We start from the raw sequence: 57671 nt of genomic DNA, 5'->3' as shown, positions 1-57671 counted from the left end.
TCTTGAATAATTTCCTCCAGGACTTTGTTTAAATTCGTTTCTACAAAAACTTTATCGCCTTTTATTGTTCTGGAATAATTCACTAAATCAATTAATAGCGTCTGCATCCTATTAGCCGTTACCCGAATTTTTGAAAAGTAATCTTTTCCTTGTGGTGAAAGCAAATCCAATTCTTTTTCTTCTAATCTGGAAATAAACATTTGAATCTTGCGAAGCGGTTCCTGCAAATCGTGACTTACAATATTGTTAAAAGCCTCGAGTTTCGTATTAATATATTTAAGTTCTTTATTGTTTTCTTCTAATTCAAGAGTTTTCTTGTATTGACTTGTAATATCATAATTCACCCCTATTTTTATCAAATCACCACTCCCATTCTTGGTAAAACTTCCAACGCCCATACTGTATTTAATATCCCCATTTGGAGTCAAAAACCTAAATATCATAGAAGTAGACTGATGACTTACAAGCGAATCCTTATGTACCTTAGTTACATATTCTAAATCATCCGGATGAATATATGGAATTGTATTCTCTATATTCGGTTCAAATGCATTGGGTTCAACTCCCATTAACCGAAACAAATTATCCGAAAAAGTATATTTATTAGTCTCCACATTGACCATCCAATGTCCAAAACCTGCTGTCATTTCAGCAGTATTATAGGACTCATTCAGTAATTTTAATTGGTCATTCGCCTTTTTGAGTTCATCAATATCAATGTTCATTTTTTGGAATGAAAGCAATAATATTAAAAGAGAAAGAATAACCAATAAAAAAGCGGTTATTATAGAATCCTGTAATTCAAATTGATGGTTATTGTTTTCAAATTCCGTTTTTGTACTTTCAGAATATATTATTTTAGTGACAAAGGATTTCATCATTTCAGTAACATTGCTGCTCTCCAGTAACATCTCGTTTAATGTTAACGGGCCAGAATTTTTACTTTGCGCAAGAAGTAATGTTTTCCTGAACAGTTTAAATCTAAGATCAATAAGTTTTTTTAATCGGTCAATATCATTATTTCTGGCGGTATCATTTGCAGTTAACAGCTTTAGCCTTGTTATGCTTTCTTCAATTTTGCCTCTATTCAAAAATCGGCTTTCTATATACGTTTCATCTTTTGTGATGATATAACTTCGCAAGCTCGTTTCGTACCCGCTGATTACGGATAAAAGTTTTTCTAATTCAAGTTGCGTTTCATTTGAATTTGCAATTAATTCAACCGTTGAATCAAGCTTTTTCATTTGAGAATAAAACATGGAAGCGATATAACAAACAACAACAATTGCAATAGCTAAAGCTATTTTAAACACTTGAGAGTTTTTATATAGTCCTAAAATCTTCATTTATTTCTCTGTTATATACTAAAGAAAAAAGTTTCTATATTTAAACCTGAGGTATGAAATTGCCAATTCATATTGACAGCCTCTTTGATTACTTCTTTTAATTTAGAAAAATCATTGGGTTTTTTAATGTAGATATTGGCTCCTTCGACAAAAGTGTCTTCAATGTCTTTTTCTGACGAAGAAGTAGAATATATAGCAATCGAAACATCTTTAAAACGAGTGTTCGATCTAATTTCTTTCAGACAATCTATTCCTGTTTTTCCGGGCATATTCAAATCGAGAAATAAAACATGAGGCAACTTAATTTCAGGATGTTCTAAATAATCCATTAGATCATTACCATCTTTAAATAGAGTCAACTTATTATTCATTTTAAGCTCTTGTATAGCTTCACTAAAAAAAGTGCGATCATCTTCGTCATCGTCAGCTAAAAGAATATGCATTGAATCTTGGTGTGTAATCATAAAATATGGGGGTGTTTTTATAATTTTATTTAATCATTATTAGATAACTCTCTCTTTTTACCTACAATTCTTTTAAACATAGAAGGTGTCAATCCCGTTACTTTTTTAAACTGAGTTGATAAATAAGCGACACTACTATAATTTAATTCATGCGAAATTTCGGTTAAAGTGAGTTCTTCTTCAATTATTAGTTTTTTGGCTCTTTCAATCTTTTGAATAATAATAAAATTCTCAATAGATGTGAAGGTGTACTCCGAAAAAACATTGGTAATATAACCGTATCTAAAGTTCAGTTTATCCGATAGATATTGAGAAATCGTTATGTTAGGAAATTTATCTTTTTCATATACAATTTCAATTATTGCGTCTTTAATTTTTTGAATTAATTGCCCTTTGGGGTTATTAATAATTTGGATACCATATTTCTTTAAACTGACCTGAAGTTCCGTTAAACCTTCTTCAGAAACATCATCTCCGATTTCAATTTGTCCTAAATCCAACAGTTGATATTTAATATCTAATTTTTCTAATTGCTCTTGCAATATCGCCTTGCAAGCAATATTTCCATCATAATTAAAATTGAGTTTCATACCAATCAACTGGTGTTAAAGTTAAAATTAAGTCTTAAATGTAAATCAAAAATTATTAACCTGTGACAAATAATTTAATTTAAATATAAAACGTTGCTTTTTCTGGAGCGCAATAAACATAAACAACTGGTTACTAAGGTTCCTAAACAACAAGTGATTTATTTGCATTTACAATCAAACTTGCCTTTATAGCGCTTACCCATGAATTGTTTCGTTTTTACCGTAATTTGTTATAACATTTTCTTCAAATTCAAGCCATTCTCTCCAACGCTTTTCAACGTCAATTCCTGTACCATATTTTCTCGCATAAGTAATAAAAGTGGTATAATGTCCCGCTTCGCTCTCCATCAAATCCCTATAAAAAACGGATAATTCTTCATCTTTTATATTTTCCGAAAGCACTTTGAAACGTTCACAACTTCTGGCCTCTATCATTGCTGAAAACAATAACCGTTCCACTAAACTGGAAATTCTGCTTCCATCACTGCTTTTTTTCATGTACAAATACAATTCGTTCACATAATCATCTTTGCGTTCGCGACCCAACTTCAAGCCTCGTTTGATGATGATGTTATGTACTTGCTCAAAATGATCGATTTCTTCTTTGGCCAAAGCCAATAAATCCTTTACTAAATCCTGGTGTTCTGAGTTATTAGTGATAATTGTAATGGCATTTGTGGCCGCTTTTTGTTCGCACCAAGCGTGATCCGTCAAGATTTCCTCAATGTTTTTCTCTACAATATTGACCCATCTTGGATCGGTTGGTAATTTTAATCTTAGTACAGACATAATTTTAGTCTTAAAGTTAGAAAGTCATAAAGTCGAAAGTCGAAAGCCAAAACTAAGACAGAATATTAAATTCTATTCAAAGACTTTCGACTTTCGACTTTAAAAACTTTAAGACGTATTTATTAGTATACGAAAATAGCTCTTTCGCTCATCATTTCGTTTACTTCATTAGCCACTTCTTCGATGATATCTTCGCTAGTGTGGTTCATTAGTACTCTATCAATAAGCTCCACAATAGTTTCCATATCTTCTTCCAACAAACCACGAGTGGTGATTGCAGACGTTCCGATACGAATACCTGAAGTTACAAACGGTGATTTATCATCAAAAGGAACCATGTTTTTATTAACCGTAATTTCAGCTTTTACCAATGCATTTTCAGCTTCTTTTCCAGAAATATTTTTATTTCTAAGGTCAATCAACATCATATGGTTGTCTGTCCCACCAGAAATAATATTGTACCCTCTATTTACAAATGCTGCTGCCATGGCTTTAGCATTTTTTTGTACTTGCATGGCATAGGTAAAGAACTCATCAGATAATGCTTCTCCAAATGCTACTGCTTTTGCGGCAATGATATGCATCAATGGTCCACCTTGATTTCCAGGGAAAACAGACATGTCTAAAACATGAGACATCATTCTGATTTCTCCTTTTGGAGTTTTTAATCCCCACGGGTTTTCGAAATCTTTACCCATCATAATCATTCCACCTCTTGGACCTCTTAAAGTCTTATGAGTTGTTGTGGTAACAATATGACAATGAGGTATTGGGTCATTCAATAATCCTTTGGCGATTAAACCTGCCGGATGTGCAATATCTGCCATTAAGATTGCTCCTACGCTATCAGCAATTACTCTGAAACGCTCAAAATCCATATCACGAGAATAGGCTGAAGCCCCTGCGATGATTAATTTTGGTTGCTCTCTTGTGGCAATTTCTTGAATTTTATCATAGTTTAACAATCCTGTTTCCTGGTCAACACCATAAAAAGTAGGATTGTATAATTTTCCTGAAAAGTTTACAGGCGAGCCATGCGTTAAGTGACCACCATGAGAAAGGTCGAAACCTAAAATTTTATCACCTGGTTGCAAGCAAGCCGACAAAACAGCCGTATTAGCTTGTGAACCAGAGTGTGGCTGTACATTTGCATATTCAGCGCCAAATAAAGCTTTGGCTCTGTCAATAGCAATTTGTTCCACAACATCCACTACTTCACAACCGCCGTAGTATCTTTTGCCAGGATATCCTTCAGCATATTTGTTAGTTAAAACAGAACCGGCTGCTTCCATTACTTCGTCACTTACGAAGTTTTCTGAAGCAATAAGTTCTAATCCGTGAATTTGTCTTTCTTGTTCTTCTAGAATAAGGTCAAAAATTTGTTCGTCGCGTTGCATTTTTTTGATTTTCGTTAATTTGATGCAAAAATACAAAAAAACGTTTGGTTAATAGTTAGATTATAATATATTTGATGAGTAATTTTCAACAAAATAATTAACATATCATGCCTATAACAGCCAACAATACAAACAGAAAATCATGGCTGGAAGTCCTCGAAAACAGTGACTTTCCCATACAAAATATTCCTTTCGGGGTTTTCCTTACCAAAGAAAATGTGGTGACAGTAGGAACGCGAATTGGTGATTTTGCAATCGACTTGGGTGCTTTACAGCAATTAAACTACTTTGAGGGTATTGAATTAACTGATGATATGTTCATGCAGGATACTTTGAATGATTTTATTTCTGATGGGCAAAAAACCTGGCGATTGGTTCGAAATCGTATTGCTGACCTATTTGATGAAAAAAACCCAAAATTACGAGATTCAGTAAAAGACCGTGATATTGTAATTTTCAAAATGGACGATGTAGAAATGCAATTACCAGTCCTTATTGGTGATTACACTGACTTTTATTCTAGTAAAGAACATGCGACCAACGTTGGAAAAATGTTCCGTGATCCAGAAAATGCATTATTGCCCAACTGGCTTCACATTCCTGTAGGCTATCATGGGAGAAGTTCTACAATAGTTCCTTCTGGAATTCCGGTACACAGACCTATGGGACAAACATTGCCAAACGGCGAAACTACACCGGTTTTTGGCCCTTCACGATTAGTAGATTTTGAACTGGAAACGGCTTTCATCACTACAGATGCCAACATTATGGGAGAAAATATCCCTGTAACTGAAGCCGAAGATTATATTTTTGGAATGGTATTATTGAATGACTGGAGTGCACGCGATATTCAAAAATGGGAATACGTGCCGCTAGGACCATTCTTGGCAAAAAACTTTGCTTCGTCTATCTCACCTTGGATCGTGACTATGGATGCTTTAGAACCTTTTAGAACTAAAGGACCAAAACAAGAGCCAACTCCACTTCCTTATTTGCAACAAAAAGGAAAACATTCTTTTGACATTAATTTAGAAGTGGCGATTCAACCTGAAAATGCAGAACCAACTGTAGTTTCTCATTCAAATTTCAAACACATGTATTGGACAATGAGCCAGCAATTAGCACATCATACTTCTAATGGTTGTCGTGTAAATTCAGGTGATATGATGGGATCTGGAACTATTTCCGGTCCAACCGAAGACAGTTTCGGTTCGATGTTAGAATTGACCTGGGGTGGAAAAAATCCAATAAAACTAAACGATGGGACGGAACGTAAATTCATCAATGATAATGACACTGTAATCATGAAAGGATTTTGTCAAAACGGACATGTTCGAATTGGTTTTGGTGAAGTTTCCAGTAAATTGCTTCCTCCATTTGTGAGAAAATAAAAATAGCATATAAATCTAAAAAACTCCGAAAGCAACCCTTCGGAGTTTTTTTTATGACATTAAGTAGCTATACTTTTTAGTAAGCAACTATAACTGCTGTCGTGTAATTTTATTAAATAGAAAATAAAATTCTCAACCCAGATTATGATTGGCTCTATTTATGTTCGTACTTTTTTACCAATTGATTAATTTTACCAAATATCGATTCGCCTTTTATATCCTTCATTTCAATTTCAATTCTGTCACCAAACTTCATAAATGGCGTTGAAGGCTTTCCATCTTTTAGAATTTCTAAACATCTGACTTCTGCGATACAACTTGAACCCGTCGGACTTCCCTGATTGGCCACTGTTCCTGAACCTATTACCGCTCCTGCCATTAGAGAACGTGTTTTTGCTGCGTGAGCGATTAATTGACCAAAATCAAAAGTCATATCTACGCCCGCATTTGGTGAGCCAACCAACTTTCCATTTAAAGTAGAATACAAAGGCAAATTTAATTTACCGCTCTGCCATTTGTCAGTAAGTTCATCTGGCGTAACCACTACGGGAGCAAATGAAGTCCAAGGTTTTGATTGGTAAAAACCAAATTGCTTTGAAAGTTCATTTGGGATCAGGTTTCTCAGCGAAACATCATTAACAATGGTTATTAATTTAATATGATTTAATGCTTCTTTTGGACTAATTCCAGCGGGAACATCGTCTGTAATAACAGCAACTTCAGATTCAAAATCAATTCCCCAGTCTTCATTCTCTATTTCGATAGCATCATTTGCGCCAATAAAAGCATCAGAAGCTCCCATATACATCAACGGATCTGTCCAAAAAGATTCCGGAAGTTCTGCATTTCTTGCTTTCCTGACAAGCTCAACATGGGTTACATAAGCACTTCCATCTGCCCAATGATAGGCTCTTGGAATAGGTGCTAAAACTTTTGCCGTACCAAAATCAATTGTATCTGTTACGTTATTTGAGTTTAAATTTTCATAAACACTTTTCAAATCCTTTTCGACTTTAGCCCAATTATCAAGGGCAAACTGCATTGTTGGAGCAATTTGACTCACCTCTACTGCTTTGGTTAATTCTTTATTTACAACTACTAGTTTACCATCTCTGGTATTGTTGTTTATTGTCGCTAATTTCATTTCTTATCAATTTGGTTTTAAAATTATTGCCGTAAAATTATGAGGATTATCTTTATTCAAAATCCGTTTTCAATGGTAAATAAATATCTATTATTGAGTTTGGTTTGTTCCACTGAAAACGATAATCATATTTTTCAAAATGAATAAATCCAGTCTTATTATGTGTTTCTATTGTCAAAGTTGAATTTGGCAAAATATTCTTATAAATGATGTAAAATGTTTCTTTGATCGCTTGCATATTGCCTTTATGCGTAAAAATTTCATACGCACCTTTTGGAATTTCTTTGTACAAAAAATGGTCCGGAAAAATCTGTTCAAGCTTAGGAATTGCCGTCAAATAAAAATACTTTTCGGCCTTTTTGTATGTAATTCCAAACTTTTCCCAATTCCCGTCTTTTTGAATCAGATTGTATTTCTTCAATTCTTGATTAAACAATTTCCAATGATTTTGAATGATAAAAAAATTGTCAGTTTGAGAATTTGTCAACTCAATTTCAAGTCCAAAAGTCTGAATGTTTTTTTCAATAATTTTCATTCGGTTGTGCGGTTTCCTGAGCTTTAAATTTTATTTGTTTTTAGAAATATTTACAAATTTATTCTCATATGATTGTGTCGAATACCTGCTTCCTCAAATGGCTCATCATAAATTTCAAAACCAAGTTTTCGGTAAAATTCATTTGCGTATTCTCTAGAATGACAAGTCACTTCTTTAATTCCTTGTCGCTTACAAAATTCTAACAACTCAATAACTAAAAGTTTGCCTATACCTTTACCTTGCAAATTGGTATCTACTGCCATTTGCATTAGTTGAACTTTTTCTTTTGTGCTGTCAATTGGTACCAAAATAACACAACCTAAAAGATGGTCATTTTCAATTGCTACAAAATGCCAAGCCTTATCATCGTTCATTTCCCAAGCATTGTCAGGTATTCCAATAGGCCTAAGTAAAATTTTATTTCGTAATTCTCTTTCTAATTGATAAAGAGGATCCAAAATTGTTATTTGTTTTATTTCTAACATATTCTATTTTAAATTTTATTTTTTGTCTGTCTACAAAATGACTCACAATCTCGGTTCTCCCGAAGCGTCGGGATAAAAACCTTCAAATGAATGTCATTTTGCTAATCAGAAAGTAAATGTATGGGATTTAAACTACAATTAAAATTCTTTCCAGAAAAAGTCATTGGATCGTTCTTAAAAGACTAAGGCTTGTCTCCTATGATACGTCAAGCCAAATGCATTAGTTAATCTTTGTGTCTTTAGATTAACTCATGGCAGTTTTAGCCCAGATAGCAGTGGAAAGCTTTATGTAGTGGAAGGATTGTTTTTTGTTGTCCTGAAAGAGCGACCAGCGGAAGCTCTTTTTAGGACTTACAAAAACATCCTGAAACAAATAAACTTGCAACGGATAACTGGATTGGCTCCTGAAAATATTTCCCAAAAGTGTTATTTAGTCTATGGAAAGAAAAAAAACTCTAAAAAATTTTATATTTTTGAGCCACTGTAAAAACCTACAAATTTATTTAGGTTTGCTAAAAGATATCGTTTATGAAGAAAATTACTTCCCTGCTCCTATTATTGTTTTTCGTTTATTCCTGCGGTGTAAAACAAACCCAAAATTTATTGAGTTCCGGAAATTATGATGAAGCCATAAATAATGCCGTTTCGAATTTGCGTACCAATAAAGATAAAAAGGGCAAACAGGATTATGTTTACTTGCTTGAAGAGGCTTTCGCCAAAGCAAAAGAACGGGATTTGAATGCCATAAACTTATTGGCAAAAGATGCGAATCCGGCACAATTGGAAAAAATGTACAACACGTATTTACAATTGAATGGGCGTCAGGAAAAAATCAAACCTTTACTCCCTTTGAAACTACTCAAAGAAGGCAGAAATGCAATTTTCCCATTTGACAATTATAATGACCAAATCATTGACAGCAAAAATGCCTTATCAGCTTATTTGTATGCCAATGCAAAAAAATTGATGGGAACGTCTGACAAGATGAATTTCCGTAAGGCTTATGATGATTTAAATTATTTGAATCAGATAACCCCAAATTACAAAAACGTTTTGCAACTCATGGATGAAGCAAAATTCAAAGGTTCTGATTATGTTTCGGTTTACACCAAAAACGAAACCAACATGATTATTCCGGTTCGTCTGCAAAATGATTTATTGGATTTTAGTACCTATGGACTAAACGACAAATGGACTGTTTACCACAGCAACAAACAAAAAGGAATTGATTATGATTATGGAATGATAATCAATTTTAGACATATTTATATTTCACCGGAGCAAATCAAAGAAAGAGAGTTTGTAAAAGATCGTATCATAAAAGATGGTGTCAAAAAACTAATTGATGCCAACGGAAAGGAAGTTTTGGACGAAAAAGGCAAAGTGGTGATGGTGGATAATATGAGAAATGCAACGGTACGCATTTATGAATTCAGACAGTTTAAATCCTGTCAAATTACAGCTAAAGTAGATTATATCAATTTTAGAAGCAACCAATTATTACAATCTTTTCCAATAACAAGTGAATTTATTTTCGAAAATATCTATGCCACTTATAAAGGAGACCGACGCGCTTCTGACGATAATTATTACTCTTATTTTGACAAAAGAGCAGTAGCTTTTCCTAGCAACGAACAGATGGTTTATGATACCGGAGAAGATTTGAAAGCCAAAATAAAAGATATTATTAGCAGAAACAGATTTAGAAACTAATCAATATCAAAGCAATACTATTTCACTAAACTCCTTGATACATAAACCTATCAAGGAGTTTTTTAATTTAAAAAATCAACAATACATTAAAATTTTGTTACAAAACACAAAATTAGTGTTGTGTTATAAAAATATGTGTACTTTTGCACCAATGAATAAAACAAGTTTACATATAACTTCTTTGTCTCGGACAAACAGACCTACTACTTCTCCCGAAGTACGGATGCTATAACTATAGTACCCAAAAGCTGTTTCGTATTTTTATTCATTTTTCATTTTTTCCGTTTTGAAATTACCACTATTTTCCATTGGAATACTATATTCCAAAATTATCATACCTTTATCACTAATATATTGTTATTCAATTTATTGGACTATAAATTCGTATTTTAATTTTTTAATTCAAGGGACAGAGAATGTATTTCAGAACAAAATTGCAACTCATTTTATAACTCAAAAATTCAGCTCTTGAAATGAATATATCTATAATTATAACTCAGGAAGAACATTATAAATATTCGCAGGAAATATGCGATACTATTGAGCAATCAGCCTTGTTGAGAGGTACTGGTATTGCCAAAAGAACTCCTGAATACATCCAAAAAAAGATGGAAAACAAGGATGCCATTATCGCATTGGACAACGGGAAATTTGCCGGTTTTTGCTATATCGAAAGTTGGCAGCATGGGAAGTTTGTGGCACATTCAGGATTAATAGTTCATCCTGATTACAGAAATTTAGGTTTGGCAAAACAAATCAAATCAAAAGTTTTTGACTATTCATTAGAAAAATATCCAGAGGCTAAAGTATTTGGAATCACGACTGGTTTGGCGGTAATGAAAATCAATTCTGATTTAGGCTATAAACCTGTTCCTTTTTCAGAATTGACCAGCGATCCAAGTTTTTGGAAAGGATGCCAAACCTGTACCAATTACGAAATCCTAAAAAGTAAAGACAATAAAATGTGTTTGTGCACCGGAATGCTTTATGATCCTAAAGAAAAACCTAAAGATCCGCCTAAACATCCGTTTAATGTCAGAGTGTTAAATAGATTAAAATCAATCAAAGAAGCCTTGTTCTTAAAAAAATAATCCCCTCCCCAGCCCTCCCCGAAGGGGAGGGAGCCAAGGAGAGAGAGAAAAAACACAAATAAAAATTCCCCTTTGCCAGTTTCGGCTCCCCCTCCTTCGGAGGGGGCTGGGGGGAGGAAAAAAACAATAATCATGAAAAAAGTTGTATTAGCTTATAGTGGAGGATTAGACACCTCATATTGCCTAAAATATTTAAAAAACGAAAAAGGATATGAAGTTCATACCGTTCTTATAAATACTGGCGGGTTTGATGAAGAGGAATTAAATGCCATTGAAGAAAGAGCCTACGAATTAGGAAGTGCACAACATGCAAATCTTACTATCGTAGATAAATATTATGATAAAGCCATTAAATATTTGATTTATGGAAATGTATTAAAAAACAATACGTATCCATTATCCGTAAGTGCAGAACGTGTTTTTCAAGCTATCGAAGCGATTAAATATGCGAAATCTGTTGGTGCTGAAGCGATTGCTCACGGAAGTACTGGTGCAGGAAATGACCAAATTCGTTTTGATTTGATTTTTCAAACCATTGCTCCCGAAATTGAGATCATCACTCCTATCCGTGATTTGAAATTATCAAGACAGGAAGAAGTTGCGTATCTGCAAGCCAATGGCGTTGAATATTCTTGGGAAAAAGCACAATATTCCATCAATAAAGGACTTTGGGGAACTAGCGTAGGCGGAAAAGAAACATTGACTTCAAACCTTCCGTTACCAAGCGAAGCCTATCCTTCGCAATTACAAAAAGAAGGAGAAGAGAAAGTGACCTTGCATTTTGAAAAAGGGGAATTAGTAGGAATCAATAATAAAATGGATACTCCAGTAAAAAATATCGTTGTTCTTGAAAAACTGGCAAGTGCTTTTGCAATTGGCAGAGATATTCATGTGGGTGATACTATAATCGGAATTAAAGGAAGAGTTGGTTTTGAAGCTGCTGCGCCTTTAATCATTATCAAAGCGCACCATTTATTAGAAAAACATACGCTTGGAAAATGGCAACAATATTGGAAAGAACAACTAGGAAACTGGTACGGAATGTTGTTTCATGAAGGACAATTTCTTGATCCTGTGATGAGAAATATCGAGACTTTCCTAGAAGACACTCAAAAAACAGTAAATGGAACGGTAACAGTATCATTGAAACCGTATCATTTTTCGCTTGACGGAATAGAATCTGAAAATGATTTGATGAATACCGGTTTTGGTCAATATGGAGAAATGAATAACGCTTGGACATCAGATGATGCCAAAGGATTTATCAAAATTCTTGGAAATGCCCAGAACATATTTTCATCTGTAAATAAACTGACACATGATTAATATTGGAATAATTGGTGGTTCGGGTTACACAGCGGGGGAACTCATCAGAATATTGATGTTTCATCCCAATGCTACACTTGATTTTGTTTACAGCACAACAAACGCTGGAAAACCACTTTCGGTTGCGCATCATGATTTGATGGGCGATATCGAAATGAATTTTACAGACACGGTAAATCCGAATGTGAATGTAGTTTTCCTTTGCTTAGGTCATGGAAAATCGAAATCATTTTTAGAACAAAATCAATTTGCAAGCCATACCAAAATTATCGATTTAGGAAATGATTTCAGATTGATTAAAGACAAAGAGTTCGATAATAAATCTTTCGTTTACGGTTTGCCTGAATTGAATAAAGCGGTTATCAAAAACGCTCAATTTATCGCTAATCCAGGTTGTTTTGCAACCGCAATTCAACTGGCATTATTGCCTTTGGCTAAAAACGAAATGCTTACAACCGACGTTCATATCAATGCCACAACCGGAAGTACTGGCGCTGGTGTTCAGCCATCAGAAACGACGCATTTTAGTTGGAGATCGAACAATATGTCGCATTATAAAGCTTTTGAACATCAACATTTGGGCGAAATAAACCAAAGTGTCAACCAATTACAGGCGGACTATACAAACGAATTGATTTTTGTACCCAACAGAGGTGATTTTGCGAGAGGGATTTTCGCCACATTATACACAACAATCGAAGAAAACTTGGAAGATGTAGTGGCGAAATATGAAGCTTTTTACAAAGATCAACCTTTCGTAACTGTTACTACCACTGGAATCAACATGAAACAAGTGGTTCAAACGAACAAGTGTATTATTAGTTTAATGAAAAAAGGAAACCGGTTATTGATTACTTCTGTAATTGATAATTTAACAAAAGGAGCCTCAGGTCAAGCCATACAAAACATGAATTTAATGTTTGGATTGGATGAAACCACAGGATTACATTTGAAACCAAGCGGGTTCTAGATGTTTATTTGGTTAATCGTTAATTCGGTTAATCGATTAAACAAATAACCCATTAACCGATTAAACTTAAAAAAAATGAATTTATTTGACGTTTACCCATTATACAACATCACTCCTGTAAAAGCACTGGATTGTACTATTACAGATGAAAAAGGAGTGGAATATTTAGATTTATACGGTGGTCATGGAGTAATTTCCATTGGACACACCCAACCGGAATATGTTGCCAAACTAAAAAATCAATTGGATAATATTGGTTTTTATTCCAATGCGATTCAGAATCCATTGCAAGTAGAATTAGCAGAAAAACTAGGGAAACTTTCGGGATTGGAAGACTATACTTTATTCTTATGCAGTTCTGGAGCTGAAGCCAATGAAAATGCCTTGAAATTAGCCTCTTTTCACAACAATAAATCGCGTGTAATTACTTTTGATAATTCCTTTCACGGAAGAACCTCGGCGGCAGTTGCGGTTACAGATAACAAAAAAATTGTTGCGCCAATCAATGCACAACAAATTGTTACTTTTTTACCATTGAATAATATCGAGTTGGTAGAAAACGAACTAAAAAAAGGAGATGTTTCTTCTGTTATTATTGAAGGAATTCAAGGAGTTGGCGGTTTAGACCAAGGAACAACTGAATTTTTCCAGGCATTAGAAAAACTATGTGCAGCATACGATGCGGTTTTGATTTTGGACGAAGTGCAATCAGGATACGGAAGAAGCGGAAAGTTTTTTGCACACCAACATCATAACATCAAAGCAGATATTATTTGTCTGGCGAAAGGAATGGGTAACGGTTTTCCTATTGGCGGAATCTTGATTTCTCCAAAATTTACAGCGAGTTATGGATTATTGGGAACTACTTTTGGTGGAAACCATTTGGCATGTGCCGCTGGGATTGCTGTTTTGGATGTGATTGAAAGCCAAAAATTAATGGATAACGTAAATGACGTTTACGCCTATTTTTTAGAAGCAATCAAACAAGTTCCTGAAGTGATCAAAGTAAAAGGAAGAGGATTAATGCTGGGTGTAGAATTTGATTTTGACGTAAGTACACTTCGTAAAAAAATGATCATGGACAAACATATTTTTACAGGAAATGCTAATAATAAAAACTTATTGAGAATTCTTCCTCCATTGACAATCAAGAAGGAAGCAATCGACAACTTTATTATAGCTTTAAAAGAAACATTGGCAGAATTGAAATGATTTTTTAAACATATAAGTCATATAAGCTCTTAAACTTATATGATTTATATGTTTAGATTTTTTTTCTAAAATATTAAACCAAAAACTAATGAACCACTTATTACCAATAGAAAAACGAAATTCAGTTTTAAGTCGTATGGCCGAACTTCTCGAACAAGAAAGAGCTAATCTTAAAACTATAAATCAACAGGATTTAAATAATTATTCTGGAGATGACTTGGCCATGGAAAAACGTTTATTGGTTGATGATTCCAAAATTGACGGCATGATTTTATCCTTGCAGCAATTAGCAAGTCAAGAAGATCCTATTGGCGTTGAACGTTTTAATTTCGACCACGAAAACGGAATGAAAATCATCAATAAAACAGCGGCTTTTGGAACCATAATGATCATTTATGAATCCAGACCCGATGTTACTGTTGAAGCGGGCGGAATCGCTTTTAAATCCGGAAATAAAATTTTATTGAAAGGCGGAAAAGAATCTTTACAGTCCAACTTGAAAATTGTGGAATTGTGGCATCAAGCCTTAACAGCAAACAATATTACTACAGAATGGGTGGAATACTTAAATTACAATCGGGAAGAAACGCAAAAATTCTTAGAAAAACCAACACAAAAGGTGGATTTAATCGTTCCTCGTGGTGGTGAGAAATTGATTGCTTTTGTGAAAAAACACGCCACTTGTCCAGTAATTATTAGCGGAAGAGGAAATAATTTTGTGTATGTAAATAAGGAAGCTGATTTAAAAAAAGCACTTGCTATCATAATTAACGGAAAAACCTCAAACATATCGGTTTGCAATGCTTTAGATAAAGTTTTAATTGATGCTAATCTTGAAAATTGGGAAGCTTTTGCTGCAACTATAATTCAGGAATTACAACAAAGAAACGTTACGGTTTTGGGAGATGAAAGTATTTCAAAGGCAACAAACGTTCCTCAGATTGAATCGGATTTAATTTGGTATGAAGAGTTTTTAGATTATAAAATTGTTATTGGAACAACAAATTCGGATCAAGAAGCGATTGATAAAATAAATAAATATTGTGGAGGGCATTCGGCTTCGATAATCACAAAAAATGATGCAATTGCCCAGGAATTCATGGAAAATGTAGATACGGCAGCCGTATATCAAAACGCCTCTACCCGATTCACTGATGGAGGACAATTTGGTTTAGGAGGAGAGTTGGCAATAAGCACGGACAAATTACACCAACGTGGACCAATTGGTTTGCAACATTTAGTTACTAATAAATGGTATATTTACGGAAATGGACAAATCAGGTAAAAAAGATTTTTGATTGCAGATTAACGATTTTTGATTGCAGATTGAAAGTAGAAAAAATAAAAACTTATGTTGACAAAAATTCAAATCGGAATTTTATACCAAAAATATTTGGATATTATTAAATTAGAAACAATTGAATTGGGTTGTGCACCAACAGAAGTAAGACATTTAATAGGAAGACTTGGAGAGTTTTTTTGTGCCTTGGAAACTAATGGAACATTAGCAAAAGAAACTAATCAACATGGTTTTGACGTTATTTCAGAAAATGGTAGAAGAGTTAGTGTTAAAACTACTGCGCAAACAAGTGGTTTCGTTGCAATAAATAAAAAAACTTTAAATAAAGTTGATGATTTAATGATTCTGCAATACATAAACAATGAATTACAAATCATTTATTTTGACAAAATAGAAAATGCCACTAACAATTGTAGAACTTGGAATGATAATTTTGAATTAGATATATCTCGAGCAAAAAAAATGACTCAGAATAAAGAATAAAAATGGCTAAAAAAAGGATTTTATTAAAGTTAGGAAGCAATACGTTAACCAAAGAAACCAATCACATTTCAAGAGGAAAGATTGAAGATATTGGAATACAAATAGCCGCTTTACAGGACGATTACGAGTTTATCATTGTGAGTTCCGGTGCGATTGCTGCAGCCAAACAATTTGTAAAACTGGAAAATCAAGACAAAGATGTTTTTGTAAAACAAGCGTTGGCGTCTATTGGTCAGCCTCATTTGATGCGGATTTATCATGAAAACTTCAGCGATTTGGGATTATTAATTTCGCAATGTTTGCTTTCGTATTCTGATTTCGAAAAAGAACAATCCAAAGTAAATATTGTTAACACCATCAATGTGTTAGTCAAAAATAATTACATTCCGATTATCAATGAAAATGATACGGTGGCTACGGATGAGATTCGGTTTGGCGATAATGACAAATTAGCCGCTTTAACGGCCGTTTTATTAAATGTTGACATTCTGATCATTGCTACCAATACAAACGGGATTTACACCAAAGCATCTATCAATGATGCCGTTCCTGAAACCATTTCTTTGGTAACCGATTTAAAAGTATTGGAAAAAGAAATTGGGGATTCTAAATCCTCGCACGGAACCGGCGGAATGCAATCTAAAATAGAAGCTTCGGCAATTGCCAAAAACGCTACTATCGAAACTTGGATTGTCAATGGATTGGAAGACAATTTTATTTTCAAGGCTTTAAAAAACGAAATACCTTTTACTAAAATAATTTAATTCGAATATTGGATTTTTAGATTGTTAGATTTTTGGACAATTCATAATTCATAATTCATAATTCACAACTACAATGAACTACATATCCATACAAAACATAGATTCACTCAACAAATGGGTGAAACAAGCGTTAAAAATCAAAAAGAAACCACTTAAAAACAAAAAACTGGGTAAAAACAAAACCTTGGGAATGTTATTTTTTAATTCCAGTTTGAGAACGCGTTTAAGCACACAAAAAGCCGCTTTAAATTTGGGAATGAACGTCATGGTAATGAATTTTACCAGTGAAGGCTGGACGCTTGAATTTGAAGACGGAGCCATCATGAACTCTAGTGCTTCGGAACATATTAAAGAAGCTGCTGCGGTAGTTTCTCAATATTGCGATATTATTGCCATCAGAGCTTTTGCCGGATTGATTGACAAAGAAAAAGACAATGCTGAAATCGTACTTTCCGGTTTCTTGAAATACGCAACCGTTCCTGTTGTTAATATGGAAAGTGCGACAGGACATCCATTACAATCGCTGGCAGATGCTATAACTATGGCGGAACACAAAACAGAACACAGACCAAAAGTGGTTTTAACTTGGGCGCCACATCCTAAAGCATTACCTCAGGCAGTTCCTAATTCGTTTGTGGAAATGATGCAGTTACAAGATGCAGACTTTGTCATTACACATCCCGAAGGCTACGAATTGAATCCAGAAATCACGAAAGATTCCAAGATTGAATACGACCAGGATAAGGCTTTTGAAAACGCTGATTTTATTTATGCCAAAAACTGGAGCAATTACAAGGAATACGGAAAAATTACCAATTCGGATCCAAATTGGACTGTTACCGCAGATAAAATGAAACTGACCAACAATGCCAAATTTATGCACTGTTTGCCGGTAAGACGTAATGTAATTGTTACCGATGAAGTGATTGACAGCGAAAATTCAATTGTTATCGAACAAGCCAACAATAGAACTTATGCCGCACAATTAGTGTTGCAAAAAATATTGGAAAATGGAAAATAAAAAACCGGTAACGCTAATAAAAATTGGTGGAAACATTATTGATAATCCAACGGAATTAGAACAGTTTTTATTTGATTTTTCTAAGATTGAAGGCTATAAAATACTCGTTCATGGCGGTGGAAAATCAGCTACCAAAATGGCCGAGAGCATTGGTTTAGTTCCTCAAATGATTGATGGAAGACGTATTACCGATGCCGCTATGCTTGATGTAGTTGTGATGATTTATGCAGGTCAAATCAACAAAAGTATTGTTGCTCAATTGCAAGCAAATTCAACCAATGCAATGGGTTTTTCTGGGGCTGATGGGAATTTAATTCAATCGGATAAAAGAAACCACCCAACCATCAATTATGGTTTTGTGGGCGATGTGAAAAAAGTGAACACACAATTATTGGAAACATTGCTTTCAAACGCTATCGTTCCTGTATTTTGTGCGATTACGCACGATGGAAAAGGACAATTATTAAACACAAATGCGGACACCATTGCCAGTGAATTAGCGATTGCTTTATCAGAAGTTTTTGATGTCACTTTAAATTATTGCTTCGAAAAACCGGGCGTTTTATATAATGCCGAAGACGACTCTTCAGTAATCGAGAACATCAATCAAGAATTATATTCCAAATTAAAAGCCGAAAAAGCCATACATTCTGGTATGATTCCTAAATTAGACAACTGTTTCAATAGTTTGTCCAAGGGAGTTCAAAAAATAAAAATTGGTCATCACAGAATGTTGCAAGACATGACCGCATTGCACACTACAATTACACTATGAAGAGTATAGAAACCCTTACACAAGAAGCCATTACGCTATTAAAATCGCTGATTGAAACGCCTTCGTTTTCGAGTAAAGAAGACAAAACAGCACTTTTAATCGAAAATTGGTTTACACAAAATAGTATTCCTTTCGAAAGAGAAAACAATAATGTTTGGGCTTTCAACAAGTATTTTGACAAAACTAAACCCACACTTTTACTCAATTCGCATCACGATACGGTAAAACCAAATCAAGGATATACAAACGATCCTTTTGAAGCCATCGTAAAAGACGGTAAACTATTCGGATTAGGAAGTAACGATGCAGGAGGTTGCTTGGTTTCGCTTTTAGCTACTTTTGTTCATTTTTATTCGGATGAAAATCTGCCTTACAATATTGTCATCGTAGCTTCTGCCGAAGAAGAAAGCAGTGGAAAAAATGGATTAAACAGCGTACTGAAACATTTACCGGAACTGGAATGTGCTATTGTTGGAGAACCTACTTTGATGCAATTGGCCGTAGCCGAAAAAGGTTTATTAGTACTCGATGTCATCGTAAAAGGCACTGCCAGTCACGCTGCACACAACAATCCTGACAATCCTATTTACAATGCAATGCCAGTGATTGAATGGTTCAAAACCTATCAATTCGATAAAATATCCGAAGTTTTGGGACCCGTAAAAATGACGGTAACACAAGTAAGTGCAGGAAAACAACACAATGTAGTTCCGGCGGAATGTCATTTGGTTGTCGATATCAGGGTGAATGATTGTTATAGCAATCCCGAAATTTTAGAAACCGTAAAACGCAATTTGACTGCCGAAGTCAATCCGCGTTCAATGCATTTAAATGCTTCTTCTATTCCCGTTTCACACGGATTAGTGCAAGCCGGAATCGCATTGGGAAGAACAACCTACGGCTCGCCTACCCTTTCGGATCAATCGGTTTTGAGTTGCCAATCCTTGAAATTAGGACCCGGTGAAACCCTGCGGTCACACTCCGCAGACGAATTTATATTTATAAATGAAATAGAAGAAGGAATCCAATTGTATATCAAAATACTAACTGATTTTTTCAAACAATAAAAACAAACCCTATCAGGGTTAAAACCCTGATAGGGTTAAAATATATATCTTATGAAACTTTGGGAAAAAGGAATACCAACCGATAAGCAAATTGAACATTTCACCGTTGGAAACGACAGAGAACTGGATTTAGTTTTGGCAAAATATGATGCTTTAGGTTCTATAGCACATGCAAAAATGCTGGGACAAATCGGGCTTTTAACAGACTCCGAAACCGTTTCTTTGGTTTTGGCTTTGGAAGAAATAATAAAAGATGTTGAAAACGGAAAATTCGAAATCGAAGACAGCTTTGAAGACGTGCATTCCAAAATTGAATATTTGCTAACGGTAAAACTTGGCGACGCCGGAAAAAAAATCCATACCGCCCGTTCTCGTAATGACCAAGTTTTAGTAGACGTTAATTTATATCTGAAAGATGTCGTTAAAGAATTAAAAGAGCAAGTAAAAAGCCTTTTTGATTTGCTAATAGAATCAGCAGAGAAACATCAAAATGTGTTGTTACCAGGTTACACGCACCTTCAAATTGCTATGCCGTCATCTTTCGGAATGTGGTTTTCCGCTTACGCCGAAACATTGATTGATGATATAACGATGTTGAATGCCGCTTTGAAAATTGTGGACCAAAACCCATTAGGCTCGGCTGCAGGTTACGGAAGTTCATTTCCAATCAACAGAACATTCACGACGAAGGAATTGGGTTTTGAAACTTTAAAATTCAATTCGGTAGCGGCACAAATGAGCCGTGGAAAATCAGAAAAGACAGTCGCTTTTGCCATGAGTAGCGTGGCAGCAACTTTGGCGAAGTTCTCGATGGATGTTTGTTTATACATGAGTCAGAATTTTGATTTTATCACTTTGCCCTCGCATCTTACAACAGGTTCGAGCATCATGCCACACAAGAAAAACCCAGATGTATTTGAGTTAATTCGTGGTAAATGCAACAAAATTCAAGCGTTACCATACGAAATCACTTTAATCACCAACAACCTTCCAAGTGGCTACCACAGGGATTTGCAATTGCTGAAAGAAGGATTGTTTCCAGCGATTCAAAACCTAAAAGCGTGTTTGGATATCGCGATTTTTGCGATTAAAGATATTAAAGTAAAAGAGCATATATTAGACGATAAAAAATACGATTATTTGTTTACAGTAGATTCCTTAAACGAAATGGTGGTTGCCGGAATGCCGTTTAGAGATGCGTATAAAGCGGTTGCTGAGCAATTAGAAAACGGTACATTTCAATCTCCAAAAGAAACCAAACATACGCACGAAGGAAGTATTAACAACCTTTGTTTGGATGCAATTAAAAATAAAATGAAAGATTCTTATTAATTCAAAACCAAAATAGTTGTTACAAAAAAATCCATTCATACGAATGGATTTTTTTATATTTCAAATTTAAACTGTTGGTTCTTATACCTTTTTACTTAATTCTTCCGCATCAATATCGCTATGGGAAACATTGTAAATGGCTTTTCCTTCTTTTATTACTATCAATTGTGGGGATTGATGTGTTACTTCAAAACGATCCGCAATGGCATTAGAAATATCGCGATATGCTATTAAATCTAAAAAATATGGCGTAACTTTATCTGATATATTGAACTCATTTTCAAATTGTTTCAGCGCCATCCTACTTACGCTGCATCGAGTACTGTGTTTAAAAATTGCTACCGGTTTTTCATTCGAAATAGCGATAATTTCATTCAGTTGCCCTAAATCGGTTAGTTCATTCCAGTTGATTTTGTTTTCATTTAAATCCTTGTCGTCTGAACTATTAAACATATTTTTAAAAAAACTCATAAATGTCTTATTTTAAGATATTTTGACTTTGAAATATGATAAAAATCATGAAATTTCTGTCAATTTGTCTGTATTATTGTATTGGAATATATATTGAATATTGATTCGCAAAGTTAGCTAAATAACATAAACAATATAAAATCATGAACATAAATAAATTTACGATAAAATCTCAAGAAGCCATTCAGCTTTCTCAGCAATTGGCACAAAGTTTAGGTCAGCAACAGATTGAAAACGAACATATTTTTAAAGCAATTTTTGAAGTTGACGAAAATGTGGCGCCATTTATTTTGAAAAAACTCAACGTAAATGTGCCGTTATTTCTTCAAATTCTGGAAAGCACTATTCAGAGTTTCCCAAAAGTTTCCGGCGGAGAAATTATGCTGTCCAGAATTGCTAACACCTCACTAAACGAAGCGGAAATTATTGCAAAAAAAATGAATGATGAATTCGTTTCTATTGAGCATTTAATTTTAGCGATTTTTGATTCTAAAAGTAAAGCGGCCCAAATATTAAAAGACCAAGGCGTTACCGGAAAAGGGTTGAAAGCTGCTATCGATGAATTACGAAAAGGAGAAAGAGTAACATCTGCTTCTGCTGAAGAAACTTATAATTCTTTAAATAAATATGCCAAAAATCTAAACGAGTTAGCTCGCAACGGGAAACTCGATCCAGTGATTGGGCGCGATGAGGAAATTCGACGCGTATTGCAAATTCTAACCCGTAGAACTAAAAATAATCCGATGTTGGTTGGTGAACCCGGAGTTGGTAAAACTGCCATTGCCGAAGGTTTAGCGCACAGAATTGTAGATGGTGATGTTCCAGAAAACCTGAAAGATAAAATCGTGTTTTCTCTTGATATGGGGGCGCTGATTGCCGGAGCTAAATACAAAGGGGAATTTGAAGAAAGACTCAAATCGGTGGTGAAAGAAGTGACTGCTGCCGAAGGGGACATTGTCTTATTCATTGACGAAATTCACACACTCGTGGGTGCTGGAGGTGGTGAAGGCGCTATGGATGCGGCAAACATTCTGAAACCGGCTTTGGCTCGTGGAGAATTACGCGCTATTGGAGCAACCACATTAGACGAATATCAAAAATATTTTGAGAAAGACAAAGCGCTCGAAAGACGTTTCCAAAAAATAATGGTTGAAGAACCGGATACCGAAAGTGCCATTTCAATATTGCGCGGTATCAAAGAAAAATACGAAACGCACCATAAAGTCCAAATAAAAGACGAAGCCATTATTGCTGCTGTAGAACTGTCTCAACGCTATATTACCAATCGCTTCCTTCCAGACAAAGCCATTGATTTAATGGACGAAGCCGCTTCAAAATTAAGAATGGAAATTAATTCAAAACCCGAAGAATTGGATGTTTTGGATAGAAAAGTCATGCAATTAGAAATTGAAATTGAGGCTATCAAAAGAGAAAAAGACGAAAGTAAACTCAAAGTTTTAGGAATGGATTTGGCCAATCTTAAAGAAGAGAGAAACGAAATTTTCGCCAAATGGAAATCCGAGAAAGATGTGGTTGATAACATTCAAGCGGTGAAAACGGAGATAGAGGATTTTAAATACGAAGCCGAACGTGCCGAGCGTGAAGGTGATTATGGGAAAGTAGCCGAAATTCGTTATGGAAAAATCAAAGAAGCCCAAGAACGATTGGATATTTTATTAAAACAATTGCAGGAAAATCAATCCGGAACTTCATTGATAAAAGAAGAGGTAACCCGTGAAGACATTGCAGAAGTGGTTGCCAAATGGACCGGAATCCCAGTCATGAAAATGCTACAGGGAGAAAGAGAAAAATTATTGAAACTCGAAGATGAGTTGCATCATAGAGTTGTAGGACAAGAAGAAGCCATTCAAGCGGTAAGTGATGCTGTGCGCAGGAGCCGTGCCGGATTACAAGACATGAAAAAACCAGTTGGTACTTTTCTTTTCCTAGGAACTACAGGAGTTGGGAAAACAGAATTGGCGAAAGCCCTGGCCGAATATCTATTTGATGATGAAAATGCGATGACCAGAATTGATATGAGTGAATACCAAGAGCGCCACAGTGTGAGCCGATTGGTTGGTGCGCCTCCAGGATATGTAGGGTATGATGAAGGCGGACAGTTGACGGAAGCCGTTCGTAGAAAACCCTATTCCGTAATCTTGCTGGATGAGATTGAAAAAGCGCATCCGGACACCTTTAATATCTTGTTACAAGTCTTGGATGAAGGAAGATTGACGGATAACAAAGGGCGTTTGGCTGATTTCAAAAACACCATTATCATCATGACTTCCAATATGGGAAGCCAGATTATTCAGGAGAAATTCGAAAATTTGAAAGGAAGTATGGAAGCGGCCACTGAGGCAGCAAAAGTGGAAGTATTGGGTTTATTAAAACAAACGGTACGCCCGGAATTCATTAACCGTATTGACGAAATAGTAATGTTTACACCGCTTACCAATGAAAATATTACCAAAATTGTAGGTTTACAACTAAAAAGCGTGACTAAAATGCTAGCGCTGCAAGGCATCACCATGGACGCAACTCCAGAAGCCATTGCCTATTTATCCGAAAAAGGTTATGATCCTCAATTTGGTGCCAGACCGGTAAAACGTGTGATTCAAAGAGACGTTTTAAACCAATTATCCAAAGAAATACTAGCCGGAAAAATCGCAACAGACAGCATTATTCTGTTGGATGCTTTTAATGGACAGTTGGTTTTTAGGAATCAAACAGAAATGGTCTCTTAATCCAAATACTTTAAATTTATGAAAACACCAGTCGAAAGGCTGGTGTTTTTTTTATGCAATATATTTTAGGAGCAACACATTTGTAAATTTTCATCAACATTGCCCCCGCTTCCCGATAATTATCGGGACACAGTATCTTTTGTCTCGTTTTGAGAACGAGATAAAAGGATACTGTTTCCCATCCCACCGTCTGGACACAAATATTTTATAAAAAAGTTTGACACAAATTTCACAAATTTTCACGAATTAATTCGCGTAAAGTCGAATCCAGAAGACTCAAGATAGGTTTGAGTTTCAGAAAAAAAGAAAAATCTGTGTAGATCTGTGTTATCTGTGTCCTATTTTAAACTTGTGTCCAGACGGTAGGCTCCCATCGGGGCTATAGGCAACTATCATTTTCACAATTATTTGTAGAATTATTTTCTAGTTTGCCATTCCGACGAAGGGGGGAATTTTCGCTCCGCATTCCATGATAAAAAACAACACTTATTTTCAACACAACTGATCGAATCAATAATACAGCTACCTTTTATATAGTATCCGCAAAGCCATCACATTAAAAACAGAAACACAAACTACTGATTCTCATATAATTAAAAACTAATGAAAATTATTTAACGTTTTAATAAGCAACCATGCCTGTTTATAAACATCTATAGTATAATTATAAACAAATAATTTTATTATGAAAAAATTCAAATTACAATCGATTCTATTCGTATTATTCGCAGCAACAGCATTAACTTCTTGTAGTAATGAAGATGATGCGCCAAGCGTTCCAGAACTGATTACAAAAAATGCTTTTGTAACAGAGGTAAAAGGTCCAACAACTGGAAAAGTAGATGAAACCATCACTGTGGATGTTGTCTTTATAGTGGATAATAGCTGTGGAGACTTCAATAAATTCATTGACGCGACAATAGGAACCGAAAAAGGCTTACAAGTACAAGCTAAATATTTATCTGATATTTGCGACAAAAAGGTACCGGACCCAAAAACAACAACCTATAAATTCAAATCGACGGTTAAAGGAAGTTATGATCTAAAATTCAGAAAATCTGAAACGGAGTTTATCAAACATACTATTGTTATTAACTAGTTTGTTTTAATGAAAGGACTACCCTTTTTACAAAGCCTAAGACTTTGAACAGCAATAGTCCCTTATTTAAATTAGTAAAACATCAGTTGCAAGACTGGTGTTTTTTTATGCGCTATTTTTTTAGGAGCAGAACGCTGGAATATTTTCATCACGAGTTGTCCCGCTGTCCGCAGTATCTTTTGAGTCCGCCAAAAAAGGCGAACTCAAAAGGATACTTGCTTCCATCGGGGCTAAATCAGAAATTTAGTATTTCAAAAAATTAATTTAACCCGTTGGGTGTAATTAGTTTTTAATTTTAATTTTCGTCAGTTCGAGGCTTAATTTTTTTACAAAAAAAGCAATATGAAATGACGTATTACGACTATCGTCAGACCATAAGCTTAAAAAACAAACACGAATTGCACTAATTTACACGAATCTATGTGGTTAATGCGGTTCGTGTAATAATTTCACGAACGAATTCGTGACAATTCGTGAAATTCGTGTTCAATTTAATCTTTACTATTTGTGTTTACAAAGTAGGTTTTATAACAGTTTTGAAAAAACGTCATTGGTAGTGATTTTCGTCAGAAAATCGTATCGAGAACAAGAAAATTTTGAATTAAAAACGGTTCTCGATACATTTTTTGTTCCGTTTTACTCCACAAAAAACACTCGAACTGACGTTTTGAATAATTACACCCAACGGGTTAATTTATAAATAAAAAAGTTTTAGCTTCGCACCAATAAACAAACAAAACGCGTTGATCAAATTTTGGCAAAGCAATACCAAAATCAACATCTTCCTAAAACAATCAAAATGGCATCAGGTTTTTTCGCACTATTAGATGATATCGCAGCAATTATGGATGATGTTGCAGTAATGAGTAAATTTGCAGCCAAAAAAACGGCCGGTATTTTAGGCGATGATTTAGCCGTAAATGCCGAAAAAGCGTCCGGATTTATTTCTTCAAGAGAACTCCCTGTATTATGGGCAATTGCAAAAGGTTCCTTCATAAATAAAGTAATCATTTTACCCATCGCCTTTCTATTAAGTGCTTTTTCACCATTGGCAATTATAATAATCTTAGTGCTTGGCGGACTTTATTTAGCCTACGAAGGCGCCGAAAAAATATATGAGTACTTCTTTCCCCATGAGCATTCCAAACACGAAATTTTAATGGAACCGTTGACCGAAGAAGAAATTTTAACTTTCGAAAAAGGAAAAATAAAATCAGCAATAGTAACCGATTTTATTTTATCAGTAGAAATCGTAATTATTGCGCTGGGCACCGTAATTGGGAAACCCATTTCATCACAAATTATGGTTGTTTCTATCATTGCAATAATAGCAACCGTTGGTGTTTATGGCATTGTAGCCCTAATTGTCCGAATGGATGAAGTAGGTTTAAAACTGATTCAACTGAGTACCAAAGAACGTAGTTTCTCAAAAACCATAGGGAATATACTGGTACAAGCGCTGCCAAAAGTCATTAAAAGTTTATCCGTTATAGGTACAATAGCTTTGATTTTAGTTGCTGGTGGCATATTTATACACAATATTGATTTTTTACATCATGTATTCCCCCAATTGCCCTCCATCGTTACAGAATTTTGTATCGGACTACTAATTGGAGGAATTGTTTTGGGAATTGTAACCCTATTCAAAAAGATAATTGGGAAAAAGTAAGCAACCCAAAATGGAACACACTTTAGCTGTATAAATAATTATAAAAAACTATGAAAACATCAGTCGAAAAGCTGGTGTTTTTTTTATACCGTACTGTTTTTTTTAGGAACAGCACATTTATGGGTTTTCATGACGAGTTGTCCCGCTTCCCGATAATTATCGGGACGCAGTATCTTTTTTAAACGCAACCCTTTCAGAGTTCAAAACTCTGATTGGGTTAAAAGCGTTTATAAAAAGGATACTTGCTTCCATCGGGGCTAAGTGATAACGAACTTTTTCCAGAAGAAAGGTAGCACAAAACAAAATGCTTAATTAATGATTAAATCTTTTTAGCAATTTCCAAATGAAGAAAAACAACAACTAAATCAAAAAACAATTTTAATAATTTGTAGTATATTATTTATATCTTAGCGAAACTATAAAAAGGCTATTTTTGGTATAAAGCCACCCAAAAATAAGTGGATGGAGCCACTTTATGGTTGATATACAAGTTATATGCTGTTTTAAAAAACTCTCGTCCTAAAATAGGTTGGCTAAAAATTAAACACCTTTAGTGAAAAATGGACAGATTTAGATTTATTAAATAGAATGAAAACGAAGATAGTTTACCCGAAAAACCCCTTATTAAAAGAATTTATTCAATATTTTTTATTTATAACTAAAAGTGATAATGAGATTATAAGTCAGTTGTGTTATCCAAATACCAATCATTGCCTTAGTTTAATTAAAGGAGGAGAAATGGTCGAATTAAATACGAACGAATACAGTATTTCACCCTCAACAAAAGATAGTAGTTACTTAACAGGTATTTACAAGCAACCTATAAAGATAACCACAAAACAACCATATCAAGAGTTATGTATAAACTTTAAGCCAATGGGTTTAGAGGTTATTTTCGGAGAGAACCTTTCACAAAACATTTTTAAGAACAATATATTGAGTGAAAACAAAAATTGGGCACCACTTTTTGAAATAGCATTTAGCAATAACTCGATAGAAATTATTCAAAATGAAATTGAAAGTTTTTTTATTTCTATTTTACGAGATGAAATGTTATCCAATAGTTTATTATTTAACGAAACCATACAGGCGAATGAAATAGAGGAATTAAATGATTTGTTATGCAAAAGCTATCGTTCAACACATAGATACTTTGTAAATCAATTGCAAACTACTCCTAAAGAATATTTGCAAATACGAAAAGTTAGAGAAGCAATGTTGTTAATTTTAAAAAATATTCCGTTAATTGAAATTGCTTTTTTATTAAATTTTACAGACCAATCACATTTTATTAAAACATTCAAAAAATACACCAACATAACTCCTTCTCAATTTAAACAAACTAGTTCTCAGGTTGATAATACGCTAATTTGGAATATCACCTAAAATACTTGGCAGATTTTTACAATTTTCATTGTTGAAGGAAATATACTTTTGTCTTTCACTAAAAATAAAGAAATGAAAATTTATGTAAGCCTATTGTTAACTGTAGTTTCAATATTGAGTTTTTCCAACATCAAAGCTCAAAACAGTCAGAAACCATCTAAATATCTCGAGGGTACACCTCAACTTACACACTCACAGATGTTAGTTGATTACGATTCATTAGTATCGTATGTAAATCAAGTAAGTCCAATTATTCAATTTAATAAAGAGGTAAGAAAAATTGACTTTAATAAACACGCTAAAATGCTTAAAAAGAGAATCACTTCAAAAACAAGTATGGAGGAATATCTTTTTTTGGTAGAAAAAACTTTAAATGTAGCACAAGACGGACACAGTGACAGATTAGGTAATTCGGGATTGGATGAAGTAAAAACAATTTTGATTCCAAAAGGCTTTGTAAAAGGATTAGAGACATTAGATTTACCACATAGTTATAAATACGAAAAATTCATAGGAGAGAACTTTTATACAAAGACAAAATTAGAGCTGGTGTATATTAATGGAGAATATTATAATCTACTGCCATTTTCTTATGATGGAAAAAGCTATCCTGCTACTATGAAACTAATAAGTTGTAATGGTAATGAAATTCACCAATTTGTTAAGAATATGGAAGAATTAATTTCTCCGCTAAGATGGGATAGGATTAACAAGAAAGTGTATCATGAAGACTTTTATACTGTTGGAGAAATATATAAAAATAACCATTTAAAATTAACCTTCGTTGACAATAACCAAGAAAAGAAAATAGTAACTATAGCTAAAGATGATACAGTTACTTTTCTAGAAGAGAAAAAAAATAATTTTGGATATAATAGTAGTACTGCTTCTGTAATTACACATTACTTTGAAAAAGAACAAATCTTTTATGGTAAAATACCTGTAATGAAGGAGAAACTTGGGGATACTTTAACCAAGCGTTTTCAAACTATAATAAACAAGTTTCCTGTAAAATCAATTGTATTGGATGTACGAGGAAATGGTGGTGGTAGTGATGCTACCTATGGAAATTTTTTAGGCAAAATACTAAAAGACACCATAAAAATGAACCTGACCGTTGGACGCATATTGAGCCCATTAAATTGTAAGTATTATGAAATTGATAAGGATTCCATTATTGAGTATGGTTTAAAATTAACGAAGGAAGGTCCAAAACTAAAAAATCTTAAAATGTTTTACAATATAATACCTAATTATAGTTTTTTCCATCCAGAAAAAGAAATTCTGCCTTTTAATGGTCCTGTTTATGTATTACAGGATAGATTTATTTTTTCTTCATCAAGTAATTTGTCAAGTTTAGCGTACAATAATAAACATTTAACTAGTATTGGTGAAATGCCTAATTTATTAGGAGGTATGCAAAACTCGCCAACAGTATTTTTCTTACCTCATAGCAAACTGCTTTTTAGAGTAGGGCCACAAATTGATTTTACGGATTGTAAGACTGTTGCTGATATTTTCCAAAACCAAGTAGAACATTTTGTAACGTACCCAATTGATTTTTTACACGAACGTACCACAACAAATGAAGATATATTTGGAAAAAATTTCTTACTGCAAAAAGATCCAATGTTTAAAAAGGTATTAGAGCTAGAACTTAAACAATACTTTGTAGAAACTTCAAATGCCATTTCCCAAAAAAAAATATGAAAGAAAAATTAGTAGTTTATTTTATACTTCTATACAGTAGTGTTTCAGCTCAAAAAACAATAATTAGCGACAGTATTCCTTTGACAATTAACGAGCAAAACACAATTTTTGTAAAGGCGATTTTCAATGAAAAAGACACACTAAATCTTAACTTTGATACAGGAACTACTGAACTGATTTTAACAAATAATGTGCTGAAGAATAAACTCAAATCTGCACCAAAACTTTATAATACTTTTTACAATTTAAAAATTGGAAACACAATTTATGCGACTAAAGTTTATGATGCAGAATTAACAGGACACGATACAGATGGAAGATTTGGTTGGGACATTTTCAAAGATAAAATTGTTGAAATAAATTATGACAAAAACCTACTGATTATCCATTCAATATTACCTGAAAACGTAGAAAAAGACACTAAGTTTACAAAGCTTAGTATTGATTTTTATGAAGATCTTTTTTTAGTTGAAAGCGAAATTAAACAATGTGGTGTCTCCAATAAAGAGCTTTTTCTATTTGATACCGGTTATCAAAGAACAGTAATGTTAGATAACGATTTATTAAAACAAGGGGAATTTCCAACCGAAAAAATGGAGGTTATAAAAAAAGTAATAATGAAAGGTGCACAAGGAAATGAAATTCCTGTTATTACTTCAAATTTAAAACTGCTGAAAATTGGAAAGTATAAACTAAAAAATGTTCCAATTCAACAATTAACGACAAATAAACCTTTGAAAAATAAAAATATTCATATTTTGGGTAATGAAGTTTTGAAAAGATTTAATTCATTTCTAGATTTTCAAAACAATGTTGTTTACCTAAAACCAAACCATTTATTTAACGACGAATACATTGACCAAAAAAACTATAATTATGATAAATAACATTTTCAAAAAAGGAATTTTAGGCGGAATAATAGTTTCTATTGTTATGACCTCGATGGTGTTTTATATGAAAGCCAATCCTGGACAAGAGCCCAATGCAATTATAGGTTTTATCAGTATGTTTTTGGCTTTTATCTTCGTAATACTTGGCATAAAACAAGAACGTGAAATCAATAATGGTGTAATCACTTTTGGAAAAGCATTCCTAACGGGCTTGAGTATTTCACTCGTCATTTCAACAATTTACGTTTTGGTTTGGCTTGTTATTTATTATAACTTTTTTCCTGATTTTATGGAAAAACACAGTGAAATGGTGCTAAAACACACCAATCCTGAAGAGCTTGCCGCAAAAACTACCGAAATGAATCAAATGAAAGAATGGTATAAAAATCCATTAATGATAATTTTACTAACTTATATGGAAATTTTACCAATAGGAATTGTAGTTTCCTTAATTGGTGCATTAATTTTAAAGAAAAAATAATTCCAAATGCAACCTAAAGGCTCTCCGAAGTCTCCTGACTTCGGATTAGTTATATTCAAAATATCCTAAACTTAGAGTCTTTCAGCAATAAAAAAACTATTATAAATTCAGGTTTCAAACAACTCTAAAAGTAGTTTGAGTTTAATTTGCCAAAAAAACAAAAAAAATATAAATCAAAATAACTACCTTTGAGAGACTAAAAACGATGGGATTATGGGAGCTTTAGAATTAAGAGACAGCATTTTAGAATCTATAAATACAGCCGATGAACGTCTTTTAAAAGTCGTTAAAGCTGTTATAGAAAGCTATCAAGAAGAGGAAATAGTGGCTTTTGCAGTTGACGGAAAACCAGTAACCAGAGCGATGTATAAATCAGAATTAGTCGAAGCAAAAGCAGAGATAAAAAGAGGAGAATATAGTACGCAGAAAGATTTAGAAAAAGAATCTGAGAATTGGTAGTGGATAAATTAAAAATTATCTGGACACATACAGCCAAAGCACAATTAAAAACTATTTTCGATTATTACAAGGGAAAATCAGCTCAAGGAGCAACAAATGTTAAAGATGATATTCTAAAAATAACCAGAGAACTTCATTATGCAGAACAATATCAGCAAGACGAAATAGAACCTGAATATAGAAGAATCATCATAAGAGATTATAAATTGCTCTACAAAGAGGAAGAAAAAGGAGTTGTATTTATAGCACGAATATTTTGTACTAAACAAAATCCAAATAAACAGTTAGAATAAAAAAGGGTCTATTTCGACTCTTTTTTTATGAAATAAATTTGCCCACAGCAGTTTAGTGACTTCAGAATAGTTCTTAAAAAATCCAATACGATACACAGACTATTTAAAACCTAAAAAAACACATTACCCCTATTTTCTACTCTTTATAAAATTCACTATTTTTGCAGTCTAAAATTTTAGTCATGCCAAACAAGAAATACAAAATAGCGGTCATTCAATTGAATCTTAATGATATTGCCGAAAACAACTTAAAAAAATGTTTAAGTTGGGTTCGCGATGCCGCCAACCTTGGTGCTGAAGTCATTTCGTTACCGGAATTATACAGCAGTCATTATTTCTGTCAAAGCGAAGATGTAGATAATTTTGCCTTGGCAGAACCTTTATACAGCACTTCATTTATTGCTTTTAGCGCTTTGGCAAAAGAATTAGGCGTGGTAATTATTGTTCCTTTCTTCGAAAAAAGAATGGCGGGAATCTACCACAACAGCGCATACATCATTGATACTGACGGATCAGAAGCAGGATTGTATCGCAAAATGCACATTCCGGATGATCCTCATTTTTATGAAAAATTCTATTTCACGCCAGGTGATTTGGGTTTCAAAACGATTCCAACCAAAAAAGGAAAAATCGGAACATTAATTTGTTGGGATCAATGGTATCCGGAAGCAGCTCGTTTAACAGCGTTGCAAGGTGCTGAAGTGTTGTTTTACCCAACAGCAATTGGTTGGCATCCAGCAGAAAAAGATGAATATGGTGTAAACCAACATGGCGCTTGGATGAGTGTAATGAAAGGACATGCGGTTGCAAATGGCGTTTATGTTGCAGCAGCAAATAGAATTGGTTTAGAGCAATACTTGCCAGATACGGCGGGAATTCAGTTTTGGGGATCTTCGTTTATTGCGGGACCACAAGGCGAAATTTTGGCGCAAGCCTCACACGACAAAGAAGAAATTCTGATTGCCGAAGTGGATTTAGATTTACAAGAAAATGTACGTCAGAATTGGCCGTTCTTTAGAGACCGAAGAATTGACGCTTTTGGTGATATCACAAAAAGAGCGATTGACTAAATCGTCTTTCCATAATTAAAAAATCCCTGCTTAGAATGATTTCTCAGCAGGGATTTTTATTTAAAAATAAGCTCTTAATTCAAATCTGGCTGGAATATTTTAACGACACCATCACCTTCACTACTCACCACAACTAAACTTCTTTTAGTCGGACTTTTCGAAGCCGGAATAAAAAGCAATCCTTCTGGAGCATCACCTGTTTTAAAAGTCTGTAAAAATTTTGGATTAGCTGGATTCGTAACATCATACACCATAACGGCATCCACTCTTTCCAACCCAACAAAAAGAATCGTTTTATCGCCCATTTTAGTAACCACAACTGATTCTGGCTCTACTGATTTATCATCACTTCTGGTATCATCATATACACCAAATTCTTGGGCTTTTTTATCCAATTCATTTTTACTGTCAAAAACCATTTCTCCTGTATTTCCATTCCAAATAGAAAAAGAGCGGGCTCCAAAAGAAACTAATTCATCAAAATCACCATCACTATCCGTATCACCCATTTTGGTGTTGATATTCAATCTTCCCATGCTTGCCTCTGCTTTTAAAGCAGCCGCATTAGGAAATGCTATTGGATCAAGAACAACTGAAGAACTGCTGATTCTTTTTACATCTACAAAAGCAGAATATTCTCTGGCATCTCCTTCATTTGCAGTAACAAAATAAGGGATTTTATTGATTTCAAAATTACTGATGGCATCCGGTTGAAACATTCCTTTCGTTTTCCAAATATTCATCAAAACGCCACCATCTTTATCGCTGATATCTATGGCATTTTCGGCGAGATTGTACTCTTTGTACCCTAATGGGAAAATATTCGTAATAGTTTTAGTTGCCAAATCAATTTTAGCCACTCCGTTATTTTCCTGCAAGGTCACCCAAGCCGTTTTAGAATCGGAAGAAATCGTTATGTATTCCGGTTCAATATCAGAGGTGAAATTATTTGTTGGACTTGCAATTCTGAATCCTTTTGTTTTCAGCGTACTCAATTGATTGCTAAAACTTCCGAAATTTAAAGTCGTCACCGCATAATTATTATTAACCGCAATAATAGAAACGGAGCCGTCCGGATCTATAGAATAGGTGTCATTTGGCTCTCCTTCATTAGCAGTCATGATGTAATTTCCGTCAGGAGAGAAAGTAATCATATCTGGCAAAGCACCAACCGTAATTTCTTTGATCACACTGTAATTAGTCGTATCAAAAACGACCACTTTTCCAGCATCTTGCTTATTTGGTTTTGCTTCTAATGCAACTGCTAACTTGCCATTATAGGTTGCAACACTATTTGAAGCTCCGTTAAATGGGGTTAAATCGATACTTGTCACAAAAACCGGACTGGATGGATTCGATAAATCAATAACATCAATCCTATTTGTATTACTATTATTAACGGTAAATAACTTTTTAGAAACTTCATCATATGCACTTATTTCAGCAGCTCCGACACCACCAATAGTAATAGAACCAATTTCTTTGAAAGTTGCTGCATTTTCATTTACAACTAATTCAGGAGATTCCTCTTTATTAGAGTCATTTTCGCAACTTGACAATACCATAATTGCCGCTAGAAAAGTAATACCATATTTTTTCATAACTGTATTTTTAAATTTTTTTCAAAAATAACTAGCTGAAGCCCGACAAGAATTAACTCAATATTATATAATCATTACCAAAACTATTCTTATAAATTCATGAAATGCCCGAAAATGAATAGTTGTTAACTATTTTAAAATCCTACTGAATGTTTATATTTGCAGTCTTTATAATTAGAAACGCTATATGACTACAAATAATAGAAGATTTCCTGCTGAATGGGAAAAACAACAAGGGATTTTACTTTGTTTTCCACACAACGGTAAGGATTGGCCGGGAAAATATGAAGCAGTTCAATGGGCTTTTGTAGAATTCATAAAAAAAGTGGCTACTTTCGAGCATGTATTTTTAGTGGTTGCAGATGATAATCAAAAAGAAAAAGTCAATACCATGCTGGAAACAGCTCATGTTGTACTTGCAAATATTTCTTATATCATTCATAAAACCAATAGAAGTTGGATGCGTGATTCGGGTCCAATAATCGTTAAAAACGGAACCGAAAGAGAAGCGTTAAACTTTAATTTTAATGGTTGGGCCAAGTATAAAAACATTCAGCTTGACAAGTTTGTCCCTGCGAAAGTGGGAGAATTTCTAAATATTCCTGTTACTCCCGTACTGTACAAAGGAAAACCGGTTATTGTTGAAGGCGGTGCTATTGATACCAATGGAAGAGGAACTTTACTAACTTCAGAAGAATGCTTGATGCATCCTGATATTCAGGTTCGGAATCCAAATTTCACCAAAGCCGATTATGAAGCGGTTTTCAAGGAATATCTTGGGATTACGAATGTGATTTGGTTAGGTGACGGAATTGAAGGTGATGATACGCACGGTCATATTGATGATTTATGCCGATTTGTAAATGAAGATACGATTGTGACTATTGTAGAAACAGATCCAAATGACAATAATTATGCGCCTTTGCAAGACAATTTGAAACGTTTGCAAAATGCCAAACTGGAAAATGGTAAATCACCTGTAATTGTAGTTTTACCGATGCCCAAACGTTTGGGATTTGACGGCTTGCGATTACCTGCCAGTTATGCAAATTTTTTGATTTTGAACAATTGTGTTTTGGTCCCTACTTTCAATGATTCAAATGATCGTGTTGCGCTAAACATCCTTTCAGAATGTTTTCCTGATAGAGAAATCATCGGAATTAGCGCTATTGATTTAATATGGGGATTGGGAACTTTACATTGTTTGAGTCAACAAATTCCAGAATAAAAAAACAAACTTTTACTGTTACATAAAAAAAACACCAACATTATGCTGGTGTTTTTTTATGACTATACCGATTCAAAAAATATAATTTACTCTTTAGTAAAAGGTATTTTCTGTCCGTCACTCAAAATCATGTCTAATCCAGTTTTACTTTCATTAAATTGAAATGTAATCCCTGCTTGTTTAGACTCAAAAGTATCTTTTTCAATACGTTCAACAGTAAATGTTGGATAATTCGTTATGGCAACATTTAGAGCATTATTCTTTTCTGAAAACACAATTTTTATTGGAGCATTTTTATTAGAATAGGTTCCTAAATATTCATCTAAGATAATGTCAACATCAATCATTCCATTGGCAGAAGTCCAAGTATTATTTTCTTCATTACTATCTGGCAAAGCATGATCCGGGTCAAGAGTAATACTTTCAATTTCTTCCGTCGAATTATGTTTGAATGACCAAGCTTTGTTTCTTTGCCAAATTTCTACCGGCAATTTAACACGAATTACTTTTCCGCTTTTCGTTTTTATATCTAAAATTACCGGCATTGCCATTTTTTCGAAGTTTTCAATCGAAATTACAACTCCCTGTTTTGGATCGTTTTTAATGTATTTTATAGCATTAATTCCTTGGTCTAAACGCCAGTTGTATTGGAACCAACCTCTCCAAAACCAACTCAAATCTTCTCCTGCAACGTTTTCAATTGTTCTAAAGAAATCATCCGGTTGTGGATGTTTGTAAGCCCAACGCTCTACATATGTTCGCAAAGCTAAATCAAAACGCTCTGGTCCAAGAACTTGTTCACGCAAAATCACTAATCCCGAACTTGGTTTTGAATACGCTAAAAGACCAATATTAGCTTCTTTCATATTATCAGGCGAACTCATTATGGTTTCAAGATTTGGACTCGTATACACTTCAGCTCTTTGGTGCATATCAGCTGGCTTATCTTTGTATTCGCCATTATTAAAATCAACAGAACTCAATGAATTAATAAAAGTATTAAAACCTTCATCCATCCAAGCAAACATTCTTTCGTTTGACCCAACAATCATTGGAAACCAAATGTGTCCAAATTCATGATCTGTAACTCCCCATAAATCTTCCCCTTTAGACTCCCAACTGCAAAAAACAATTCCTGGATATTCCATTCCGCCTTCGTTTCCGGCAACATTTGTAGCGGCTGGATAAGGATATTCCAACCATCTTTTAGAATAATTTTCTATAGAAGCTTTCGTATATTCTGTTGAACGTCCCCAAGCACCATTTCCCGCGCTTTCAACAGGATAAACAGAAATAGCCAATGATTTTTTTCCACTTGGCAAATTTATTTTTGCAGCGTCTAAAATAAATGCTGCTGAAGATGACCAAGAAAAATCACGGGCATTTTTAATTTTATAATTCCACGTTTTAGTAGTTGCAGCAACTGTTTTTGATGAGTTTGCAACTTCCTCAGCTGTACGAATAAAAACTGTTTTATCACTTTGTTTTGCCTGAGCCAAACGCTTTTGTTCTTTGGCAGAATAAACAGCTGTAGGATTCAGTAATTCCCCGGAACTCGCCACAATATGATTGGATGGTGCTGTAATGCTCACATCAAAATCACCATATTCCAAGTAAAATTCCGAAGCTCCTAAATACGGATTAGTATTCCAACCTCTTACATCATCATAAACACACATACGTGGATACCACTGTGCTATGGTGAAAATTTTACCGTTTTTAGTTTCCAATACCCCCATTCTATCAGAACCTTCAAAAGGAGCTATAAAAGAGAAGTCAATTTTGATTTTAACAGAACCACCTTTAGGATTTAATCCTTGTGGAAGAAAAACCTGCATTCTGGTATCCGTAATTACATACTTCGCTTCAGTCTCTGTAGATTTTCCTTTAACGGTAGCAATTACTTTAACTGATTTTATTTTATGTCCACCGTCAAAAATTTGGCCTTGGGCCCCATTTCGGCTTCCTGTCAAAGGAACAACTGCATTTCCACGGGAATCCGCTTTGAATAAATTTTGGTCTAAGTTCATCCAAACAAAAGCCAATTTATCTGGGCTGTTGTTCGTATACGTGATGATTCCTGTCCCAGTAATTTCGTTCTTTTTTTCATCCAATTTTGCCTTCAATTGATAATCGGCTCTGTTTTGCCAATATTCAGCTCCTGGTTGCCCACTTGCTGAACGCGTACTTGTTCCATTTTTTGAATAAAAAAATGGGGCAAAAGCATCATGATAATCATAGTTTGAGATTGGGTTACTCGATACATTTACAGGGGTTTGTTGCGCCCAAATAGACGTAACTCCCAATAATAAAGCCAAATGTAGCATGACTCTGAAGCGACTGTTTTTCATTTTTCTTATAGTTTATATCACAAATTAATGAAAAAAAAGAGGATTTTAAACTATTCAGAAAGAATTGATTCCATTTTAAATAAATAAAATCAAGCTTAAACCTAATTAGAATTAAAAATTATAAAATATATTTACCATACAAAATCAATTTTTAAATTAACGAAGAACAATTTTGACAACTATAATAAAAAACTCAATTCTAACGGCTGAAATAAAAAATTTCGGTGCTGAATTAATTTCCTTAAAAACGAATCAGAATAGAGAATACATTTGGGAAGGGAATCCTGATTTTTGGGGCAAGCACTCTCCTATTTTGTTTCCAATTGTTGGGACTTTAAAAAACAATTCCTTTCATCATAATGGAATGGAATATCATTTATCGCGACACGGTTTTGCCAGAGACATGGAGTTTGAATTACTCGAAGCAACAGAAAATAGTGCTGTTTTCTCCATACAATCTTCTGAAAAAACATTAAAAGTCTATCCTTTTGAATTTGAATTGCAAATCATTTACACATTAAATGAAAATAATTTATCTATTGCATATAAAGTAATTAACAACGGAAAATCACAAATGCCGTTTTCTATCGGAGCACATCCTGCTTTTGCTTTACCAAATCAATTCGAAAATTATTCTATTGCTTTCGAAAAAGAAGAACCTTTGGAATATTATCTTTTGGAAAATGATCTAATTTCAAATAAAACGAAAAAATTAGAAGTTCATGATAAAAAGATTCCGCTGACTTATGAATTATTCGAAAATGACGCTTTAATTTTCAAAACATTACAATCCAATTCGTTGACGATTTTAGAAAATGAAAATCCAATTTTAAAAGTAAATTTTGAAAATTTTCCAAGTTTAGGAATTTGGACAAAAATGAATGCACCCTTTCTTTGTATTGAACCTTGGTTTGGTTATTCGGATACCAATGAGAACTCCGGAAATCTATTGGAGAAAGAAGGCATTCAAATTTTAGAAGCAAATGAAATTTTCAATTCAAAATTCAGTATCGAAATCCTTTAATTAAAAAAAATAAAATATGTTAACTATAAATTTCAGTCCATTCCCAAATTTAGAAACCGAACGTTTGCTTTTAAGAAGAGTGGATACTAACGATATAAAAGAGATTTTCGCTTTGCGATCTAATTCGGAAACGATGAAATACATTCCAAGACCTTTAGTCAAAACGGATGAAGATGCCTTGGAACATATTGCAATGATAGATACCAAAATAGAAACTAATGAAGGTATAAATTGGGCGATTACGTTGAAAGATGATCCAAAACTAATTGGAGTAATTGGTCATTACAGAATAAAACCAGAACATTTTCGTGCTGAAATTGGCTATATATTACTTCCAGAATTTAATGGAAAGGGAATTATTTCCGAAGCTGTAAAAGAAGTTGTCAATTATGGTTTTGAAGTGATGAAACTACATTCTATTGAAGCAATCATAGATCCTGAAAATCATGGATCTGCAAAAGTTTTAGAAAAAAATGGTTTTGTAAAAGAAGCGCATTTAAAAGAGAATGAATTTTTTGAAGGGCGATTTTTGGATACGGTAATTTATTCCATTTTAAATAAATAGTCATTGTTTTTTGTTCACTTTTATAATGTTAAAATACGTTTAAACTGACAACATTAACTCTAAACATAATAAGGTCTTAAACATTAATGGCTATATTTGCGCCTGTTTGTAGTCAAAATTTGACTGGATAAACAACAGAAAACACACTTATGAAAAAATTATTTATTGCCTCTTTTCTTTTCTTCTCTTTTTTATTGCAAGCTCAAACGTATATAAAAGCAAATGCTTTTACAACTTTAATGACAATTCCAAATGTTGGTATTGAAACGAGTATCGGCGAAAAATCTACCTTACACTTTGATGCTTTAGCCTCTTTTTGGAAATCAGTAGACGGAAAACCTAGACAATTTTACACTTTTACTCCAGAATATCGTTATCATTTTAAAGAAAAATACAATGGGTTTTACGCAGGTGCACATATTGGCGCGAGTATTTTTAATTTTCAAAAATGGAATTACTTAAATACCGATATGTATGAAAAAGGGTTTGGATATTTTATAGGTTCAACTATAGGATATCAAGTAAAAATTAATGATAAATTCATGTTGGATTGTTTCTTAGGTGGCGGTTGGCACCAAGGTTTTTATAAAGGCTACCTTATAAGTACTGGAGAGCGTTATGAAACAGTTAAAAATTATAACAAAAGTGGTGAATGGTTGCCTTATAGAGGCGGCGTTATGGTTTCCTATAAATTAAACTAAAATCTATTTGGGTAATTTAGCTACTGATTTTATATACAAATCTTCCACTTGCTTTCTTGCCCAATCCGTTTTTCGCAAAAAAGTCAAACTGGATTTTACACTTGGATTATCCGTAAAACATTTTACTTTAATGAGTTCTCCAAGAGTATCAAATCCATAATAATCGACTAATTGTTCAACGATTCTTTGAAGCGTAATTCCGTGAAGCGGGTCTTTCGATTTTGAGTTTTCCATTTTGCAAATATATAAAATCAGTAAATAATAATTTTTTAAATTTATTCAAATGAAAAAATTCATACTTATAATCGCTTTTTTTGCTTTGCAAGTTAGTTTTGGACAACAAAATACAACTACTTATTACTTTATACGTCACGCAGAAAAAACAGATAATTCTCAAAATCCTGATTTATCGGAAAGCGGTTTGAAAAGAGCTAATCTTTGGAACAAAATATTCTCAGAAGTTGGTTTTGATGAAATCTACTCAACGGATTATAAAAGAACAATACAAACTGCAAGTCCTACTGCTACAGCCAAGAAGATTCAAATTAAACTGTATAACCCTAAAAGTATAGCTATTGAATCTTTCAAAAAAGAAACTTTAGGAAAAAAGGTTTTGATTGTGGGACATAGCAATACCACACCGAATTTTGTAAATCAAATTATTAATCAAAAGATATATGCAGATATTGAAGATACTGTTTTTGGCAATCTTTATATTGTAACTATAGTTGATAAAACAATCTCATTTCAATTACTGAAATTAGAATAAAATAATCCAAAGAAACACAATTATAAAAAAAGTCACTATCGAATGGTAGTGACTTTTTGCATTTTTGTAGATTCCGAGTGAAATTTTAAAATTTCATTCCAAAGCCCATTCCTAAAATCAATGGATTAATGGTTACTTCTGCAGGAATACTGAGTCCTGCTGATAAATTTGAAGCATCAACAGTTACATCTGTTTTTAGAAATATTTTTTTAGCATCAACATTGATAAAGAAGGTGTCGTTCAACATTAAATCAAAACCCACTTGGAAAGCATAACCGACATTATTTTTATAACTAACATTTTTAACTGTATTTCCATCCTCTACGTTGTAGAAAATAGTATAATTGACCCCAGCACCAACATAAGGTTTAAATACTTTTTCTTCAAAAGGTGTAAAATGGTATTGCAAGGTTAATGTTGGCGGTAATAACCAAACATTTCCTAAATCTACATTGATGTTATTTGGTCCGCCAATTGCAGAAATATCTGAACCAACAGTATTAACATCGTGTTTTGTAGTTCCCAGAATTAACTCGGCTGCAAAATTCTTTGTAAAAAAATAGGTAAAGTCCAATTCCGGAACAAATGTATTTGAAATAGAAACATCACCTCCAATAATTCCGATTTTGGCACTTTCATATGGGATAACTGCAATTCCTCTAATACGGGCCTGCCATTTTTTGAAATCTTGAGTGCTATTTTGTTCTTGGGCTTGTGCATTTAATGTCAAAAAGGACACTGCCATAAAGGCTAAGATAATTTTTTTCATTTTAACTTTGGTTTAAATTGTTGAACAAATTTAGGCTTGAGCCTTTCATTATTAACTGATATAAATCATAGTTTGAAAAATATTTACACTTATTTTAGGGCTTATTACTGGATAAACTTTCAATTTTATTATACATTTGCAAACTATGCTAAAAACAATAAATATATTAAACAAAAGAGCTCGGTTTGACTATGAAATAATCGAAACATTTACTGCTGGAATTGTTTTAGCTGGTACCGAAATCAAATCCATTCGATTAGGAAAAGCGAACATCACAGAGAGTTTTTGTGAGTTTAGCAATAATGAACTTTTTGCGATAAATACCTATATTGAAGAATATACTTTTGGTAATCAATTTAACCACAAAGCCAGAAGCGAACGTAAATTACTTTTGAATAAAAGAGAATTAAAAGGTTTGCTAAAAAGTGTTCAAGCCAAAGGATTAACCATAGTTCCCTTGAAATTGTTTACCAATGAGAAAGGAATGGCTAAACTACAAATTGGTCTTTGTAAAGGTAAAAAGACCTACGACAAGCGTGAATCTCTTAAAGAACAAGATACCAAACGCGACTTAGAAAGAATCAAAAAATCATTTTAAATTAAAAGAGTATTGAATAAATTATTTTTTACTTAAAAAAATGACTAAATTTGTCAAGACAATTAAAAACATTTTTAAAAATGAAAACACTACTCAAAAATGCAAGAGAACAAAAAGGACTCAAAACTAGAGAAGTGGCTCAACTTTTAGGAATTGATCAAGCCTTAATAAGTAAATTTGAAAGCGGAACCAGAAAGCCTACTAGAGAGCAAGTTATAAAACTAGCATCATTATTGGAAATAGATTTAGAAACAATAATGGTCATCTGGCTTAAAGAAAAAATTCTTTACGAAATTGGTGAAGATGAATTTGCGTTAAAAGCATTATTGGTTGCTGAACAAGAAGTAAGGTATCAAAGTAAACCTTCAAAGAAAAAATTATCTACTACACTTCAGAAAATTTTAGATGAAATTGATATATTAAAGACAAAACTAGATGGGTTTCGTCAATTTGACAGCTATCGCATTGCACAAGCTTTAGAATTAGAATACACATTTGAAAGTAACCGTATCGAAGGAAATACAATGACGTTACGTGAAACCGATTTGGTTATCAATGAAGGTTTAACGATATCAGGAAAAAGTATGCGAGAACATCTTGAAGTGATTAATCATCAAGAAGCGATTGCATACATCAAAGATTTAATGCAAAGAAATAGTTCCATAAATGAACGCGAAGTACTGTCTATTCATAATCTTATTTTGAGAGGAATTCATCCTGAAGATGCGGGTCGCTATAGAAAAGTGCAGGTGATGATTCAAGGAAGCAGCCATATGCCACCACAACCTTTTCTGGTTGCCAAAGAAATGGAGGATTTTTTTATTTGGTATGAAACCAATAAATCAAGTCTTCATCCTATAGTTTTGGCTGCTGAAATGCACGAACGACTAGTCACTATTCATCCATTTATTGATGGAAATGGCAGGACTTCACGTTTGGTTATGAACTTGATTTTATTACAACATGGCTACATCATTGCTAATATAAAAGGTGATTATGATAGTAGGATGCACTATTACCAAGCGCTGGAAACAGCCCAAACTAAAAATAATAAAGAAGATTTTTTATTGTTCATCGCTCAAATGGAAAAAGAAAGCCTGGAACGGTATTTAAATATTATTGGTCAATAAAAAACCCGCTGATTAGCGGGTTTTTATTTAATTTTTATCTTCTAATAAAGGAACGAATCTAAATTCACCAAACTCATGTTTCTCAAATTGCGTCTCATTTTTTCTAATTAACAAAGTCATAATTTGTACCTCTTCTCCTAACGGGATAACGAGCCTTCCTCCTATTTTTAGCTGTGCCATCAAAGGCTGTGGAATAAATGGAGCGCCCGCAGTAACAATAATACTATCAAAAGGAGCGTAACTTGGTAATCCTTTATAACCATCTCCAAAAGAAAGATGTTTGGGACGAATATTCAGTTTTGGAAATAAAACAGAAGTTTGTTTAAACAATTCTTTTTGTCTTTCAACGCTAAATACTTTGGCTCCTAACAAACATAAAACAGCTGTTTGATATCCAGAACCTGTTCCTATTTCTAAAATTTTATGTTCTTTTTTTACTTCTAATAATTGAGATTGAAAAGCTACGGTGTATGGTTGCGATATCGTTTGACCAGCTCCAATAGGAAATGCTTTATCTTGATAAGCATAATCTTCAAAACTGGAATTTAAAAATAAATGTCTTGGAATCTTTTTTATCGCATCCAAAACACTTTTATCAGTAATCCCTTTTTGTTCTAAAACGCTTACTAATTGATTCCGAAGTCCTTGATGCTTGGCTGTGTCTTTCAAAATTTACTATTTTATTTTGGCAAAAATAGAAAACAATTTCTGAATTCAAATGTTGGATTTTAAATTTTAAATTAACTGAATAATTGTCTCATATCAATAATAGATTAATCATTTTATTGCTATTTTTGTAAAAATTACATCGTTATGCTGAAAATTGGAGTATTAGGTGCTGGTCATCTAGGAAAAATACATTTGCGTTTATTACAACAATCTGATAAATATGAATTAGTTGGTTTTTATGACCCAAATCAAGAGAATGCCGAAAAGGTTTCTAAAGAATTTGGTTATAAACATTTTAGCACAATTGCAACTCTTATTCATGCAGTTGATGTAATTGATATTGTTACACCAACTCTTTCTCATTACAAATGTGCCAAAGTAGCCATCAAATCTGGCAAGCATGTTTTTATTGAAAAACCAATTTCAAATACGGTGGAAGAAGCCGAAGAAATTATCGCCTTAGCAAAAGAGTATAATGTCAAAGGCCAAGTTGGACATGTGGAGCGTTTCAATCCAGCATTTATCGCTACCAAAAACATGATCGAAAACCCAATGTTTATTGAAACCCATCGTCTTGCCGAATTCAATCCTCGTGGAACCGATGTTCCCGTAGTTTTAGATTTGATGATTCATGATATTGATGCTATTTTGAGCGTTGTAAAATCAAAAGTAAAAAATATAAATGCCAGTGGCGTTTCGGTTATCAGTGATACACCGGATATTGCTAATGCGAGAATAGAATTCGAAAACGGTTGTGTTGCTAATTTAACGGCGAGCAGAATTTCGATGAAAAACATGCGTAAATCTCGTTTTTTCCAAAAAGACGCTTACATCTCGGTTGATTTCTTAGAAAAGAAATGTGAAGTGGTAAAAATGAAAGATGCTCCGGAAGTTCCCGGTGATTTTGATATGATTTTACAAAATGCTGAAGGCGTAAAAAAACAAATCTACTTCTCCAATCCAGATGTAGAACAAAACAACGCAATTCTTGATGAACTGGAATCTTTTGCAGATGCCATCAACAATAACACTACTCCTGTGGTGACATTGGAACAAGCAACTGAAGCCTTAAGAGTAGCGTACCAAATTATTGATTGTTTCAAGAAATAATCTTTAAATCCAAAAATTACAATATTTTAATCCAAAATAAGAATGAAAACAATAGCCGTAATCGGAGCAGGAACAATGGGGAATGGAATCGCCCACACCTTTGCACAAAGTGGTTTTACCGTAAAATTAATAGATGTTTCAGAGAAATCTTTGGATAAAGGAATGGCAACAATCGCCGCTAATTTAGACCGAATGATTGCAAAAGGGAGCATCACCCAAGAAGACAAAGCTAAAACGATCACCAATATTATCACTTATACAGATATTAAAGATGGTGTTGTTGGAGTAGATTTAGTGGTTGAAGCTGCAACTGAAAATGTAGAACTAAAACTAAATATCTTCAAACAATTAAACGAGGCTTGTTCTCACAATACGATTTTGGCAACCAATACTTCTTCCATTTCGATTACTCAAATTGGAGCAGTTGTCGCGCATCCGGAACGTGTTATCGGAATGCACTTTATGAATCCGGTGCCTATCATGAAACTGGTAGAAATTATTCGTGGTTATAATACTTCTGACGAAGTGACAAAAATCATCATGAATCTTTCCGAGAAATTAGGAAAAACACCTGTTGAAGTAAACGATTATCCTGGTTTTGTTGCTAATAGAATTTTGATGCCAATGATCAACGAAGCTATCGAAACATTATACAATAAAGTGGCAGGTGTTTATGAAATTGACACTGTTATGAAACTCGGAATGGGACACCCAATGGGACCTTTACAATTAGCCGATTTTATTGGTCTTGATGTATGTTTAGCCATTTTAAATGTAATGTACGACGGTTTCAAAAACCCAAAATATGCGCCTTGTCCATTACTGGTAAATATGGTTCGTGCAGGAAAAATGGGTGTGAAATCTGGCGAAGGTTTCTACGATTATTCTGAAAGCAAAAAAGCAGAGAAAATTTCTAAACAATTTATATAGTCTCTATGTTTAAAAGTTGAGAGTCTGAAGTTAATTACTTTAAACTCTCGACTTTTGACTTTTGACTTTTGACATAATTATGGCTAAAATAGTTCCTTTCAAAGCAGTTCGTCCTACTCGTGATAAGGTTTGTCTTGTCACTTGTCGTTCTTATGAAGAATATGTAAATGCTGAATTAGCAGCACAATTGGATTTCAATCCGTTGTCTTTTTTGCATATTTTAAAACCAGCTTATACCAATCAGGAAAGCGTTTCTTTTGAAAAAAGATACCGACAAGTACATCAAAAATATGAGGATTTCAAAAATGAAATCATTTTAGTAAAAGACAAAAAACCTGCCATTTATATTCATAAAATTGTTACCAAAACACAATCATTCACAGGAATTATTGCGGGAACAAGCGTAGAAGATTATCGTAATAATATCATCAAAAAACATGAAGATATTATTGCTTTCAGAGTCCGATTACTAAAAGAATATATGAAATATTCGGAGTTCAATACAGAACCTGTTTTAATGACATATCCAGATAATAAAACGATTGAAAACTGGATTTTTAATTGTACCCAAAAATTAGCTGATTTTGAATTTTCAACCACAAAAAAAGAGATTCATTATCTGTGGAAAATTGAAGATGCATTAGAAATCAATTGGCTACAAAACATATTTGAAAAAACAAATAATCTTTACATTGCTGATGGTCACCATCGTACCGAAGCACTGAAATTATTATCCGAGGAAAATGATGATCCAGAAAACACGTCCAAAAATCATATCCTGAGCTATTTAATTTCCGAAAACAATGTCAAAATATACGAATTCAATCGTTTAGTAAAAGATTTAAACGGTTTCTCGAAAGAAGATTTCATAAAAGAATTAGAAAAGAATTTCATTGTTGAAAACAAATTCCAACAACCTTTTCAGCCTTCTCAAAAGCATCAGTTCGGAATGTATCTTGACAATGAGTTTTACAGCTTAATTTTGCGAAAAGAAAATGAAGTTTTCAAAACAGCATTGGATAGTTTAGATACACAAATTTTATACAAGAAAGTGTTGCTGCCAATTCTAGCCATTGAAGATTTACGCAATGACGAACGAATAGAATATCTTTCAGGAAAACAATCCGTTTTAGAGGTGAAAAATAAAATTGATCAAGGAGAATTCGAAATCGGTTTCATATTATTTCCATCAAACATTGGAGAAATAAAAGCATTGGCCGATGCCAATCTAATTATGCCTCCAAAAAGCACGTATATTGAACCAAAGTTTAGAAGCGGACTAGTCGTTTATGAACTTTAGGTTTTAGCAACGCTTTAAAATCAAAACATTAAAATGTCAATATCGAACAACTTACTCAAGATAAAATCTACATTACCGGAACACGTAACCTTAGTTGCAGTTTCTAAAACCAAACCTGTTTCAGATTTAATGGAAGGGTATGAAGCCGGCCAACGCATTTTTGGAGAAAACAAAATCCAGGAAATGGCCGAGAAATGGGAACAAATGCCCAAAGACATTCAGTGGCACATGATAGGTCACGTTCAAACAAATAAAGTCAAATTTATGGCACAATTTGTGAGCTTGATTCATGGAGTCGATAGTTTGAAATTAGTACAGGAAATTAACAAACAGGCGCTAAAACACAATAGAATCATCGATTGTTTATTACAAATACATATTGCAGAAGAGGAAACTAAATTTGGTCTTGACGAGGAAGAACTCGCTTCACTTCTATCCTCAAATGAATTCCAAGAACTGAAAAATATTCGAATTGTTGGATTAATGGGCATGGCTACTTTTACAGACCATAAAGATCAAATCAAGAAAGAATTCACTCATTTGAAATCTATTTTTGATCAATTCACAATTCATAATTCACAATTTACCATTCTCTCCATGGGAATGTCCGGAGATTATCAACTTGCAATTGAATGCGGAAGCACAATGGTTCGAATAGGAAGTAGTATCTTTGGGGGAAGAAATTAGGAATAACAGAACTCAATTTCAATAAAAATGCAAGTAAACGAACCTAATTTTGATAAAATCTACAATTTTGAAGACCGTTTAGTTAGATTTGCAGGTGAATGTATTTTCTTTGTTAGAAAATTAGAAAAGTCTTATGAAATTGAATATTATAAAAACCAACTGATAAGATCATCTGGAAGTTCTTCACTAAATTATGGAGAGGCTCAAGGAACAATAACCAGTAAAGATTTTATGTTTAAAGTTTCTCTTTCCGTTAAGGAACTCAAAGAGTCCAGAAATTCATTAAAAGTTCTTGATTATATAAAAGCAGGAGATTTAGAAGAAAGAAAGTGGCTTTTGACAGAAGTTGAAGAACTTATTGCAATTGCTTCAAAAATGATAAACAATAAAAAATAATTCAATAAGAATTACAATGGCAATAACAATATTTTTTCAATAGCAATTACAATAGCAATTACAATATTCAATTTTTTAGATTTTTAAAATTGATATTTGATTTTAATATTGACTTTGTTATTGTAATTTATTTTTGAAATTGCTATTGCTATTGATTTTTGAAATTGACATTAAAAATGTACGCAATACTAGACATAGAAACTACTGGAGGACAATTCAACGAAGAAGGAATCACTGAAATCGCCATCTATAAATTTGATGGTCATGAAGTGGTGGATCAATTCATTAGTTTGGTAAATCCCGAAATTCCAATTCAGCCATTTGTAGTGAAACTTACTGGTATTAATAATGCCATGTTACAATCTGCTCCCAAGTTTTTTGAAGTTGCAAAACGCATCATCGAAATGACAAATGATTGTGTTATTGTCGCTCATAATGCCTCTTTTGATTACCGAATATTAAGAACTGAATTCCGACGATTAGGGTATGATTTTGAAGCCAGAACACTTTGTACAGTTGAATTATCAAAAAAATTATTACCAGAGCAACCATCCCATAGTTTAGGAAAACTGGTCCGTGCTCTTGGAATCCCAATGGCTGACAGACATCGTGCAAGTGGTGATGCTTTGGCGACAGTGAAATTATTTAAAATACTTTTGGAGAAAGATTTAGAAAAAGAAATTGTAAAAGATTTTATAAAGCTGGAAATCGAAAAAGGAATCGCTCCAAAATTATTGGATATTGTTTCTAGTTTACCCGCTAAAACAGGCATCTATTATATTCACAATGAAAAAGGGAATCTGATCTATATTGGCAAAAGCCGAAACATAAAAAAACGTGTCAATCAGCATTTTACAGGGACTTCCACAAAATGCAAGAAGATACAAGCCGAAGTTTTCACGGTAACGTATGATGAAACCGGAAGTGAATTGATCGCTTTATTGAAAGAAAGTGAAGAAATAAAAATCAACAAACCAATTCATAACCGAGGACAAAGAAAAAATATTTCCCAATTGGCTTTATACGCTGAAAAAGATAAAAATGGTTATCTGAACCTAAAACTTCAAAAAGCGGACGGCCGAAAAAAAGAAATCACTTCCTTTACTTCCTTGCAAGAAGGTAAAAATGCGTTGTTCAGAATAACATCCCATTATAATTTGTGTCAAAAACTTACCGGTTTATATGTTTCAAAAACAAACTGTTTTCAATACAATATAAAAGAATGTGATGGTGCTTGTATTGGTGAGATTTCCGCTGAAGAATATAACGCAAGAGTTCAGGGATTTATAGAAAAGAATAGTTTCGAAAATCAAAATATGGTACTTGTTGACCGAGGAAGAACCATCAATGAACGCAGCGCAGTTTTAATTGAAAACGGAATTTATAAAGGCTATGCTTTCTATGACTTAAACTATCAAATAAACAACATCGAAATCCTTAAAAACATTATCATTCCCATGCAAAACAATAGGGATATACGTAATATCATTCAAGGTCATGTTCGAAAAAGTAAAACACTGAAAATCGTAAAATTCTAATCGCATGCTAATAATTACAACATAATTATGCAAAGATTAAAGTCAAAATTTGACACTTTTAGATATAGAACTAATGTCGTAATTTACGGTACGAATACCGCTTCAGGAAGATTATTTGACCTTATTCTTTTAGGTGTTATTCTATTGAGTGTCATTATAGTTATGCTCGAAACGGTCAAAGGTTTTGATACCAAGTACCATTATGAACTTATAGTATTAGAATGGATTATAACCATTTTCTTCACCTTAGAATACCTTCTTAGAATTATATCCATCAAAAAACCATTGAAATACATCTTTAGTTTTTATGGAATAATTGATTTGATAGCAACATTACCCATGTATTTCTCCTTATTTATTGTTGGAACCAGCGTTTTAACAGTTGTCAGAGCTTTACGATTATTGCGATTATTTAAGATTTTGAAACATCCAAAATTCTCAAGTCAATCCACTCATCTAAAAGAAGCATTGATTGCCAGTAGAGGCAAAATACTTATTTTCATTTATTTCATGTTAATCAGCAGCATCATAATAGGTTCTGTAATGTACATCGTCGAAGGAAAAGAGGGCGGTTTTACCAGCATTCCCATCAGTATTTATTGGACCATCGTAACACTGACAACAGTAGGATATGGAGATATTTCGCCTATAACACCGCTAGGACAAGCCATCGCATCGATAGTAATGATAATGGGTTACGGTATTATTGCGGTTCCTACAGGAATTGTTTCTGCTGAATTTGCAAACAGCAATCGCAAAAAACCAAGAGAAGAAAGAATTGATCCGTGTGCTAATTGTGGTACCGAAGGACATGAACATAATGCAAAATACTGCTATCATTGTGGCAAAGATTTAAAATAATATTAATTTGAAGCAATTCCAGCTGTACACTGCAACTCCTCGTTATTCCAGTTGTTTTTCTAAGGCATAAAAGGAGCTTCCTTTGGTCGCTCTTTTACACCAAGAAAAACAAACTTTCATAACTCCGGGGTTTCCGTTTCCATCTGGGCTAAAAAATATGAAATACTTAATAACCATTATCGGACCCACGGCCATAGGCAAAACTTCCTTGAGTATTGTATTAGCCAATTATTTTAAATGTGATATTATTTCCTGTGACAGCAGACAGTTTTTCAAGGAAATGACCATTGGAACAGCTGTACCAAACAAAGCCGAGTTAGAAGCGGCTACCCATCATTTCATCCAAAACAAATCCATATTCGAGAATTATACCGTTGGTGATTTCGAGAAAGAAGCTATTGCTAAACTTGACGAATTATTTTTGACCAATGATTATGCCATTTTAGTTGGTGGTTCCGGATTGTATGTTGATGCAATTCTAAAAGGTTTTGATGAATTTCCAGAAATAGACACTTCAGTTCGTACTGAAATAACCATTAATTATGAAAAACTAGGAATCGGATATTTGCAACAAAAGCTTGAAGTTTTAGATCCTGACTATTATAAAAGTTTGACTGTCGAAAATCCACAAACCTTACAAAATCCACAACGCATGATGCGCTTTGTAGAAGTGTGTCTGGGTTCAGGAAAACCGTATTCATCTTTTTTAAACCTGAAAAAAAACAGCCGAAACTTCACCCCTATTTTAATAGGTCTTGAAGCTGACAGAAAGATTATTTACAGCCGAATCAATCAACGCGTTGACATCATGATGAACGAAGGACTATTGGCTGAAGCTAAAACATTATTTCCAGATAAAGAGTTGAATGCACTGCAAACGGTTGGTTACAGAGAGTTATTTAACTATTTTGATAGAGAAATTTCGTTGGAATTTGCCATAGAAGAAATAAAGAAAAACACCCGAAGATTTTCTAAACGCCAATTGACTTGGTTCAAAAGAAATGAAAATACCAAATGGTTTGATTTTGAAACTCCGTATGAAACTATTGTGGATTACATCCATTCAAAAAAATAAAACTAAAAATACAAATTCATACTAATTTATATGCCAATAACTTCAAATTTCACTTCCATTCTTAGCAAAGACTGGGAAATCAATTTTACACAATGCGCTCCAAATGGATTTTTAAAATACACTGATTTGTGTAATATTTTACAATTAACGGCTGCGGCACATTCAGAAATTGGCGGTATTAGTTTTACTGACATGCAGGAATTTGACCAAGCATGGGTTTTGAGTAGAATGCGTGTTGAAATCACCAAATTACCAAAATGGGGAGATACTGTAACCGTGAAAACATGGATCAATTCCTTGGAGAATTCCCGTTCAGTACGGGCGCTGGAAATGCACGTAAATGGAGAAAAAATTGTAGGCTCTGAGACTTTTTGGGCTGTTTTTAATACTAAAAAGCGTCGGCCGGAAGGATTGGCTTTACCGTTTGAACATTTTGAATTATATCCCGAAAAAAGAGCTACTCTAGAAGGTTTTTCTAAAATTAACTTCAATCATGAGAAAGAAATAGTTTTTGAAAGAAATGTATTTTTATCCGATCTAGACATTGTAAATCATGTCAATAATGTCAAATATTTAGAATGGTGTTTGGATCTGGTTGATGAAAAATTAATCCTGAATCAAAAAATTGAAAGTTTTGAAATGAATTTCTTAAAGGAATTATCATTAAAAGACAAAGTGATTATTCATGAAAGCATTTCTGAAAGTGAAACTGTTTTTAGTATTACAAAAGAAGACAAAACGAGTTTCGCTTTACAATTAAACTGGAAATAAAATACGTCCTTTCGCTCCAAAAAAAAAGCCTCAATTTCTTGAGGCTTATATCTATTTATTCTGCTACTTTATTCTTAACAACTAATCTGAATCCTTCTCCGTGGATGTTTAAAATTTCCACATCTTCATCCAGTTTCAAATACTTTCTTAACTTAGCGATGTACACATCCATACTTCTGGAAGTAAAATAGTTATCATCTCTCCAAATTTTCGTCAATGCCAATTCTCTTGGCATCAAATCATTTTCGTGAAGAATTAACATTTTCAATAATTCATTCTCTTTTGGAGATAATTTTATTGGTTCTTCATTATTAAAAGTTAAAAAACGAAGTTTTGAATTCAAATGAAATTTACCAATATTAAATTCAAATTGTACTTGTTCTGCTTTAGTATCCGATGATTTTCTTTGAATTATCGCTTTGATTTTCATCAACAATACTTCCGAATCAAAAGGTTTATTCAAGTAATCGTCAGCACCCGCTTTATATCCTTTCAACACATCTTCTTTCATCGATTTTGCTGTTAAGAATATAATTGGCACTTCATTATTTTTTTCTCTGATTTCTTTCGCCAAAGTATAACCGTCTTTATAAGGCATCATTACATCCAGAATACATAAATCATAAGTATCCTTTTTGAATTTTTCGAATCCTTCCATTCCATTTTTGGCCAAAGTGACATCAAAATCATTTAGCATTAAATAATCTTTTAAAACTGCTCCAAAATTAAGGTCATCTTCAACTAAAAGTATTTTTTTATTTACATTTTCCATATTCTAATTTATTAATGGTAATTTTATTATGAAGGTACTCCCTTTTCCCTTTTCACTTTCTACATATACTTGACCGTTATGGTCATCAACAATTCTCTTTACGTAAGCTAAACCTAAACCGTGTCCTTTAACATTATGAATGTCTCCGGTATGCTCTCTGTAGAATTTTTCAAAAATTCTTTTTTGAGCTATTTTGCTCATTCCCAGTCCACTATCTTTTACTTTGATAATGACCATATCTTTGATATTTTCAGTGAAAATTTCAATTTCAGGAACATTAGGCGAGTATTTTATCGCATTTTCTAAAATATTCACAATGACATTGGTAAAATGAACATCATTGATTAAAACTGTGGTTCTAATGGCTTTAAGATGGCAGGTAATTGTTCCTTGCCTGTCTTCTAAAATCAAATTCACATGATCTATTGCATCTTCAATAATCTCATGAATATTATTCGATTCTTTGGTAATATCTAATTCTCTCTTTTCTAATTTAGAGATTCGCAATACATTTTCAACTTGTGCATGCATCCGTTTATTTTCATCCTTAATCATTTGAAGGTATCGCAAAACCTTCTCTTTATCATCTATTATTTTTGGATTTCTAATCGCATCCAAAGCTAGATTGATAGTTGCAATTGGAGTTTTAAACTCGTGTGTCATATTATTAATGAAATCGTTTTTGATTTCAGAAATTTGGCGTTGACGAATTAATTGATTCAATGCACTTGTATACGCAATTAAAATAATCAGTGTAAAAACAATAGAAAGAACTGTTACACTAACGAGTTCTGACAATAAAAATTTCTTTTTTAGAGGAAAAGTTACCAACAATTGGTATTTCGTGTTCCCTTCATTATCCGTAAGAATAGGAATTGAATAGGTGGCATCTTTATCATATTTAAACGCATTAGATTTAATTTTGGTAGCCAAATTATTGCTGTAAATACCAAACTCAAATCTTGTTTCAATACCATATTCCTCTAATTCTTTTTTAATGAGTTTTTGCAAAACATCACTGGAAACACGTTCATCAAGTGGCATTGCAGACAATACATCCTTGGCTGAAATTTCAAAAAGGACATTGTCTAAAATAGCAAGATTTCCTGATTTTTCAATACTGACATCAGGGATCAAACTTTGATTCAGACCTGATTTATCCATTGAATTATTATTGTAAACTTTAGTTACACGTTTGGAACTAAAGCTCTTGAATTTTTCACTATCAAATTTTTTATCAAAGAACGTTGGTGAAATATTATAATCTTCCGAAATTATACTGTTAGAATATATGATGGTTTTATTTGTTCTGGGATTTTTTTGAACATAATAAAACTCTAATATATCATCCTTTTCAGGTACTTTTCCTGTACTGTCTTTATAATGATTTATTTTATCATAAAAACTATATGCCTCTTGCTTTTGAAGCTTATCTGCCACATTTCCAATAACTTGCTTAACATGAAATTTAAATTGCTCGTCATTGTTTTTGAATGAAGTATTAAACCAATACACTTGAACAAGAATTATCCCAATTAAGGACAGACTCATCAATAAAACAAGTAATCTGAAAAAAAGTTTATTCATCGAAACAAATTTAGTATTTTAACAATATATTAAATAATAGATTAACCAAACATTAACACCTATAGCACTTTTTGTTTAATCTTTAAAATTTTAAGAATTTTAACAACTTGTAATTTTGCAGTTTCTATAGCAGTATTTTCTATGATGAAATCGCTTTTTGAAATGCGTTGTTCATCAGTCCATTGTGCGTTTATTCGTTTTAAAACAAGTTCACGTGTGGTTTTATCACGTTCAACAACCCTCTGAATCCTTGATTCTACTGGCGCTGTGACAGTTATAATCAAATCACAGTTTTTATAACCTCCACTTTCAAATAAAATAGCGGCTTCGTAAATAATATAAGAAACTTTTTTATGTTGTATTAGCCATTGATCAAAATGCTTTTTTACGGCAGGATGAACAATTTTGTTAAGTTTTTCTAATTTTTCAGGGTCATTGAATACAATTTTAGCCAGTTTTTCTCTATTCAATAGCTCGTTTTCAAAAACTGCATCGCCAAATACGTTTTTAATAGCTACTATAATTTCTGAGGATTGCATAATTTTTCTGGCTTCGTCATCAGCAATGTATACCGGAATACCAAATGATTCAAAATAATTTGCAATGGTGGTTTTCCCACTTCCGATACCGCCAGTTAAACCAATTATTTTTGTCATATTAAACTTTGAAAAATAATTCAGGAAAAGCTTCTTGAGGTTTTTGCTTCAAAATGATAATTTTATAAAAAGATTTTATAAAACCCGTTCCGTAACCATAAAATTGTTTCCAAACGGCTATCAATGACAAATACCCTATTTTTAAGCTCTTATTTTGATACGAAGACACCAAAAACAGTACCAAAAAGTAAACAAAATACAATTGAAGCAGCAAATCAAAATTAAAAATCAACATTAATAAAAAGGAACTAAAAAATCCAATTATGAATACCGAAGGAAAGAAAAAAGTAAGCTTGTTGTATTTTGGATACCAACTATTCAGAATAGGTCGTGCTTTTCCAAATTTATTTACCTGAATAGAAAATTTATCCCAATCAATTCTTCTCTTATGATATACAAATGCATTGGGAAAAAGTTTGGTTTCAAAACCTAAATTCCACAAACGGATAGACAAATCCGGATCTTCACCAGGATGAATATTCCCAAAACCTTTTGATGCTTCAAAAGCTTTGCGAGATAATCCCATATTAAAACTTCTAGGCTGAAACTTATCTATTTTTTCTGAACCTCCTCTAATTCCGCCGGTGGTCAGAAACGAAGTCATCGCAAAATTAATTGCTTTTTGTATATCCGAGAAACTGTCTAAAGCCTTATCAGGTCCTCCAAAACAATCTACATAATTTTGTTTTAGAGCTTTATCAACCTCTGACAAATACTCTTTTGGAATAATACAATCCGAATCAAAAATGATAAAATAATCACCTCTGGCCTTTTTCATACCATAATTCCTGGAATCTCCAGGACCTGAATTTTCCTTGAAATAATAGGAAATATCCAATCTGTCACCATATTTTTGAGCTACATCTTTACAAACTATAGAAGAACCATCTTCAATAATAACAATTTCAAAAATTTCGTTATACGTTGAATGAGATAAACTTTCTAAAAGTTCATCAACTTCATCCGGACGATTGTAAACTGGTATAATTAGGGAAAATAACATAAATTAAAATGTGGTATTAAAGATGTTTTTTAGACTTAAAAAATTTTAACAAATATAATCTTTATCCATAAAAAAACCATCAACTATTAATCGATGGTTTTATAAATAAT

General features: G+C 33.3%; 57 protein-coding genes (1 of these 57 cut by a window edge). 39 read left to right on the top strand and 18 right to left on the bottom strand.

Going from position 1 to position 57671, the window contains the following annotated elements:
* From E0I26_RS10995 to glyA, 5 genes are all read right to left on the bottom strand, one after another.
* Positions 1-1346: the 5' portion of a sensor histidine kinase gene (locus E0I26_RS10995; RefSeq protein ID WP_131916523.1), read on the bottom strand. Its footprint begins 451 nt before the window's first position; 1346 of the gene's 1797 nt are visible here — the first part of the coding sequence; the start codon lies at positions 1344-1346; its stop codon lies beyond the left edge, outside the window.
* 11 nt (positions 1347-1357) lie between these two features.
* A complete protein-coding gene (locus E0I26_RS10990; protein ID WP_235831758.1) occupies positions 1358-1810 on the bottom strand; it encodes a response regulator in 453 nt (150 codons plus the stop codon).
* 29 nt (positions 1811-1839) lie between these two features.
* Positions 1840-2400: a helix-turn-helix domain-containing protein gene (locus E0I26_RS10985; protein WP_131916522.1), complete on the bottom strand. Its 561-nt coding sequence runs from the start codon at positions 2398-2400 to the stop codon at positions 1840-1842.
* A 195-nt stretch (positions 2401-2595) separates the two neighbouring features.
* On the bottom strand, positions 2596-3189 hold the full coding sequence (gene miaE, locus E0I26_RS10980) for a tRNA-(ms[2]io[6]A)-hydroxylase (protein ID WP_131916521.1): 594 nt from the start codon (positions 3187-3189) through the stop codon (positions 2596-2598).
* A gap of 122 nt (positions 3190-3311) precedes the next feature.
* Positions 3312-4586 carry a serine hydroxymethyltransferase gene (gene glyA / locus E0I26_RS10975; protein WP_131916520.1) on the bottom strand — a complete coding sequence of 425 codons (1275 nt, stop codon included), beginning with the start codon at positions 4584-4586 and terminating at the stop codon, positions 3312-3314.
* Positions 4587-4693: 107 nt separating this feature from the next.
* On the opposite strand from glyA, the gene fahA reads away from it, so the two are divergent.
* Positions 4694-5977, top strand: a complete 1284-nt coding sequence (gene fahA / locus E0I26_RS10970; RefSeq protein WP_131916519.1) for a fumarylacetoacetase — start codon at positions 4694-4696, stop codon at positions 5975-5977.
* 154 nt (positions 5978-6131) lie between these two features.
* On the opposite strand, the gene E0I26_RS10965 is transcribed toward fahA, so the two are convergent.
* From E0I26_RS10965 to E0I26_RS10955, 3 genes are read right to left on the bottom strand one after another with little or no spacing between them, the layout of a single operon-like run.
* A complete protein-coding gene (locus E0I26_RS10965) occupies positions 6132-7121 on the bottom strand; it encodes a fumarylacetoacetate hydrolase family protein (RefSeq protein WP_131916518.1) in 990 nt (329 codons plus the stop codon).
* A gap of 52 nt (positions 7122-7173) precedes the next feature.
* The gene (locus E0I26_RS10960) at positions 7174-7656 is read right to left on the bottom strand and encodes a GyrI-like domain-containing protein (protein WP_131916517.1); all 483 of its coding nucleotides are present in this window, start codon (positions 7654-7656) and stop codon (positions 7174-7176) included.
* A 50-nt stretch (positions 7657-7706) separates the two neighbouring features.
* Positions 7707-8141: a GNAT family N-acetyltransferase gene (locus E0I26_RS10955; RefSeq protein WP_131916516.1), complete on the bottom strand. Its 435-nt coding sequence runs from the start codon at positions 8139-8141 to the stop codon at positions 7707-7709.
* A 528-nt stretch (positions 8142-8669) separates the two neighbouring features.
* Here E0I26_RS10955 and E0I26_RS10950 point away from each other — a divergent pair.
* The 12 genes from E0I26_RS10950 to argH all read left to right on the top strand — a co-directional run bounded on the left by E0I26_RS10950 (position 8670) and on the right by argH (position 21195).
* Entirely contained in the window at positions 8670-9854 is a 1185-nt protein-coding gene (locus E0I26_RS10950) for a hypothetical protein (RefSeq protein WP_131916515.1), read from the top strand.
* Positions 9855-10327: 473 nt separating this feature from the next.
* Positions 10328-10945 carry a GNAT family N-acetyltransferase gene (locus tag E0I26_RS10945; protein ID WP_131916514.1) on the top strand — a complete coding sequence of 206 codons (618 nt, stop codon included), beginning with the start codon at positions 10328-10330 and terminating at the stop codon, positions 10943-10945.
* 132 nt (positions 10946-11077) lie between these two features.
* The gene (locus E0I26_RS10940; protein ID WP_131916513.1) at positions 11078-12271 is read left to right on the top strand and encodes an argininosuccinate synthase; all 1194 of its coding nucleotides are present in this window, start codon (positions 11078-11080) and stop codon (positions 12269-12271) included.
* Positions 12264-13241 carry an N-acetyl-gamma-glutamyl-phosphate reductase gene (gene argC / locus E0I26_RS10935; protein ID WP_131916512.1) on the top strand — a complete coding sequence of 326 codons (978 nt, stop codon included), beginning with the start codon at positions 12264-12266 and terminating at the stop codon, positions 13239-13241. Before E0I26_RS10940 ends, argC begins: the two co-directional genes overlap by 8 nt.
* Positions 13242-13316: 75 nt before the next feature.
* Positions 13317-14453, top strand: coding sequence for an aspartate aminotransferase family protein (locus tag E0I26_RS10930; RefSeq protein WP_131916511.1), 1137 nt, complete (start codon positions 13317-13319; stop codon positions 14451-14453).
* Positions 14454-14541: 88 nt separating this feature from the next.
* On the top strand, positions 14542-15738 hold the full coding sequence (locus E0I26_RS10925; RefSeq protein ID WP_131916510.1) for a glutamate-5-semialdehyde dehydrogenase: 1197 nt from the start codon (positions 14542-14544) through the stop codon (positions 15736-15738).
* Between the two features lie 66 nt (positions 15739-15804).
* Positions 15805-16236 (top strand): DUF6998 domain-containing protein, encoded by a 432-nt coding sequence (locus E0I26_RS10920; protein ID WP_131916509.1) that lies wholly within the window; start codon positions 15805-15807, stop codon positions 16234-16236.
* Between the two features lie 2 nt (positions 16237-16238).
* Positions 16239-17000 carry a glutamate 5-kinase gene (proB, locus tag E0I26_RS10915; RefSeq protein ID WP_131916508.1) on the top strand — a complete coding sequence of 254 codons (762 nt, stop codon included), beginning with the start codon at positions 16239-16241 and terminating at the stop codon, positions 16998-17000.
* Positions 17001-17073: 73 nt separating this feature from the next.
* Positions 17074-18021 (top strand): N-acetylornithine carbamoyltransferase, encoded by a 948-nt coding sequence (locus E0I26_RS10910; RefSeq protein ID WP_131916507.1) that lies wholly within the window; start codon positions 17074-17076, stop codon positions 18019-18021.
* Positions 18011-18796: an acetylglutamate kinase gene (gene argB, locus E0I26_RS10905; RefSeq protein WP_131916506.1), complete on the top strand. Its 786-nt coding sequence runs from the start codon at positions 18011-18013 to the stop codon at positions 18794-18796. Before E0I26_RS10910 ends, argB begins: the two co-directional genes overlap by 11 nt.
* On the top strand, positions 18793-19863 hold the full coding sequence (locus E0I26_RS10900; RefSeq protein ID WP_131916505.1) for a M20 family metallo-hydrolase: 1071 nt from the start codon (positions 18793-18795) through the stop codon (positions 19861-19863). Before argB ends, E0I26_RS10900 begins: the two co-directional genes overlap by 4 nt.
* Before the next feature lie 51 nt (positions 19864-19914).
* Positions 19915-21195: an argininosuccinate lyase gene (argH, locus tag E0I26_RS10895; RefSeq protein ID WP_131916504.1), complete on the top strand. Its 1281-nt coding sequence runs from the start codon at positions 19915-19917 to the stop codon at positions 21193-21195.
* An 81-nt stretch (positions 21196-21276) separates the two neighbouring features.
* Here the strand turns inward: argH and ytxJ are convergent, their stop codons facing one another.
* On the bottom strand, positions 21277-21666 hold the full coding sequence (gene ytxJ / locus E0I26_RS10890) for a bacillithiol system redox-active protein YtxJ (protein ID WP_131916503.1): 390 nt from the start codon (positions 21664-21666) through the stop codon (positions 21277-21279).
* Positions 21667-21809: 143 nt separating this feature from the next.
* Between ytxJ and clpB the strand changes: the two genes are divergently transcribed.
* The 10 genes from clpB to E0I26_RS10840 all read left to right on the top strand — a co-directional run bounded on the left by clpB (position 21810) and on the right by E0I26_RS10840 (position 33470).
* Complete coding sequence (gene clpB / locus E0I26_RS10885; RefSeq protein ID WP_131916502.1) at positions 21810-24413, top strand: ATP-dependent chaperone ClpB; 2604 nt, start codon at positions 21810-21812, stop codon at positions 24411-24413.
* A gap of 685 nt (positions 24414-25098) precedes the next feature.
* Positions 25099-25512 (top strand): hypothetical protein, encoded by a 414-nt coding sequence (locus E0I26_RS10880; protein WP_131916501.1) that lies wholly within the window; start codon positions 25099-25101, stop codon positions 25510-25512.
* A gap of 799 nt (positions 25513-26311) precedes the next feature.
* Complete coding sequence (locus tag E0I26_RS10875) at positions 26312-27181, top strand: DUF808 domain-containing protein (protein WP_131916500.1); 870 nt, start codon at positions 26312-26314, stop codon at positions 27179-27181.
* 738 nt (positions 27182-27919) lie between these two features.
* Complete coding sequence (locus E0I26_RS10870) at positions 27920-28567, top strand: helix-turn-helix domain-containing protein (protein WP_165929438.1); 648 nt, start codon at positions 27920-27922, stop codon at positions 28565-28567.
* A gap of 72 nt (positions 28568-28639) precedes the next feature.
* Positions 28640-30277: a S41 family peptidase gene (locus E0I26_RS10865; RefSeq protein WP_131916498.1), complete on the top strand. Its 1638-nt coding sequence runs from the start codon at positions 28640-28642 to the stop codon at positions 30275-30277.
* Positions 30274-31164, top strand: coding sequence for a clan AA aspartic protease (locus tag E0I26_RS10860; RefSeq protein ID WP_131916497.1), 891 nt, complete (start codon positions 30274-30276; stop codon positions 31162-31164). Before E0I26_RS10865 ends, E0I26_RS10860 begins: the two co-directional genes overlap by 4 nt.
* On the top strand, positions 31154-31648 hold the full coding sequence (locus E0I26_RS10855; RefSeq protein ID WP_131916496.1) for a DUF4199 domain-containing protein: 495 nt from the start codon (positions 31154-31156) through the stop codon (positions 31646-31648). Before E0I26_RS10860 ends, E0I26_RS10855 begins: the two co-directional genes overlap by 11 nt.
* A 213-nt stretch (positions 31649-31861) precedes the next feature.
* Complete coding sequence (locus E0I26_RS10850) at positions 31862-32107, top strand: hypothetical protein (RefSeq protein WP_131916495.1); 246 nt, start codon at positions 31862-31864, stop codon at positions 32105-32107.
* On the top strand, positions 32107-32400 hold the full coding sequence (locus E0I26_RS10845; protein WP_235831760.1) for a type II toxin-antitoxin system RelE/ParE family toxin: 294 nt from the start codon (positions 32107-32109) through the stop codon (positions 32398-32400). Before E0I26_RS10850 ends, E0I26_RS10845 begins: the two co-directional genes overlap by 1 nt.
* 182 nt (positions 32401-32582) lie before the next feature.
* A complete protein-coding gene (locus E0I26_RS10840) occupies positions 32583-33470 on the top strand; it encodes a carbon-nitrogen hydrolase (protein WP_131916493.1) in 888 nt (295 codons plus the stop codon).
* A 74-nt stretch (positions 33471-33544) separates the two neighbouring features.
* On the opposite strand, the gene E0I26_RS10835 is transcribed toward E0I26_RS10840, so the two are convergent.
* Entirely contained in the window at positions 33545-35071 is a 1527-nt protein-coding gene (locus tag E0I26_RS10835) for a choice-of-anchor I family protein (protein ID WP_131916492.1), read from the bottom strand.
* Positions 35072-35258: 187 nt separating this feature from the next.
* Here E0I26_RS10835 and E0I26_RS10830 point away from each other — a divergent pair, with 187 nt between their 5' ends.
* Positions 35259-36299: an agmatine deiminase family protein gene (locus E0I26_RS10830; RefSeq protein WP_131916491.1), complete on the top strand. Its 1041-nt coding sequence runs from the start codon at positions 35259-35261 to the stop codon at positions 36297-36299.
* An 86-nt stretch (positions 36300-36385) separates the two neighbouring features.
* Here E0I26_RS10830 and E0I26_RS10825 read toward each other — a convergent pair whose 3' ends face one another.
* The gene (locus tag E0I26_RS10825; protein WP_131916490.1) at positions 36386-38650 is read right to left on the bottom strand and encodes a M1 family metallopeptidase; all 2265 of its coding nucleotides are present in this window, start codon (positions 38648-38650) and stop codon (positions 36386-36388) included.
* Between the two features lie 172 nt (positions 38651-38822).
* On the opposite strand from E0I26_RS10825, the gene E0I26_RS10820 reads away from it, so the two are divergent.
* The 3 genes from E0I26_RS10820 to E0I26_RS10810 all read left to right on the top strand — a co-directional run bounded on the left by E0I26_RS10820 (position 38823) and on the right by E0I26_RS10810 (position 40940).
* Complete coding sequence (locus tag E0I26_RS10820; protein WP_131916489.1) at positions 38823-39674, top strand: aldose 1-epimerase family protein; 852 nt, start codon at positions 38823-38825, stop codon at positions 39672-39674.
* 16 nt (positions 39675-39690) lie between these two features.
* Positions 39691-40239: a GNAT family N-acetyltransferase gene (locus tag E0I26_RS10815; protein ID WP_131916488.1), complete on the top strand. Its 549-nt coding sequence runs from the start codon at positions 39691-39693 to the stop codon at positions 40237-40239.
* Between the two features lie 149 nt (positions 40240-40388).
* A complete protein-coding gene (locus tag E0I26_RS10810) occupies positions 40389-40940 on the top strand; it encodes a DUF3575 domain-containing protein (protein WP_131916487.1) in 552 nt (183 codons plus the stop codon).
* Between the two features lie 3 nt (positions 40941-40943).
* Here E0I26_RS10810 and E0I26_RS10805 read toward each other — a convergent pair whose 3' ends face one another.
* The gene (locus E0I26_RS10805; protein ID WP_131916486.1) at positions 40944-41174 is read right to left on the bottom strand and encodes a VF530 family protein; all 231 of its coding nucleotides are present in this window, start codon (positions 41172-41174) and stop codon (positions 40944-40946) included.
* Positions 41175-41223: 49 nt separating this feature from the next.
* Here E0I26_RS10805 and E0I26_RS10800 point away from each other — a divergent pair, with 49 nt between their 5' ends.
* A complete protein-coding gene (locus E0I26_RS10800; RefSeq protein WP_131916485.1) occupies positions 41224-41709 on the top strand; it encodes a phosphoglycerate mutase family protein in 486 nt (161 codons plus the stop codon).
* 85 nt (positions 41710-41794) lie between these two features.
* On the opposite strand, the gene E0I26_RS10795 is transcribed toward E0I26_RS10800, so the two are convergent.
* On the bottom strand, positions 41795-42478 hold the full coding sequence (locus tag E0I26_RS10795) for an OmpW/AlkL family protein (protein ID WP_131916484.1): 684 nt from the start codon (positions 42476-42478) through the stop codon (positions 41795-41797).
* A gap of 145 nt (positions 42479-42623) precedes the next feature.
* Between E0I26_RS10795 and smpB the strand changes: the two genes are divergently transcribed.
* Positions 42624-43076: an SsrA-binding protein SmpB gene (smpB, locus tag E0I26_RS10790; RefSeq protein WP_131916483.1), complete on the top strand. Its 453-nt coding sequence runs from the start codon at positions 42624-42626 to the stop codon at positions 43074-43076.
* Positions 43077-43156: 80 nt separating this feature from the next.
* Positions 43157-44206 carry a Fic family protein gene (locus E0I26_RS10785; protein WP_131916482.1) on the top strand — a complete coding sequence of 350 codons (1050 nt, stop codon included), beginning with the start codon at positions 43157-43159 and terminating at the stop codon, positions 44204-44206.
* A 27-nt stretch (positions 44207-44233) separates the two neighbouring features.
* Here E0I26_RS10785 and E0I26_RS10780 read toward each other — a convergent pair whose 3' ends face one another.
* Entirely contained in the window at positions 44234-44875 is a 642-nt protein-coding gene (locus tag E0I26_RS10780) for a protein-L-isoaspartate(D-aspartate) O-methyltransferase (protein WP_131916481.1), read from the bottom strand.
* A gap of 144 nt (positions 44876-45019) precedes the next feature.
* Between E0I26_RS10780 and E0I26_RS10775 the strand changes: the two genes are divergently transcribed.
* The 9 genes from E0I26_RS10775 to E0I26_RS10735 all read left to right on the top strand — a co-directional run bounded on the left by E0I26_RS10775 (position 45020) and on the right by E0I26_RS10735 (position 53543).
* Positions 45020-45985, top strand: a complete 966-nt coding sequence (locus tag E0I26_RS10775; RefSeq protein WP_091170433.1) for a Gfo/Idh/MocA family protein — start codon at positions 45020-45022, stop codon at positions 45983-45985.
* A 42-nt stretch (positions 45986-46027) separates the two neighbouring features.
* Positions 46028-46915: a 3-hydroxyacyl-CoA dehydrogenase family protein gene (locus E0I26_RS10770; protein WP_099715112.1), complete on the top strand. Its 888-nt coding sequence runs from the start codon at positions 46028-46030 to the stop codon at positions 46913-46915.
* A 79-nt stretch (positions 46916-46994) separates the two neighbouring features.
* Positions 46995-48215: a DUF1015 domain-containing protein gene (locus E0I26_RS10765; protein WP_131916480.1), complete on the top strand. Its 1221-nt coding sequence runs from the start codon at positions 46995-46997 to the stop codon at positions 48213-48215.
* Positions 48216-48248: 33 nt separating this feature from the next.
* A complete protein-coding gene (locus tag E0I26_RS10760) occupies positions 48249-48902 on the top strand; it encodes a YggS family pyridoxal phosphate-dependent enzyme (protein WP_131916479.1) in 654 nt (217 codons plus the stop codon).
* Positions 48903-48929: 27 nt separating this feature from the next.
* Positions 48930-49298 (top strand): four helix bundle protein, encoded by a 369-nt coding sequence (locus tag E0I26_RS10755; RefSeq protein WP_131916478.1) that lies wholly within the window; start codon positions 48930-48932, stop codon positions 49296-49298.
* Between the two features lie 176 nt (positions 49299-49474).
* Entirely contained in the window at positions 49475-50836 is a 1362-nt protein-coding gene (locus E0I26_RS10750; RefSeq protein WP_131916477.1) for an exonuclease domain-containing protein, read from the top strand.
* 27 nt (positions 50837-50863) lie between these two features.
* Positions 50864-51697 (top strand): ion transporter, encoded by an 834-nt coding sequence (locus E0I26_RS10745; RefSeq protein WP_131916476.1) that lies wholly within the window; start codon positions 50864-50866, stop codon positions 51695-51697.
* A 157-nt stretch (positions 51698-51854) separates the two neighbouring features.
* On the top strand, positions 51855-52772 hold the full coding sequence (miaA, locus tag E0I26_RS10740; protein WP_131916475.1) for a tRNA (adenosine(37)-N6)-dimethylallyltransferase MiaA: 918 nt from the start codon (positions 51855-51857) through the stop codon (positions 52770-52772).
* Between the two features lie 30 nt (positions 52773-52802).
* The gene (locus tag E0I26_RS10735) at positions 52803-53543 is read left to right on the top strand and encodes an acyl-[acyl-carrier-protein] thioesterase (protein ID WP_131916474.1); all 741 of its coding nucleotides are present in this window, start codon (positions 52803-52805) and stop codon (positions 53541-53543) included.
* Between the two features lie 55 nt (positions 53544-53598).
* On the opposite strand, the gene E0I26_RS10730 is transcribed toward E0I26_RS10735, so the two are convergent.
* Genes E0I26_RS10730 through E0I26_RS10715 form a run of 4 tightly spaced genes read right to left on the bottom strand, consistent with a single transcriptional unit; the run spans position 53599 to position 57561 of the window.
* Positions 53599-54315 (bottom strand): response regulator transcription factor, encoded by a 717-nt coding sequence (locus E0I26_RS10730; protein WP_091170468.1) that lies wholly within the window; start codon positions 54313-54315, stop codon positions 53599-53601.
* A 3-nt stretch (positions 54316-54318) separates the two neighbouring features.
* Positions 54319-55902, bottom strand: coding sequence for a sensor histidine kinase (locus E0I26_RS10725; protein WP_131916473.1), 1584 nt, complete (start codon positions 55900-55902; stop codon positions 54319-54321).
* A gap of 59 nt (positions 55903-55961) precedes the next feature.
* A complete protein-coding gene (coaE, locus tag E0I26_RS10720; RefSeq protein WP_131916472.1) occupies positions 55962-56558 on the bottom strand; it encodes a dephospho-CoA kinase in 597 nt (198 codons plus the stop codon).
* A gap of 1 nt (position 56559) precedes the next feature.
* Positions 56560-57561, bottom strand: coding sequence for a glycosyltransferase (locus tag E0I26_RS10715; RefSeq protein WP_131916471.1), 1002 nt, complete (start codon positions 57559-57561; stop codon positions 56560-56562).
* Positions 57562-57671: the final 110 nt, after the last annotated feature.

The organism is Flavobacterium rhamnosiphilum, assembly GCF_004349195.1.
In the GTDB taxonomy this organism is placed as follows: domain Bacteria; phylum Bacteroidota; class Bacteroidia; order Flavobacteriales; family Flavobacteriaceae; genus Flavobacterium; species Flavobacterium rhamnosiphilum.
Note: the sequence above shows the minus strand (reverse complement) of the source record. Positions and strands in the feature narration are given on the sequence as shown.

Coding starts and splice junctions, on each gene's coding strand:
- E0I26_RS10990 (WP_235831758.1), bottom strand. CDS start 1,810: ATGATTACACACCAAGATTCAATGCATATTCTTTTAGCTGACGATGAC.
- E0I26_RS10985 (WP_131916522.1), bottom strand. CDS start 2,400: ATGAAACTCAATTTTAATTATGATGGAAATATTGCTTGCAAGGCGATA.
- miaE (WP_131916521.1), bottom strand. CDS start 3,189: ATGTCTGTACTAAGATTAAAATTACCAACCGATCCAAGATGGGTCAAT.
- glyA (WP_131916520.1), bottom strand. CDS start 4,586: ATGCAACGCGACGAACAAATTTTTGACCTTATTCTAGAAGAACAAGAA.
- fahA (WP_131916519.1), top strand. CDS start 4,694: ATGCCTATAACAGCCAACAATACAAACAGAAAATCATGGCTGGAAGTC.
- E0I26_RS10965 (WP_131916518.1), bottom strand. CDS start 7,121: ATGAAATTAGCGACAATAAACAACAATACCAGAGATGGTAAACTAGTA.
- E0I26_RS10960 (WP_131916517.1), bottom strand. CDS start 7,656: ATGAAAATTATTGAAAAAAACATTCAGACTTTTGGACTTGAAATTGAG.
- E0I26_RS10955 (WP_131916516.1), bottom strand. CDS start 8,141: ATGTTAGAAATAAAACAAATAACAATTTTGGATCCTCTTTATCAATTA.
- E0I26_RS10950 (WP_131916515.1), top strand. CDS start 8,670: ATGAAGAAAATTACTTCCCTGCTCCTATTATTGTTTTTCGTTTATTCC.
- E0I26_RS10945 (WP_131916514.1), top strand. CDS start 10,328: ATGAATATATCTATAATTATAACTCAGGAAGAACATTATAAATATTCG.
- E0I26_RS10940 (WP_131916513.1), top strand. CDS start 11,078: ATGAAAAAAGTTGTATTAGCTTATAGTGGAGGATTAGACACCTCATAT.
- argC (WP_131916512.1), top strand. CDS start 12,264: ATGATTAATATTGGAATAATTGGTGGTTCGGGTTACACAGCGGGGGAA.
- E0I26_RS10930 (WP_131916511.1), top strand. CDS start 13,317: ATGAATTTATTTGACGTTTACCCATTATACAACATCACTCCTGTAAAA.
- E0I26_RS10925 (WP_131916510.1), top strand. CDS start 14,542: ATGAACCACTTATTACCAATAGAAAAACGAAATTCAGTTTTAAGTCGT.
- E0I26_RS10920 (WP_131916509.1), top strand. CDS start 15,805: ATGTTGACAAAAATTCAAATCGGAATTTTATACCAAAAATATTTGGAT.
- proB (WP_131916508.1), top strand. CDS start 16,239: ATGGCTAAAAAAAGGATTTTATTAAAGTTAGGAAGCAATACGTTAACC.
- E0I26_RS10910 (WP_131916507.1), top strand. CDS start 17,074: ATGAACTACATATCCATACAAAACATAGATTCACTCAACAAATGGGTG.
- argB (WP_131916506.1), top strand. CDS start 18,011: ATGGAAAATAAAAAACCGGTAACGCTAATAAAAATTGGTGGAAACATT.
- E0I26_RS10900 (WP_131916505.1), top strand. CDS start 18,793: ATGAAGAGTATAGAAACCCTTACACAAGAAGCCATTACGCTATTAAAA.
- argH (WP_131916504.1), top strand. CDS start 19,915: ATGAAACTTTGGGAAAAAGGAATACCAACCGATAAGCAAATTGAACAT.
- ytxJ (WP_131916503.1), bottom strand. CDS start 21,666: ATGAGTTTTTTTAAAAATATGTTTAATAGTTCAGACGACAAGGATTTA.
- clpB (WP_131916502.1), top strand. CDS start 21,810: ATGAACATAAATAAATTTACGATAAAATCTCAAGAAGCCATTCAGCTT.
- E0I26_RS10880 (WP_131916501.1), top strand. CDS start 25,099: ATGAAAAAATTCAAATTACAATCGATTCTATTCGTATTATTCGCAGCA.
- E0I26_RS10875 (WP_131916500.1), top strand. CDS start 26,312: ATGGCATCAGGTTTTTTCGCACTATTAGATGATATCGCAGCAATTATG.
- E0I26_RS10870 (WP_165929438.1), top strand. CDS start 27,920: ATGGTCGAATTAAATACGAACGAATACAGTATTTCACCCTCAACAAAA.
- E0I26_RS10865 (WP_131916498.1), top strand. CDS start 28,640: ATGAAAATTTATGTAAGCCTATTGTTAACTGTAGTTTCAATATTGAGT.
- E0I26_RS10860 (WP_131916497.1), top strand. CDS start 30,274: ATGAAAGAAAAATTAGTAGTTTATTTTATACTTCTATACAGTAGTGTT.
- E0I26_RS10855 (WP_131916496.1), top strand. CDS start 31,154: ATGATAAATAACATTTTCAAAAAAGGAATTTTAGGCGGAATAATAGTT.
- E0I26_RS10850 (WP_131916495.1), top strand. CDS start 31,862: ATGGGAGCTTTAGAATTAAGAGACAGCATTTTAGAATCTATAAATACA.
- E0I26_RS10840 (WP_131916493.1), top strand. CDS start 32,583: ATGCCAAACAAGAAATACAAAATAGCGGTCATTCAATTGAATCTTAAT.
- E0I26_RS10835 (WP_131916492.1), bottom strand. CDS start 35,071: ATGAAAAAATATGGTATTACTTTTCTAGCGGCAATTATGGTATTGTCA.
- E0I26_RS10830 (WP_131916491.1), top strand. CDS start 35,259: ATGACTACAAATAATAGAAGATTTCCTGCTGAATGGGAAAAACAACAA.
- E0I26_RS10825 (WP_131916490.1), bottom strand. CDS start 38,650: ATGAAAAACAGTCGCTTCAGAGTCATGCTACATTTGGCTTTATTATTG.
- E0I26_RS10815 (WP_131916488.1), top strand. CDS start 39,691: ATGTTAACTATAAATTTCAGTCCATTCCCAAATTTAGAAACCGAACGT.
- E0I26_RS10810 (WP_131916487.1), top strand. CDS start 40,389: ATGAAAAAATTATTTATTGCCTCTTTTCTTTTCTTCTCTTTTTTATTG.
- E0I26_RS10805 (WP_131916486.1), bottom strand. CDS start 41,174: ATGGAAAACTCAAAATCGAAAGACCCGCTTCACGGAATTACGCTTCAA.
- E0I26_RS10800 (WP_131916485.1), top strand. CDS start 41,224: ATGAAAAAATTCATACTTATAATCGCTTTTTTTGCTTTGCAAGTTAGT.
- E0I26_RS10795 (WP_131916484.1), bottom strand. CDS start 42,478: ATGAAAAAAATTATCTTAGCCTTTATGGCAGTGTCCTTTTTGACATTA.
- smpB (WP_131916483.1), top strand. CDS start 42,624: ATGCTAAAAACAATAAATATATTAAACAAAAGAGCTCGGTTTGACTAT.
- E0I26_RS10785 (WP_131916482.1), top strand. CDS start 43,157: ATGAAAACACTACTCAAAAATGCAAGAGAACAAAAAGGACTCAAAACT.
- E0I26_RS10775 (WP_091170433.1), top strand. CDS start 45,020: ATGCTGAAAATTGGAGTATTAGGTGCTGGTCATCTAGGAAAAATACAT.
- E0I26_RS10770 (WP_099715112.1), top strand. CDS start 46,028: ATGAAAACAATAGCCGTAATCGGAGCAGGAACAATGGGGAATGGAATC.
- E0I26_RS10765 (WP_131916480.1), top strand. CDS start 46,995: ATGGCTAAAATAGTTCCTTTCAAAGCAGTTCGTCCTACTCGTGATAAG.
- E0I26_RS10760 (WP_131916479.1), top strand. CDS start 48,249: ATGTCAATATCGAACAACTTACTCAAGATAAAATCTACATTACCGGAA.
- E0I26_RS10755 (WP_131916478.1), top strand. CDS start 48,930: ATGCAAGTAAACGAACCTAATTTTGATAAAATCTACAATTTTGAAGAC.
- E0I26_RS10750 (WP_131916477.1), top strand. CDS start 49,475: ATGTACGCAATACTAGACATAGAAACTACTGGAGGACAATTCAACGAA.
- E0I26_RS10745 (WP_131916476.1), top strand. CDS start 50,864: ATGCAAAGATTAAAGTCAAAATTTGACACTTTTAGATATAGAACTAAT.
- miaA (WP_131916475.1), top strand. CDS start 51,855: ATGAAATACTTAATAACCATTATCGGACCCACGGCCATAGGCAAAACT.
- E0I26_RS10735 (WP_131916474.1), top strand. CDS start 52,803: ATGCCAATAACTTCAAATTTCACTTCCATTCTTAGCAAAGACTGGGAA.
- E0I26_RS10730 (WP_091170468.1), bottom strand. CDS start 54,315: ATGGAAAATGTAAATAAAAAAATACTTTTAGTTGAAGATGACCTTAAT.
- E0I26_RS10725 (WP_131916473.1), bottom strand. CDS start 55,902: ATGAATAAACTTTTTTTCAGATTACTTGTTTTATTGATGAGTCTGTCC.
- coaE (WP_131916472.1), bottom strand. CDS start 56,558: ATGACAAAAATAATTGGTTTAACTGGCGGTATCGGAAGTGGGAAAACC.
- E0I26_RS10715 (WP_131916471.1), bottom strand. CDS start 57,561: ATGTTATTTTCCCTAATTATACCAGTTTACAATCGTCCGGATGAAGTT.